This is a genomic window from Butyrivibrio sp. XPD2002, from assembly GCF_000423945.1.
GTDB lineage: Bacteria > Bacillota > Clostridia > Lachnospirales > Lachnospiraceae > Butyrivibrio.
The window spans coordinates 57,672-115,342 of the sequence record NZ_AUIY01000017.1 but is presented as its reverse complement, the minus strand read 5'-3'; the positions used below and the strand labels follow the sequence as shown (position 1 = coordinate 115,342).

Annotated in this window: 42 protein-coding genes (2 of these 42 cut by a window edge); 39 read left to right on the top strand and 3 right to left on the bottom strand. The window is 43.0% G+C overall.

What is annotated here, in order from left to right:
* A protein-coding gene (locus G587_RS22275) for a hypothetical protein (RefSeq protein ID WP_035786300.1) crosses the window boundary here: on the bottom strand, positions 1 to 604 show its 5' portion. The gene continues 287 nt to the left of window position 1, outside the view; the window shows 604 of its 891 coding nt (coding positions 1-604); it begins with the start codon at positions 602 to 604; the stop codon falls past the left edge of the window.
* A gap of 347 nt (positions 605 to 951) precedes the next feature.
* Between G587_RS22275 and G587_RS0109860 the strand changes: the two genes are divergently transcribed.
* Together G587_RS0109860 and G587_RS0109855 are read left to right on the top strand one after the other, a co-directional pair.
* The gene (locus tag G587_RS0109860) at positions 952 to 2,304 is read left to right on the top strand and encodes a hypothetical protein (protein WP_026492099.1); all 1,353 of its coding nucleotides are present in this window, start codon (positions 952 to 954) and stop codon (positions 2,302 to 2,304) included.
* A gap of 41 nt (positions 2,305 to 2,345) precedes the next feature.
* Complete coding sequence (locus G587_RS0109855) at positions 2,346 to 3,206, top strand: patatin-like phospholipase family protein (protein WP_035786335.1); 861 nt, start codon at positions 2,346 to 2,348, stop codon at positions 3,204 to 3,206.
* Positions 3,207 to 3,275: 69 nt separating this feature from the next.
* On the opposite strand, the gene G587_RS0109850 is transcribed toward G587_RS0109855, so the two are convergent.
* The gene (locus G587_RS0109850; RefSeq protein WP_196812551.1) at positions 3,276 to 3,905 is read right to left on the bottom strand and encodes a hypothetical protein; all 630 of its coding nucleotides are present in this window, start codon (positions 3,903 to 3,905) and stop codon (positions 3,276 to 3,278) included.
* Positions 3,906 to 4,173: 268 nt separating this feature from the next.
* Here G587_RS0109850 and G587_RS22270 point away from each other — a divergent pair, with 268 nt between their 5' ends.
* The 18 genes from G587_RS22270 to G587_RS0109755 all read left to right on the top strand — a co-directional run bounded on the left by G587_RS22270 (position 4,174) and on the right by G587_RS0109755 (position 34,211).
* Positions 4,174 to 4,491 carry a hypothetical protein gene (locus G587_RS22270; protein WP_051200946.1) on the top strand — a complete coding sequence of 106 codons (318 nt, stop codon included), beginning with the start codon at positions 4,174 to 4,176 and terminating at the stop codon, positions 4,489 to 4,491.
* Between the two features lie 102 nt (positions 4,492 to 4,593).
* Entirely contained in the window at positions 4,594 to 5,676 is a 1,083-nt protein-coding gene (locus tag G587_RS0109840) for a metal ABC transporter substrate-binding protein (RefSeq protein ID WP_026492096.1), read from the top strand.
* 27 nt (positions 5,677 to 5,703) lie between these two features.
* On the top strand, positions 5,704 to 6,423 hold the full coding sequence (locus G587_RS0109835) for a metal ABC transporter ATP-binding protein (RefSeq protein ID WP_026492095.1): 720 nt from the start codon (positions 5,704 to 5,706) through the stop codon (positions 6,421 to 6,423).
* Between the two features lies 1 nt (position 6,424).
* Positions 6,425 to 7,264 carry a metal ABC transporter permease gene (locus tag G587_RS0109830; RefSeq protein ID WP_026666402.1) on the top strand — a complete coding sequence of 280 codons (840 nt, stop codon included), beginning with the start codon at positions 6,425 to 6,427 and terminating at the stop codon, positions 7,262 to 7,264.
* Between the two features lie 18 nt (positions 7,265 to 7,282).
* A complete protein-coding gene (locus G587_RS22265; RefSeq protein WP_051200945.1) occupies positions 7,283 to 7,807 on the top strand; it encodes a hypothetical protein in 525 nt (174 codons plus the stop codon).
* A 103-nt stretch (positions 7,808 to 7,910) separates the two neighbouring features.
* The gene (locus G587_RS0109820; protein WP_026492093.1) at positions 7,911 to 9,041 is read left to right on the top strand and encodes an aldo/keto reductase; all 1,131 of its coding nucleotides are present in this window, start codon (positions 7,911 to 7,913) and stop codon (positions 9,039 to 9,041) included.
* A 275-nt stretch (positions 9,042 to 9,316) separates the two neighbouring features.
* Entirely contained in the window at positions 9,317 to 11,347 is a 2,031-nt protein-coding gene (locus G587_RS22260) for an HD-GYP domain-containing protein (RefSeq protein WP_242830066.1), read from the top strand.
* A 50-nt stretch (positions 11,348 to 11,397) separates the two neighbouring features.
* On the top strand, positions 11,398 to 15,621 hold the full coding sequence (locus tag G587_RS22255; protein WP_155829482.1) for a hybrid sensor histidine kinase/response regulator: 4,224 nt from the start codon (positions 11,398 to 11,400) through the stop codon (positions 15,619 to 15,621).
* Between the two features lie 49 nt (positions 15,622 to 15,670).
* The gene (locus G587_RS24415; RefSeq protein WP_051200944.1) at positions 15,671 to 16,429 is read left to right on the top strand and encodes a response regulator; all 759 of its coding nucleotides are present in this window, start codon (positions 15,671 to 15,673) and stop codon (positions 16,427 to 16,429) included.
* Between the two features lie 42 nt (positions 16,430 to 16,471).
* A complete protein-coding gene (locus tag G587_RS0109800; RefSeq protein WP_026492092.1) occupies positions 16,472 to 18,841 on the top strand; it encodes an HD domain-containing phosphohydrolase in 2,370 nt (789 codons plus the stop codon).
* A 201-nt stretch (positions 18,842 to 19,042) separates the two neighbouring features.
* Complete coding sequence (locus tag G587_RS0109795) at positions 19,043 to 19,861, top strand: hypothetical protein (protein WP_155829480.1); 819 nt, start codon at positions 19,043 to 19,045, stop codon at positions 19,859 to 19,861.
* A 157-nt stretch (positions 19,862 to 20,018) separates the two neighbouring features.
* Positions 20,019 to 20,672, top strand: a complete 654-nt coding sequence (locus G587_RS0109790; RefSeq protein WP_026492090.1) for an HAD family hydrolase — start codon at positions 20,019 to 20,021, stop codon at positions 20,670 to 20,672.
* Between the two features lie 169 nt (positions 20,673 to 20,841).
* Entirely contained in the window at positions 20,842 to 22,188 is a 1,347-nt protein-coding gene (locus G587_RS0109780; RefSeq protein WP_026492089.1) for an esterase/lipase family protein, read from the top strand.
* 296 nt (positions 22,189 to 22,484) lie between these two features.
* On the top strand, positions 22,485 to 24,254 hold the full coding sequence (locus G587_RS0109775) for an ammonium transporter (RefSeq protein ID WP_026492088.1): 1,770 nt from the start codon (positions 22,485 to 22,487) through the stop codon (positions 24,252 to 24,254).
* Between the two features lie 32 nt (positions 24,255 to 24,286).
* Positions 24,287 to 25,870 (top strand): asparagine synthase B, encoded by a 1,584-nt coding sequence (gene asnB / locus G587_RS0109770; RefSeq protein WP_026492087.1) that lies wholly within the window; start codon positions 24,287 to 24,289, stop codon positions 25,868 to 25,870.
* Between the two features lie 58 nt (positions 25,871 to 25,928).
* On the top strand, positions 25,929 to 28,037 hold the full coding sequence (locus G587_RS0109765) for a glutamine synthetase III family protein (RefSeq protein WP_035786296.1): 2,109 nt from the start codon (positions 25,929 to 25,931) through the stop codon (positions 28,035 to 28,037).
* A gap of 137 nt (positions 28,038 to 28,174) precedes the next feature.
* On the top strand, positions 28,175 to 32,722 hold the full coding sequence (gene gltB, locus G587_RS0109760) for a glutamate synthase large subunit (protein ID WP_035786295.1): 4,548 nt from the start codon (positions 28,175 to 28,177) through the stop codon (positions 32,720 to 32,722).
* A gap of 1 nt (position 32,723) precedes the next feature.
* The gene (locus G587_RS0109755) at positions 32,724 to 34,211 is read left to right on the top strand and encodes a glutamate synthase subunit beta (protein ID WP_026492084.1); all 1,488 of its coding nucleotides are present in this window, start codon (positions 32,724 to 32,726) and stop codon (positions 34,209 to 34,211) included.
* A 159-nt stretch (positions 34,212 to 34,370) separates the two neighbouring features.
* Here G587_RS0109755 and G587_RS0109750 read toward each other — a convergent pair whose 3' ends face one another.
* Entirely contained in the window at positions 34,371 to 35,573 is a 1,203-nt protein-coding gene (locus tag G587_RS0109750) for a GGDEF domain-containing protein (protein WP_026492083.1), read from the bottom strand.
* A gap of 411 nt (positions 35,574 to 35,984) precedes the next feature.
* Between G587_RS0109750 and G587_RS24410 the strand changes: the two genes are divergently transcribed.
* From G587_RS24410 to G587_RS0109655, 19 genes are all read left to right on the top strand, one after another.
* Complete coding sequence (locus tag G587_RS24410) at positions 35,985 to 39,968, top strand: starch-binding protein (RefSeq protein ID WP_051200943.1); 3,984 nt, start codon at positions 35,985 to 35,987, stop codon at positions 39,966 to 39,968.
* Positions 39,969 to 40,062: 94 nt separating this feature from the next.
* On the top strand, positions 40,063 to 40,269 hold the full coding sequence (locus tag G587_RS0109740) for a hypothetical protein (RefSeq protein ID WP_051200942.1): 207 nt from the start codon (positions 40,063 to 40,065) through the stop codon (positions 40,267 to 40,269).
* A 55-nt stretch (positions 40,270 to 40,324) separates the two neighbouring features.
* A complete protein-coding gene (locus tag G587_RS0109735; protein WP_051200941.1) occupies positions 40,325 to 41,074 on the top strand; it encodes a LytR/AlgR family response regulator transcription factor in 750 nt (249 codons plus the stop codon).
* A gap of 165 nt (positions 41,075 to 41,239) precedes the next feature.
* Positions 41,240 to 41,923, top strand: a complete 684-nt coding sequence (locus tag G587_RS0109730) for a response regulator transcription factor (protein ID WP_026492080.1) — start codon at positions 41,240 to 41,242, stop codon at positions 41,921 to 41,923.
* 114 nt (positions 41,924 to 42,037) lie between these two features.
* Entirely contained in the window at positions 42,038 to 42,967 is a 930-nt protein-coding gene (locus G587_RS0109725; protein ID WP_026492079.1) for an ATP-binding cassette domain-containing protein, read from the top strand.
* Positions 42,945 to 43,712, top strand: coding sequence for a hypothetical protein (locus tag G587_RS0109720; RefSeq protein ID WP_026492078.1), 768 nt, complete (start codon positions 42,945 to 42,947; stop codon positions 43,710 to 43,712). Before G587_RS0109725 ends, G587_RS0109720 begins: the two co-directional genes overlap by 23 nt.
* Positions 43,713 to 43,758: 46 nt before the next feature.
* Positions 43,759 to 44,478, top strand: coding sequence for a hypothetical protein (locus tag G587_RS0109715; RefSeq protein WP_196812550.1), 720 nt, complete (start codon positions 43,759 to 43,761; stop codon positions 44,476 to 44,478).
* 22 nt (positions 44,479 to 44,500) lie between these two features.
* Positions 44,501 to 45,787: an erythromycin esterase family protein gene (locus tag G587_RS0109710; protein ID WP_026492076.1), complete on the top strand. Its 1,287-nt coding sequence runs from the start codon at positions 44,501 to 44,503 to the stop codon at positions 45,785 to 45,787.
* A 17-nt stretch (positions 45,788 to 45,804) separates the two neighbouring features.
* Entirely contained in the window at positions 45,805 to 46,680 is an 876-nt protein-coding gene (locus G587_RS0109705) for a sensor histidine kinase (RefSeq protein WP_026492075.1), read from the top strand.
* A gap of 105 nt (positions 46,681 to 46,785) precedes the next feature.
* On the top strand, positions 46,786 to 47,712 hold the full coding sequence (locus G587_RS0109700) for a GGDEF domain-containing protein (protein ID WP_026492074.1): 927 nt from the start codon (positions 46,786 to 46,788) through the stop codon (positions 47,710 to 47,712).
* Between the two features lie 4 nt (positions 47,713 to 47,716).
* Positions 47,717 to 48,460 (top strand): ABC transporter permease, encoded by a 744-nt coding sequence (locus G587_RS0109695; protein ID WP_242830065.1) that lies wholly within the window; start codon positions 47,717 to 47,719, stop codon positions 48,458 to 48,460.
* A gap of 13 nt (positions 48,461 to 48,473) precedes the next feature.
* Positions 48,474 to 49,361 (top strand): carbohydrate ABC transporter permease, encoded by an 888-nt coding sequence (locus G587_RS0109690; protein WP_026492072.1) that lies wholly within the window; start codon positions 48,474 to 48,476, stop codon positions 49,359 to 49,361.
* A 66-nt stretch (positions 49,362 to 49,427) separates the two neighbouring features.
* On the top strand, positions 49,428 to 50,957 hold the full coding sequence (locus G587_RS0109685) for an extracellular solute-binding protein (RefSeq protein WP_207637466.1): 1,530 nt from the start codon (positions 49,428 to 49,430) through the stop codon (positions 50,955 to 50,957).
* Between the two features lie 117 nt (positions 50,958 to 51,074).
* Positions 51,075 to 51,383 carry a metal-sensing transcriptional repressor gene (locus tag G587_RS0109680; RefSeq protein ID WP_035786320.1) on the top strand — a complete coding sequence of 103 codons (309 nt, stop codon included), beginning with the start codon at positions 51,075 to 51,077 and terminating at the stop codon, positions 51,381 to 51,383.
* A 62-nt stretch (positions 51,384 to 51,445) separates the two neighbouring features.
* Complete coding sequence (locus tag G587_RS0109675) at positions 51,446 to 54,025, top strand: heavy metal translocating P-type ATPase (RefSeq protein ID WP_026492069.1); 2,580 nt, start codon at positions 51,446 to 51,448, stop codon at positions 54,023 to 54,025.
* 238 nt (positions 54,026 to 54,263) lie between these two features.
* Positions 54,264 to 54,674, top strand: coding sequence for a hypothetical protein (locus tag G587_RS0109670; RefSeq protein WP_026492068.1), 411 nt, complete (start codon positions 54,264 to 54,266; stop codon positions 54,672 to 54,674).
* Positions 54,671 to 55,477, top strand: coding sequence for a hypothetical protein (locus G587_RS0109665; RefSeq protein ID WP_026492067.1), 807 nt, complete (start codon positions 54,671 to 54,673; stop codon positions 55,475 to 55,477). Before G587_RS0109670 ends, G587_RS0109665 begins: the two co-directional genes overlap by 4 nt.
* Positions 55,474 to 57,150 (top strand): vWA domain-containing protein, encoded by a 1,677-nt coding sequence (locus G587_RS0109660; protein ID WP_026492066.1) that lies wholly within the window; start codon positions 55,474 to 55,476, stop codon positions 57,148 to 57,150. The genes G587_RS0109665 and G587_RS0109660 overlap by 4 nt, the downstream gene beginning before the upstream one ends.
* Before the next feature lie 202 nt (positions 57,151 to 57,352).
* On the top strand, positions 57,353 to 57,671 hold the beginning of the coding sequence (locus G587_RS0109655; RefSeq protein ID WP_026492065.1) for a hypothetical protein. The gene runs 365 nt beyond the window's last position; the window shows 319 of its 684 coding nt (coding positions 1-319); the start codon lies at positions 57,353 to 57,355; its stop codon lies beyond the right edge, outside the window.

Sequence of the window (57,671 nt, the reverse complement as noted above, 5' to 3'; positions counted from 1 at the left end):
TAATGCATTCATCGATTGCTATTTTTACAGCTTCTTCGATGGACATTATTTTTGCGTATTTTCTGATTTTGGCAACGAAAATAGAATAATCTTTAAGTGTTTTGCAGGCGTCCATGATATCAGGATTCCTGTTTTCGTTGATATTGATAACAGTAACGGTAAGCTCGAGCTCCGGTGGAATAATCTCTTTTTCAAAATGATCAGATAACCTGTAATATGATTTGTCTTCCATTTCGCCTTCGCCATTATAAAAGACGACAAAACGCGGAGTAGGGATTTTGATCAGCTTACTTCCATAGAGATCTTCTTTTTCAGTAATACCGGCAAAAAGATTTGATACATAAATTAAAAATCTCAAAGCCATATTCCCACACTTAGTTGATTGGTGCTCATAGAGATTTAGCTCAAAACCGAAGACGAAAGAAATATCGTTTTTCATCTTCATAAGCACACCATCTTCTAAGGTGTTGATCTCCAGATCATCTACATTGTCATAGTGAGTTCCGTTTACTGCATTGTATAGGGATAACAGTTCTTCTTTGCTGTCAAATAGCATTCTGAAAACTGAATCCTTATACTTTCTGTTAATAGTTACTTCTTTCAATTTAATCCTCCTTGTATGTCTGTGTCATAAGACCATACAAGGTAACGAAATAGAAGAAAACCAACGAATCCAACTACTATAATTATATCCTACAACGTTCATCCAAACAATCTGTGGAAAAGGTGGGAGATGCTCCCGGATACCCAATATGGTCGTCTGACCAGAGGTAATATTACGACGGAAAAAGGAATATGTCAATTATAAAATAAACACAATATACAAAAATAGTGCTTTACATGACTGGACGAAAGGATGCAAAAGTCTAACCAGAGTGCTACAATCAAACTTGTTCGTTTTTACGGTTACGTCAAACCGTTAAAAAATAATTTTGTTGGAGGGAATTTAATATGAGGAAACTGGCAAGGATTGGGGCTACTGCGCTTGCATTGGCACTCTCAATCACAATCATGACACCGGGCACGGCTATGGCAGCTACGGAGACCAAGGAAAAGCTCGCAAGGAATTACGAGAACAGAGATTATAATAGCCTGATCGAGGAAAACAGGAAAAATGTTTTAGGTCCTTTTGATGATGTGTTTGATGCCTATGATGCAGCAAAGGCAAAGGGATATCGTAAGAATGGAGATTGGATAGAAGGATATTCATTGTATGAGGATCGCACTACTAAAAAAATCTACGTTGTATATACGACATATACTAATACTGTAACCGGACAGACAAGCACGAAAAGTAGTGAGGTAAATACACGCTTTTCATCTGAATCTGATGAATCCAACAGATTTCAGTCTGCTATCAGAATAAAAAAGGGTGAGATTACTTATCTGGCAATCCCGCTTCATAGTGGTGATTTCACAATTAAGAAGGTAAAGTCTTCCAAGAAGTCAATTGTTTCAGCTAAGCTATATAAGAAGATGAGTAGTGAATATACTACTCAGGATCGTCCCAATTATTTTTCCAGAACAAACCCGGATGGCACATGTTCATATTTTTACGTCAACAGCGTTGGTGATAAGATTGTTATTGGTACATTTACTAACGATGATGCCGGAAAGGCTAAGCTTAAGGCGGCTCTGGATGCAACAAACGGATCAGAGGCTGTGAGATATATCAGGCTTGAAGGAAAGAAGGAAGGTAAAGCAAACCTTACATTTAAGGTATATAATATTGCAGGACAGGAGACAGGTAAGGTTAAGCTTACGGTTCATGTTCAGGATGACGTTTCTCCTTTTAAGGCAGTTACATTTGCAGGCAAATCACTTCTTACAGATTACTCAAATCCAAATAATATAAACTACAAGAAGAAGGATACAGACACTCTTTGGGATGTTTCTTCTGCGAAAAAGGGTAAGCTCGTTGTAAAGGCAAATAAAAATTATAAGATCACTAAGATTGAAGTTGGAACCCTTTATAAGGAAACAAAGAATTATGAAAAGCCTTATAGTGGTTCATATACTACAACTGACCATAAAGTAGATGGCAAGACTGTATTTTTTAAATATAAGACAGTAAAATCCGGCAAGAAGATTTCACTTGGAACAACACCCTATTATGGTGATAGCGGAAATTATAGCGGCGATTTTTCAGGTGATAAGAGCACCAAGACATCTAAAAACGGAACAAGAAAGACAAATGTAAATGGCCTGTATGCACCTACAGATATCAGAATTACATATTATGATAAGCTGACACAGACCTATGCGGTTGAATCTTTCCGTATATATTGCAAGGCTAAGAAGTAACATATATCTGGACATTTATGGACAAAACAGCAGAGGAAATTATGGACACAGGGAATTTTAAAACAGGACTTATAATGGAAGGCGGCGCCATGCGCGGAATGTTTACAGCAGGGATCATGGATGTTTTCATGGAAAATGACATTCATTTTGACGGAGCTGCAGGCATTTCAGCGGGTGCTATTTTCGGATGCAATTATAAGTCCCATCAGATAGGAAGGGCTATCAGATATAACAAGAAATATGGCAGAGACCCTAGATATTGCAGTATATGGTCTCTTATAAAAACCGGGGACCTGTACGGCGTTGACTTTTGCTATCACAAAATACCCGAAAAGCTTGATGTTTTTGACCGCGTCACCTTTGAGAGAAATCCCATGGAATTCTATGTTGGTGCGACGGATGTTGCTACAGGCAGAATAGCATTCCACAACTGCATGGATGGCAGGGAAAAGGATATAGAGTGGATGAGAGCTTCTGCTTCGATGCCCTTTGTATCAAGACCAGTCAAAATAGATGGCAGGCTCTATCTCGATGGCGGAATCACGGATCCGGTGCCCTATAAGCATATGGAAAAGCTGGGATATAACCGAAATGTCATTATCCTTACCCAGCCCAAGGGCTATCAGAAAAAGGAGCACAATCCCCGTCTGATAAAATCTCTTCTTCGCAAATACCCTGCTGTGGCAGAGGCTATGATCAATCGTCCGAAGGTTTATAATCGTCAGATGCAGGAGATTCTTGAAAGAGAAGAGAGCGGAACGAGCCTTGTAATAAGGCCGCCGGAATCTCTGGGAATAAGCCGCACAGAAAACAACCCCTCAGAGCTGGAATGGGTTTACCAGACCGGAAGGGTTGAGGCTAAGAAAAGATTATCTGAGGTTAAGAAATTCCTGCAAATGTAACATAGGAGCCGTTTTGGCGCTTACTCTCGTAGGCGCCAGGACGGCTCTTGAAATAAATGGGCAGGAAAATTATAAGCCGATATATTTTTTCCTGAGATAGAAGCCAAGGCCTACCAGACCTATGGTCTCAGTGAAATGAAAAATGATGGAAGACCACACTATACCTACGCTGTAGCCTGCGATTCTAACGGTATGCATTCCCAGAAGCACAAATGCCAGAAGGAAAATGGAGATAAGAAACAGAGCCACCATTTTCAGCAGCTTATCATGAAGAAAAATGCCCGTGATAAAAATACCAAGCAAAAGGGCAGTAAGTATGCTTATATATTTAAAGCCATGGGTGTTGTTATAGATTGCAACGAAGGCCTGGCCGCCGGTTCCTGCCGAAGAGCTAAGACCTGTAAGGTCAAAAATGAAGCGTCTGTATACGATGGAGCAAATGTCATAAACAAGGCGTACGCCTACAAGGATGACTCCCCACAGCTCTATGAGCTCGATGATGGATTCGCCTGAGAGGGCAGGGATATCCTTACCCATTACCTCCTGCTGGAGAACAGCCATCTGAAGCTTGTCAGATTCATCCACAACAGACAGGGATCTTTTCAGCTTTAACCAGGATGATAAAAAGACGAACGCCATTAACAGAATCATGATAGTGGATACCACAACCTGACTCGTAAATGCTAAGGTGCTCATCATGGCAGGGGCAGTAAAATTCCCTGAAACAATAATTTTTCTCACTATGAAAAGCACGAAGTTCGCCAAAATATGAATGCCTGAAGCGAGGAATAATGAAGTTGAGAGGTAGTGTGTTTTCTTATTTATAAACATAACTTTATTTTATCATGTTGCAGCAGTTACGTGGTATTTTGTTTGTGAAATTACGATTGTAAGTTTGACATAAAAAGGAAACGGAAATATAATCAGTTTGATTTGTTAGCCATGAGCAATAGATAGGGACAGATATATGCAGAGTTTAAGCAATAATAAGAACAGCATAAAGAAACTTCTTGTAGCATACACCGCTTTTGCGATGCTTTTTGTTGTGCTGTTTTCAGCTGTGTTTGTTTCCGTAGAGTCATTCCATGACTGCGATGGCGAGAGCTGCCCTGTCTGCGCCCTGATCCAGCAGTGTGAAAATAACCTAAGTCAGCTCGGTGATGGACTTGTTGCGCTTTACATGGCCTTTTTAGCAGTACTTTTTCTTGGTACTGTTTTAAGCTTAAAGGATATTGTTCTGGTGTATTCCACACCTGTCAGTTCCATGGTTCGAATGAACGATTAAATAGTCGTCCTTAAATACTGCGCAGGGGATACTATGCCCTTTGAAGCAGTAATCATTCATTTTTCCAAAATACAAATTGAATAAAGAGAGGATATATCTATTATGAAGAGATTTATATCATTAGCAGCGGTTGCATTGGCAGCGATGCTTTGTTTTTGTGCGTGTGGAAAGGCTTCCGGCAAGACTCCGGCTCCTGAGACCTCAGCCAATGAGGCTTCAACCACTGAGGATTCAAGTAATGAGGCTTCAACCACTGAGGATTCAAGTAATGATACTCCAACCACTGAGGCTTCAGCGCCTAAGATTGTCTGCACTATTTTCCCTGAGTATGACTGGGTAAGAGAGATTCTCGGCGAAAAGGCAGAGGGGGCAGATCTTACCATGCTTCTTGATAACGGAGTTGACCTTCACAGCTACCAGCCAACTGCAGAGGATATCGTGAAAATATCAGAGTGCGATCTTTTCATATATGTTGGCGGAGAGTCAGATGGCTGGGTAGATGATGCACTTAAGGAAAAGACCAATAAGGATATGGTTGTGATAAACCTCCTTGATACTCTTGGAGACAATGTAAAGGAAGAAGAGGTTGTAGAGGGTATGGAGGCTGAAGAAGAGGAGGAAGAAGAGGGCGAAGAGGAAGAAGGACCTGAGTATGACGAGCATGTATGGCTCTCACTTAAGAACACCAAGATTCTTGTGGCTGCCATAGCAGACGCCCTTGAGAAAATAGATTCCGAAAATGCAGACATTTATAAGAAAAACGCAGAGGAGTACACTGCAAAGCTGGATGCTCTCGATGTGGAGTACGCAGATACTGTGAAAAACGCAGCTTTGGATACTGTGCTTTTTGGTGACAGATTCCCCTTCAGATACATGGTTGATGATTACGGCCTTAAGTACTATGCAGCATTTGTGGGATGCTCCGCAGAGACAGAGGCCAGCTTTGAAACTATAGCTTTTCTTGCGGGAAAAGTGGACGAGCTTGGCTTAAAGAATGTGCTTACTATTGAGGGACAAAACCACAAGATAGCAGAAACGATCATACAGAATACCAGTACTAAGGATCAGGGTGTTTTGACCATGGATTCCATGCAGAGTACAACCACAGAGGATGTTCAGGGTGGTGCAACCTATCTTGGCATCATGGAGAGCAATCTTGAAGTACTAAAAGAGGCGCTTAACTAATTAAAGCAATACGAAAGAGAGAAATATATGAAATTACTAACTGTCAGCAATCTGACCCTTGGCTATGACAACAGAGCTGTCATGGAAAATGTGAATTTTGAAGTAAATGAGGGAGACTATTTGTGCATAGTCGGAGAGAACGGCTCCGGAAAATCTACTCTTATGAAGACACTTCTTGGACTGTGTGAGCCCCTGTCAGGCGAGATACAATATGAAAATGGTATATGCAAAAGCGAGATCGGTTATCTGCCGCAGCAGACCATAGTTCAGAAGGATTTTCCTGCTTCTGTAAAGGAGATAGTACTATCAGGATGTCAGTCAAAGCATGGACTAAAGCCCTTTTACGGAAAAAAAGAAAAGGCGACAGCCTTAGCCAACATGGAAAAGCTGGGGATATCAGACCTTGCTGACAGGTGCTACAGGGAATTATCCGGCGGGCAGCAGCAGAGAGTCCTTCTTGCAAGGGCACTCTGTGCCGCAGGGAAAATTCTCCTTCTGGATGAGCCGGTAGCGGGGCTTGATCCTCAGATAACCATGCAGATGTATGAGCTGATATCGAGTCTTAACAAGGAAGGCATGACTATCATCATGATATCTCATGACATCTATGGGGCACTGGGGAATGCCAGCCATATACTTCACATGGGAGAGAAGGCGACATTTGCTACAAGAGAAGACTTTGTGAAAAGTGATATAGGTAAGCTCTACATCAGCTATGAGCAGCTCTGTGAGAGAAGGGTGGTGTGATATGGAAAAACTGATACTTTATATGAATTATCCCTTCGTAAGGTATGCGCTTATAGTGGGCGTACTGATAGCGCTGTGTTCATCTCTCCTTGGAGTATCGCTGGTATTAAAGAGATATTCCTATATAGGGGACGGCCTTTCTCATGTGGCCTTTGGAGGAATTGCCATAGCAAGTGTTGCCAATCTGTCAAACAGGATGACAGTGGTCTTGCCTGTTACGGTCATAAGTGCAATCCTGCTTCTTAGAACAGGGCATAACGCCAAGGTAAAGGGCGACGCTGCAATTGCCATGATATCCGTGGGGGCTCTGGCATTTGGATACCTTATCATGAATGTGTTTGGCAGCAGCTCCAATCTTACAGGGGATGTGTGTACCACACTTTTTGGTTCCACATCAATCCTTACACTCACTATGACGGATGTGTGGCTATGCATAATAATGTCCGTGCTTGTGGTGGCAGCCTATATATTCCTTTATAACAGAATCTTTGCGGTGACCTTTGATGAGAATTTCGCCAGAGCAAGTGGCACAAAGGTGGATTTTTATAATCTTCTCATCGCCATAGTAACAGCCGTAATTATCGTTCTTGCCATGAATCTTGTAGGTTCACTTTTGATATCGGCGCTTATTATTTTTCCTGCGCTGTCTGCCATGAGGTTATTTACAAGCTTTAGAGGTGTAACTGTTTTTTCAGCCATTTTTTCAGTGATATGTGCACTTCTTGGAATAATAGTCTCGATACTTGCAGGGACACCTGTGGGCTCAACGATCGTGGCAACTGATGCTTTGGGATTCGCGCTCTGCTGCGCTACGTCCTTTGGAAAGCGCAGACTGGCATAAGGGGAGGTTAAATACATTATGAAAAAAGCAAGAAGAATAATCTCTGTAGGCCTGATAATGCTTGCTATGGCTACAGCCTGCGGGAAGGAGAAAACGCCTCCTGCAACCGGCAAAACAATAGATGATGCTGCTACAGAAAAGATCACTATAGAAGATACAGCACAGCAGGAGAACACTACTCAGGAAGAATCAATTGCTTCTTCCGGGGACTCCTCCACGGTAGACCTCACGATCCTTTCACCGACTATTGTTTACGGAGAAGTCTTCCAGATGATGTACTACCCTGAAAACTACATCGGAAAAACGGTGAAAATGCAGGGACTTTACGATATCTACACTGACGAGAGCACAGGTAAAACCTATCATGCATGTATTATCCAGGATGCCACAGCCTGCTGCGCTCAGGGAATAGAGTTTGAGCTTGCAGATAGCGATTATCCGGGCACAGATACTATGGAAGTTACGGTGGAGGGGACTTTTGCAACCTATGAGGAAAACGGGACAAAATACTGCACCCTTAAAGACGCTGAGCTTGTAAACTGAGGAAAGGAATCCGTCCGAAAAACCTTACATGAATATAATGCAATATAAAGAGTAGTATAGTAAAATTAATATTGTATGCAGTTTTATGTATTGGAGGTAGGATATGGATAATTCGTTTCCACAGATTAAAACATTTTTTGGCTTTGGGTGTATGAGACTCCCGATGATTGGCACAGAGGTGGATATCGAGCAGTTTAAAGACATGGCAGATTATTTTATCGAAAACGGCTTTAACTATTTTGATACCGCACACGGTTACATTGACGGCAAATCGGAGAAGGCTATTAAGGTGGCAGTTTCCGAAAGATATTCCAGAGATAAGTTCCTTCTTACAGATAAGCTTACAGAGCCTTATTTTAATAAAGAAGAGGATATCAGACCGTTTTTTCAGAGTCAGCTTGATGCCTGCGGCGTTGAGTACTTTGACTTTTACCTGATGCACGCGCAGAATGCCAAGAATTTTGAGCATTTTAAGAAGTGCAGAGCTTATGAGACAGCATTTGATTTAAAGAAAGAGGGCAAGATTAAGCATGTGGGTATTTCCTTCCATGACAGTGCTGAGGTTCTCGATAAGATTCTCACAACTTATCCTGAGGTTGAGATCGTTCAGATCCAGTTCAATTATATGGATTATGAGGATCCAGGAGTTCAGAGCCGTAAGTGCCTTGAGGTATGCAGAAAGCATGGTAAGCCTGTGATCGTTATGGAGCCTGTAAAGGGCGGCAATCTTGTAAATCTTCCCGAGGAAGCTCAGAAGGTCTTTGATGAGCTGGGAGCAGGTCTTTCAAATGCCAGCTACGCCATCAGATTTGCAGCCAGCCAGGAAGGAATAAGAATTGTCCTCTCCGGAATGAGCGACATGGCTCAGATGAAGGATAACGTTTCCTTCATGAAGGACTTTAAGCCTCTTGATGAGACAGAAATGGGCGCTATTGCCAAGGTAACAGGTATTTACAAGGGACTTGATACAATTCCCTGCACATCCTGTCACTACTGCGTTGAGCAGAACCACTGTCCTATGAATATCATGATTCCCGAGATTTTCTCCTGCATGAATACCAGGAAGATCTTCAATGACTGGAATCAGAAGATGTACTATGAAAATGTTCTTACTGCAGACGGTAAGGGCAAGGCAAGTGCATGTATTGAGTGCGGAGGCTGCGAAACAGCATGCCCTCAGCATCTTGAGATAAGATCACTTCTTAAGGATGTGGCAAAAGAATTTGAGTCATAAATAACAGTAAAAATACAGACAGTCATTGCATCAAAACGGCAGTGGCTGTCTTTTTTCAGGGCTATAAATTTCAAAAACATTTTATTGGTTTTTTATTAAATTTGTATTCCAAATATTGTATGATTTAATAGTAACATTATGGATAAAAATAGCGGTATTTTGCCTTTAGGGTTTTTTATATGCAATCACAGGTATATAGTCAGGGCAGGAACAGAATATTTCTTGCTTCATTCGTATGCATCGGAGTCATAATAAATGTACTTTTGTACTTTATTATGAATAAATTTGATGTGCCTCTTTATATGGACACACTGGGAACTATTTTTGTCACAATAGCGGTGGGACCCTTCTTTGGAATAATGACTGCCGTTATTTCCAATACTCTTTGCATGGTCTTTAATGGACATGCCATCTATTATTCTGCTGTAAATGCGCTCATTGCCGTTCACACCTCCAGTTTTATGAAAAGACATTCATTAAAAAAACAGAAGGATATAGCAAAACTAATCCTTTTACTGGCTATGGTAACAGGACTTTTAAGCACGGTTATACAGTATCTTCTTGGCGAGATACATTCTACTGTGACCAGCAGAAATGCTGAATATTTCTCAGACAATTTTGGTGTTCCCTTCATCCTTGCAGTGACGATGCTTAATATTCTCCTGAATATTATTGATAAGGGATTCTCTGTTGCCATAGTTTTGGGTGTTCTTCGAATAATGCCTGTAAAGGTTTCAACGCTGCTAAGGGAAAGCACTCTTAAACAGAGCTTGAGTTCCATAATGCATCTGAAGAATGCTGACAAAAATAAAAGTGGTATTAAGTATTCCATTCGAACCAGAGAGACCCTCTCACTTGTTGTGACCTCTATTGCAATAGTGGTTGCCATGACCTGGATCGGACTCAATCTGTACTTTGAGGATGGTAAACAGAGCAGATCTGAAAATGCATATAATGTTGCCAGATTTGCGGCTGAAGTAATTGATGCGGACAGAGTGGAGGAATTTGTAAAGGAAGGAGAGGCAGCCTCAGGATATAAAGAAACTAAGGATATGCTTACAAAGATAAAGGAAAATGCGGCAGGAATTAACTTCCTGTATGCTGTTGTGATGAGAGAAAATGGCTGCCAGGTTGTATTCGATGTTGATACAGAAGAGCAGAGCGGCCATGAGCCCGGAGATGTTGTAAGCTACGAAAAGGATATACTTCCCTATGTTCCTGCGCTTCTCAACGGTGAAGCGATTGAACCACTGGTTTCAGACGGTATAAGAGAGTGGAGCGAGACCATTTTTTATCCTGTGAAGAACAGCTCCGGAAAGACTGCCTGCTATGTTGGCTGTCAGGTTTCTCTTGGCTATGATGCTGATTATATGAGAAATTTTATTATAAGGGTGCTGCTTATATTGGCGGGACTTTTCATACTGCTTGTGGCACATGAGCTGTGGATGACAAATATTTATGTATCATATCCCATAAGATCCATGTCGTCCGTTATGGATTCCTTCGCTGATAGCGGTGATGAGCAGAGGGCTCTTGATGAAAACGTCCGCAAGATCAGGGAGCTTGGAATTCACACCGGTGATGAGGTTGAAAAGCTTTATCAGACTCTTTGCGATATGACCCTTAACCAGGCAGAGCAGATGAGGAATATCAGACGTCTGACCGATTCTACCATGAAGATGCAGGACGGACTTATTCTTACCATGGCGGACATGGTCGAGAGCAGGGACTCTGACACGGGAGCTCACGTTCAGAAGACCTCAGCATACGTAAAGATAATTGTGGAGGGACTTAGGGATAAGGGCTATTACCCTGAAAAGATCAATCCCAAATTTATCTCTGATATTGTGAGATCTGCACCTCTTCACGATGTAGGAAAAATCAACATATCCGATAAAATCCTCAATAAGCCCGGTAAGCTTACGGAAGAGGAATTCGAGATTATGAAAACTCATACCACAGCAGGTAAAGAGATAATAGAGAAGGCTATTAATACGGTTAAGGGTGGTAGCTACTTAAAGGAAGCCAGAAATATGGCTGCTTACCACCATGAGAGATGGGATGGAAAGGGCTATCCCGAAGGGCTTCACGGTGAGGTTATTCCGCTTTCCGCAAGAATCATGGCGGTTGCGGATGTGTTTGATGCGCTTACCTCCAGAAGAGTGTATAAGCCACCGTTTACGCTTGAAAAGGCACTTGAGATCCTGCAGGAGGGTGCAGGATCTCAGTTTGATGCGAAATGTGTAGAAGTTTTCATGGATTCACTTCCTGAGATAAAGGTAATTCTTAATAAGTATAATCAGTAAATTACACGCACTCCTTTTTATGTGGGTGATATGACCTATGGAGGTTGTCAGTGACTGGCAGGTTTAACAGGACTAATCTATTAAGAATATATTTGGCGACTCTTTCTGTCACTGCGCTCGTTTTTGGCGGAACTAAGGTTATGGCTGAGGATGAGAGCGCGTTGAAGACAGGAGGGGGCTATGCGGTCTCTAAGCAGACTGATAAGGTGGGGTATTCTGCGCAGATTTATGATGCAGAGAATGGCCTTATTACGTCTGATGCCAATTGTATCTTAGGTGCCAGTGACGGCTCCATCTGGGTTGGTGGCTACAGCGGAATACTACGCTATGACGGTTCAACCTTTGAAAAGCTGGATACCGCAGACGGACTTACCAGCGGACGAGGAATCTTTGAGGATTCCAGACGAAGAATATTTGTAGGAACAAATGATAACGGTGTTGTAGTGATTGACGGCGAAGAACGTATTCATTACACCTACAAGGAAGGTCTTCCCTCATCCTCGATAAGGACGTTTGCTGAGGATAATAATGGAAACGTATTTATCGGTACTACATCAGGTATTGCGTATATATCACCTGATGGTGCGCTCCGAGTCCTTGATGATGCGAGGATAAACGAGGAGAGAATATTAAAGCTTGAAGCTGATACTAACGGAAGGATTTACGGACAGACCAAGAATGGCGTAATCTTTGCCATTGATAACTGTGAGGTTACAGAGTTCTATGACTATGAAGAGCTTGGCATGGAAAAAATCACATGTATTCTGGCTGATCCCAATAATCCCGGAATGGTATATATCACGACTTCAGGCTCCGATATGTACTACGGTCAGTTTGGAGCAAGATACATAAACATGAAAAGAATATCCATTTTGCCGCTGGAAAACATCCACTGGATCAGCTATGACTGTGACCGCGTGTGGATATCTACCACGGAGGCAATAGGATATCTGGATAATCAGAAGCATTTTCATGAGGCTAAAAATCTCCCTATGAACAGCTCCATAGAGATGACAACCTCTGACTATCAGGGTAATCTTTGGGCTGCCTCATCCACGCAGGGAATAATGAAGGTTGTTACCAATAATTTTGAGGATCTGTTCGAGCTTGCAGACATTAGGAAGCTGGTTACAAATGCGACCTGCCTTCATAAGGATAAGCTTTATGTCGGAACCGATTGGGGACTCTTTATTATCGATAAAAATAACGAGGCTATTACCAACAAGGTTACGAATTACTTTAAGGATACCAGGATAAGATGCCTCATGGAGGACAGTAATAATAATCTCTGGGTATCCACATATACCGGCGGAAAAGGACTTGTCTGTGTAAACAGTGCAGGAGAAATTACTGCTTATACATCATATAACGGACTTCCGCATAATGAGGTCAGAGCTACCTATGAGGCAGCAGATGGCAGCATTTTAGTTGCCACCAACGGTGGTCTTGCGGTCATTCAGAATGGAAAAATAGTAAAATGTGTCTGCTCCGAGGACGGAATAAAAAATACGATTTTCCTTTCAGTGATCAAGGATGCAGACGGAAAAATATATGTTGGTACGGACGGCGACGGTATATACGTTATAGACGGCGATAAAATTGACAGAATTGGCAGAGATGACGGACTTACCAGCGATGTCATCATGAAGATCAAGGAGGATAAAAAGAGAGGCTTATACTGGCTTGTAACCTCTAACTCCATTCAATATATGAAGGATGGTGTTATACATGAGATTTCTACCTTCCCGTATAACAACAACTACGACATCTACTTTGATGATAACGGATATGCCTGGGTGCTTTCTGCCTGCGGTATCTATAAGATCAAGGCAGATGATATGCTTCGTGATTCGGTTTCTGATTACAGACTCTACACGATAGAGAATGGACTTCCCTATTCCATTACCTCCAATTCACGAAGTGCTCAGGATGAAAATGGCAATCTGTATATGTCCGGAAGGTATGGTGTTATTAAGGTAAATACCAATGACTTCCTGGAAGAGAGTATAGATATAAAGGTAGCAGTCAACTCAGTATACTGTGGTGACACAAAGATATTACCCGATGCTGAGGGCAAATATGTAATCCCTCCTTCAGGGGAGAGAATAAGAATTCAGGCATCAATTATGGACTACACCATGGTCAATCCCATGGTCAGGCTATACCTGGAGGGAAGACAGGATGATGGAATAACCAAGCCCAGAAGTGAGATGTTCCCTCTTGAATATACGGACCTTCCTTATGGTAACTACAAGCTTCATATTCAGGTTATGGGCCACAATGAAGAGGAGATAATTCTGGATGAAGCCTTTGATATTATAAAAAAGCCGAAATTTACCGAGCTTTTCATATTCAGAATGCTTTTTGCAATACTGCTGTCTGCGCTGGTTGGCTTCATAGTTTATAAGGTAATGAAGGCCACCGTAGTTAACAGGCAGTACGTTGAAATAAAGAAGGCAAGAGATGAAGCGGAGAGAGCAAACTCTGCAAAGACCAGATTCCTTGCCAATATTTCACATGAGATCAGAACTCCTATCAATACCATTATGGGTATGAATGAGATGGTCATGAGAGAGGATGCCACCGGAGTTCCCAAGGGATATTTCATGTCAATGATGAACTATTCCTTCGATATTAAAAATGCTGCGGAGTCACTACTTGGTCTCATAAGTGACCTCCTTGATATGTCCAAGATTGAATCAGGTAAGATGCACCTGGTTCAGGAGGAATATGATGTTCAGGATATGCTCCGTGCAATAGTGAGCATGATCCGCATTAGAAGTACACAGAAGGAACTGACCTTTGACGTTGTAGTGGATGAAATGCTGCCAAAGCGCCTCTACGGAGATGATGGTAAGATAAAGCAGATAGTACTTAACCTCCTCACCAACGCTGTTAAGTATACCAACTATGGCGGATTTATTCTTAATGTGACGATGGTGACCAGAGAGGATAATGACTGCGAGATCAATTTCGTTGTAAAGGACACCGGAATTGGCATTAAAGAAGAGGACATGGAGAGGCTCTTTACAGCTTATGAGAGACTTGATGAGGAGAAAAACAGCGGAATTCAGGGAACCGGTCTTGGACTTGATATCTCAAGAAGATTTGCAGAGCTTATGGGTGGATCATTAACCTGTAAGAGTGTCTATGGAGAGGGCTCTGAGTTTACCTTCGTAGTTCATCAGAAGATTATAGATCCAACTCCGCTTGGAATATTTGTAGAGCATGAGGAGGTTGTGGCTGCGGGACCTTATGTTCCTAAGTTCGTTGCTCCTGATGCAGATGTTCTGGTGGTGGATGATAGTCCTATGAATCTGAATGTCATTAAGGGACTTTTGAAGGCGACCAAGGTATTTGTAACCACAGCATCAAGTGGAGCTGAGTGTCTGGAGAAAATTGCAGAGAACAACTATAATGTTGTTTTCCTTGATCACATGATGCCTGAAATGGATGGAATAGAGACCCTTGCGAGGATTCGTTTGATGAGGCCGGATCTCCCTGTTTATGCTCTTACAGCCAACGCTTCAAACAGTGCAGACTTCTATATTGAAAAGGGCTTTAACGGATATCTGACCAAGCCTGTTGACTGCGAAGCGCTTGAGAAAACCATCATGAAGCATATTCCTGAAGAGATGATGGAAAAGGCTGATGAATCTGAAGCCATTGAGGATCTCAAGGAAATTCCCGAGGAGCTTTCATGGATTAAGGATATTCCTGAGATATCCGTTGATGAGGGTATCAAAAACTCCGGAGGAATCAGCAGCTACATATTCTCATTGCAGCTTTTCCTGGATACTATAGATGGCAATGCCAGGGTTATTCAGGATGCTTATGATAGTAATAACATAAGGCTTTATACTATAAAGGTTCACGCACTTAAGAGCTCTGCCAGGATCATCGGTGCAACAGACCTTGGAAAGCTTGCTGCAGACCTTGAGGATGCCGGCAATCATGAGGATACTGGCTTTATTCAGGCTAATCATGACAGGTTCATGGCGGATTATTTATCATTCAAGGATAAGCTTGGAAGACTTGTTTCAGAATCGCAGGAGAGCGAAGACAAAGAGGCTATATCAGCTGCAGAGCTGCAGGATGCCTACGATGCACTTAAGGACGTTGTTCCACAGATGGACTATGACGCTGTGGAAATGATCATAGGACAGCTCAAGACCTTTGCACTTCCGGAGGAGGATGCGACTAAGGTGGCAGAGCTTGAAAAAATGCTCAGAAATTTTGACTGGGATGGAATGGAAGAGCTGATAGCAAAATAAACATTGGTTCATGAAGCAGTAAATACTACATTTTAGAGGTGAGAAGATTATGGCTGGAAATAGCATGGTAGTAATTGGAGAAAAGGAATCCTTTATTGTCAGGGTACTTATTCAAAAGGCTCAGGCAGCAGGCTGTGCTACATCATTTGTCCACTGGACTGTCAATGACATTAGCAAGGGGATAGAGGGAGTTTCGCTGATAACCTTCTATATTGATGAAAATGATATGCCTCGCGAGGATGCGGTCCATTTTCTTATTGATGAAATGCGGGATAAGAGTCTTCAGATGATCCTTATCGGTGAGCAAAGGGATATAGAACGTGTCAGCAAGATGGTGCCGGCAGAGCTTATCTATCAGACCTTCTCGAGACCTGTTGATAATGCTGAGTATGTAAAAGCGGTCACTGATTATTTCAAGAAAATGGCTACGGGAGAGTTCAGGAAGAGCATTCTTGTGGTGGACGACGATCCTCAGTATCTGACGCTGGTCCGCGAATGGTTAAAGGAAAAGTATAAGGTATCCATGGCTAATTCCGGATTACAGGCCATTAAGTGGCTAGGAAAAAACAAGGTTGATCTGATCCTTTTAGATCACGAAATGCCTATTACAAGTGGACCACAGGTCCTTGAAATGCTAAGGAGTGACGAGGAAACAAAAACAATTCCGGTTATGTTCCTTACGGGAAAGAGCGATAAGGAAAGCGTAATGGCTGTGGTGGCACTCAGACCCGAAGGGTATTTCCTTAAGAATATAGGAAGAGATGAGCTGCTTGAAAAGCTTCAGGAATTTTTCATCCTGCATCAGTAGGACAGGGATTTGGGAGGACGTGACTAAAGGAGTAGTTAGCTGATGTATGAGTTTATAAAAACAAACCAAATGGATATCATGCTGGCTTTGTGTGCATCCTGCATGACAATGGCGCTTTTGCTGTTGATCACAAAGTTCCTTCCGAGGAGGAGAAAGTGGATCCTTATCGGGATGGAGCTTGTTGCGGTTTTTTTGCTCTTTTTTGACAGACTGGCATACATTTATGTCGGAGACATGAGTCACACCGGATATGTTATGGTCAGAGTTTCTAACTTTATGGTATTTTTTCTGACCTCCGGTATTGTTTTTAATTTTAATATCTACATTATCGACCTTATTAATGAATATGGAAAACTTAGGATAATCCCGAAGAGGCTTATGTTTACAGGTATTGCATCAATAGGCGGAATGCTATTGGCAGTCATCTCAGCTTTTACGGGAATTATTTATACGTTTGATGCTTCTAATCACTATCAGAGGGGACCATGGTTTCTTATGGCCTATGTGGTACCGGTTATCGGTCCGCTAATTCAATATACAGTTTGTTTTGAGTATAGAAAGAAATTCAGTATATTTATCAATACTGCGCTGTTCTTATATATTTTTCTGCCCATCATAATGGGTATTATCCAGATTTTTACCTACGGAATATCAATTGTAAACATGGCTATGGTCATGGTGTCTGTATCGCTATATGTATTTTCATATCTTGATATCAATGAGACCGTGGTCAAATCACATATCCTTGAGATGGAAACCCTGCAAAAGGAACAAAAGAGCATGAAGCGTCTGTTTGAGCAGACCGCAGGTGCTTTTGTTAAGGCTGTTGAGAAGAAGGATGAATTTTTAAACGGTCACTCGGCTAAGGTTGCGGAGGTTGCGAGAAGAATTGCAAATGCAGCAGGAAAGAGCGCAGAGGAACAGGAGGAAGTATATTATACAGCTATCCTTCACGACATAGGAATGATCGGTTTACCTGACAGCATAACGGAAAAGGATGAACTGAATGCTTACGAAAAAGAATTGATCAGGCAAAAGCCACTTCTCAGTGCAGAAATACTTTCTGCCATAACGGAATATCCATACCTTAGTCTTTATGCCCGTTACTGCTATGAGAGATATGATGGAAGCGGATATCCTGAAGGGTTAAAAGGGAATGCCATTCCGGAGGTTGCAAGAATAATCTATTTGGCAGATGCGTATGTTGCCATGTCTTCACCCAAAAAATACAGGGACGCACTGCCTATGCCAATAATCCGTGAAGAGCTTATAAAGGGAAATGGTGAGCAGTTTGATCCATATTACACTGATATTCTGATCAAGCTGCTTGATGCAGATGTTAATAACAAGATACTGACAGAGGAAGTTCAGATTGAGACAGAGCTTCAGTGTGGAACGTACAGGGATAAGATTTCAGCAGGTATAGCGATAGAGAATACAGTTACGAATATAAGCTTTTTGTGTATGGAGAGTGAGACGGCAGCAGGAGCCTTCAGCCAGCCTTCAATTATATTGTTTGATTCCTTTGACAGGCATGTATACAACAGGGAGAGGGAGATCGAAGCCTTTAAGTACACTGAGTATGGTGAGCTTTGGTTTGATGGTCACAGTGTAACTACCAATGCCAGAAATATTCTCATTAAGGTGACAGAGCATGAGAGTGAAGCAGTTACCACTGAAAGCGCTGAGCAAAACTACTTTATTTCAGCCCGTCGTTTTGAAGATCACCTTATGCTCGTAATGGACAGCAGGGGAAGAACCGTAAAGGTCATTGTGGCACTTCCCGATAAGACCAAGTCAGCATATATCGGAATCACCGGTGAAAATTGTTACATAACGGGTATCAATATTGAAAATACTGAAGACATTACAAGGGCAGAGGATATCCCGAGGATAGAGGATGAGCTGGACTACACAGACAGAATGGTTTCCGATGTACCTAATATTCAGATTGACAGGCCAAGGTCAGCTTCAACAGAGGGCATAGCAATAAAAGATCACTTAAAGCTCAAGTTCCACTCTGTGAGCCTTCCTTCCGCGACACTTGTATGGCACTGTCCGTATATTGTTCTGTTTTATTCTGATGATAAAAAGGTGTACGGCGAGGGCTACCGTGAATACGCCATGATAAAGCTAAATGGTGAGAGTGACGAGATCAAGGAATTCGCCAATAATAAGGTGTCCATCAAAAAGAAAGAGCAGTTCAAGAACTGGAATGTCTGGAAGGATACCTGCAGAAAGGGTATGGAGTGTGAAGTCCTCTTTAAGAGAAAGGGCAACACCATAACCACAGTCACGGAGAACCTTGGAATCTCAATTGAAAATATCACCACCATTAACGGTGGTAACGGCAAGGTCTATGTAGCTTTGTCGGGAGATCAGGTGGCACTGACGGATATAAGAATATTGTAATTTTACTATAAAGACTTCCCACATCAAGCTGTGGGAAGTCTTTTTGATGCAGAGAAATTGCTGGAAAAATATTTTATATATGGTACAATGGAGAACGTGTTGTCGTTATAACGTAATATTTCAGGGGGAACAGATATTATGGTGGCAACCGAAAAATTTAACAGGGTATCATTTTGGGCTGGTACCGGAAAGAGGTATTGTATGAAAAAAGGTTTTGTAACCAAGGTCAAAGCGCTTATTCTTGCGCTCACAATTTTCAGCTGCAGCTTCGTATGTAATCCAAAAGAGGTAAAGGCAGCTACCAACCTGAATCTTAATCAGGTGTATAACTTTTCCGTTACTTATGGATCACCGCAGACCTTCACTTTTCAGACTCCTGCCACAGGATACATAAGAGTTGAAGTTACAGTGACTGATGTTAAGGACGGACAGGGAAAGACAGCGTATGGTAATCTGATTGACTGCCAGGCTTCAGTGGATAACAAGTCAATTTTGTATACACTTATTGGCAGAAACAGCGGAACCAAAGCTTCAACAAACTATGCATTTGCTCCCGGAAAAACAGGTACAATTAACGTTTCTGCTGATGTGTCAGTACCGTGGACCTACTATTATCAGATCAAAATAGTTAATGAGACTCCCGAGAACTTCGAAGCTGAGGACAACAACACAGCAGATACAGCTAACAAGATTAAGACCAAAAAGGTTTACAACGGTATCTTAAATGAGAAGAATGAGGACGCTGACTGGTATGTCTTCAAGGCTCCCAAGACAGGTAATTACAGATTCTTTTTCCAGAATATGGATGATGCAAGAACCGGGGATTTTTTCTATGTTCAGGGATATAAAAAGAAGAATAAGGTAGATAGCAGGATCCCTTATACATCTGTCGATGCAGGTAAGGGCTGGTGCAAATCAAAGAAGATCAGATTAAAGAAGGGCAAGAAGTACTACATCAGAATCAGTGATTCTCTCTATGATAGCAATGCCTACCAGATCAAGGTTAAGAAAGTAAAATAATATAATATAAAAAGGGAAGTCCTTTGCGATTGATACGTAAGGACTTCCTTTTTTACGGCAAAAAATATATGTAAATCGTTGAAAATATGGGGTTGATATTGGATAATATACTTCGTGTACATAGCACATGAGGGAATCATGAGTTAAGGAGGAGACTATGAAGGAATTTGACGCAGTAGTTTTTGATATGGACGGAGTGATCTTTGACTCTGAGAGAGCAACTATGGATTGCTGGATTGAAATTGCAGACAAATATGGTTATGAGAATATGGAAGAACTTTTCCTTGCCTGCACAGGAACAAACGCTGAAAAAACAAAAGAGCTTACTCTTGAATTCTACGGCGAGGATTTTCCTTATGATAAGTTTGCTAAAGAGGCATCTGTAATGTTCCATGAGAAGTACGATGGCGGAAGGCTCCCCATGAAGAGCGGTGTAGCCACGATCATGGAGTTCTTTAAAAAGAATAACAAAAAAATAGCACTGGCTTCTTCAACCCGTAAGGAAGTGGTTGTTAACGAACTCAGAGATGCTAAGATACTTGACTATTTTGATGAGATAGTTACAGGGGATATGGTTTCAAAGAGTAAGCCTGAGCCTGATATTTTCCTCCTTGCCTGTGAGAAGATAGGTGTTGCACCCGGGAAGGCATACGCTATCGAAGACTCCTTTAATGGAATAAGAGCAGCTCACAGAGGAGGGCTTAAGCCTATTATGGTTCCTGATCTTAGACCTGCAGATGATGAGATGAAGGAGCTTTCAGAGGTGGTCGTTGATAACCTTGAGGCTGTGGTGAGCTATCTGGAAAAATAAACATTTGGGAGAAAACAGGTATGACAAAGTTTGATGAAATATGGATTACAATGAGGCAATCAGTTATTTGGGATTAAAGACTGCCTTTTCAGAGGAAGTCATCAAAGAGGTGGCAGGATATTTTGAGAAAGAATTGGGACTTTGATTAGGAGTTCATTTAGGAGGGAATATGAAAAAAGTATATAGAGTTTTTGCTGCGGCGGTATCCGTGATATTTCCGTGTCTGGGTATACTTATTCCAAGGTCACTGCAGTCTGTTGTTCTTTATTTGATCTTCGGAGCATTATTTATTCTTATCAATATTGTTCCAAGTCTTGAGGCGGACAGCCTTCGCACAAGAAAGCTCAGACAGTGCCTTAAGGGCGCTGAGCTTTTAAGGTTCTATATGGTGGCATCGGTTATCAATGCAGTTATATGGGTGGCAGATCTTGTTGTTCATATCATGAGTGTTACCTACGGCTTCTGGGTACCATGGCTTTTGTCTGCGCTCATGATTTTTCTTACAATGTCCATTCTTTATTGGAATGGATGCATAAGGATCATTACCAACTCGTCCCAGGCGGGAATAGTTAATAAAGCGGCATCATATTTCTTTGCATGGTTTTTGCCCTTCATTTTTGCGATTGTTCCCGGAATGATAAAGAGAGCAGAGAACGAAGCATACTTTGAAAACTATAAGATAGGTGTTAACGAGCAGCGCCATGCTCAGCAGATCTGCAGAACAAGATATCCTCTGCTTATGGTTCACGGCGTGTTCTTCAGGGATTTCAAGCCTGCCTTCCTTAACTACTGGGGAAGAATATCAGGTGAGCTTCAGCTCAACGGCGCTACAGTTTTCTATGGTAACCAGCAGTCAGCAGCATCAGTTGATAAGTGTGGTGCGGAGCTGGCAGAGAGAATAAAACAGATCGTAGCTGAGACAGGCTGTGAAAAGGTGAACATCATCGCCCACTCTAAGGGAGGTCTGGATTCACGTGCCGCAATCGCAAGATACGGCGTGGAGGATATGGTTGCAAGTCTTACAACCGTTAACACACCTCACAGAGGCTGCGAGTTTGCGGATTATCTTCTCAGTAAAATCGGACAGCCCATTAAGGATAAGGTTGCAGCTACCTACAACGCAGCTCTTTCAAAGCTTGGTGATCCCAATCCCAACTTTATTGAGGCAGTTACAGATTTAACTCACGAGGCCTGCGAGAAATTCAACAGCATCACACCTGATTCAGACAAGGTATATTATCAGAGTATCGGTTCCTATATGGCATCAGCCACAGGTGGAAGATTCCCGCTTAACTTTTCATATAACCTTGTAAGATACTTCGATGGAAGAAATGATGGACTTGTTGGTGAGAAGTCATTTCCCTGGGGACAGAATTATACTTTCTTGGAGCCCAGAGGCGGAAGAGGAATATCCCACGCTGATATGATCGATCTTAACAGAGAGAACTTCGAATGCTTTGATGTAAGAGAGTTTTACGTTCAGCTTGTAAATGACTTAAGACAGAGAGGATTTTAGCAAGTTAAAATCGCAACGTGATAAAAGTTGAAAAAAGATTAAAATCACTCCTTGACAGATTGTATACACAAGCGTACAATCACAAACTATAAAAGACAAAGGCGTCTTAGAGATAACACTCTAAGGCGCCTTTTCTGTACCTTTCGAATACTACTCCGGAGATGTATACAATTGTATACAGGTATTCATGCAATAAAATAAATTATTTAGCGGTGCAATGGGGCATCGGGTGATATACCCTCCCTGTCTGCGCCGCTTTTTTTATCCCATTAAGTTGGGACGTGGAGGAGCATGTTATGAGTGAAGAGATTTTAAGTACAATCGATTCGAGTGTTTTTGGAGTTTGGTTTTTGATAGGCGCAGCTCTTGTTTTCTGGATGCAGGCCGGATTCGCAATGTGTGAGGCAGGATTTACAAGAGCAAAAAATACAGGAAACATCATCATGAAGAACCTGATGGATTTCTGTATCGGTACTGTGGTTTTCATCCTTATCGGCTTTGGTTTATTACTTGGTGAAGATGTGATGGGAATCATCGGAAAGCCGGGATTTGATATTTTCACAAGCTATGCAAATTTCGACTGGTCCAATTTCGTATTCAACCTTGTGTTCTGTGCAACAACAGCAACAATCGTTTCAGGATCCATGGCTGAGAGAACAAAGTTCATTTCCTACTGTGTATATTCAGCAGTTATCTCAGCAATCATCTATCCGATTGAAGCTCACTGGACATGGGGCGGCGGTTTCTTGGCACAGATGGGATTCCACGATTTTGCAGGATCCACATGTATCCACATGGTTGGTGGTATCTCAGCTCTCATCGGTGCATCATTCTTGGGAGCAAGAATTGGTAAGTTCGAGAAGGATGCAAACGGCGACGTAGTTAAGGTAAACGCTTTTCCCGGACACAACCTTACAGCAGCAGCTCTTGGTGTTTTCATTCTCTGGCTTGGCTGGTATGGATTCAACGGAGCAGCATGTACATCAGTTGATCAGCTTGGTTCAGTTTTCGTAACAACAACAATCGCACCTGCACTTGCAACAGTAACCTGCATGATCTTCACATGGCTGAGGTATGGTAAGCCCGATGTTTCAATGTGTCTCAATGCTTCACTTGCAGGTCTTGTAGCAATCACAGCTCCCTGCGACGTGACAGATGCATTTGGTTCAATAGTAATTGGTATCGTAGCAGGTCTTCTTGTTTGCTTCGGTGTTTGGTTCCTTGATTATAAGCTTCACGTTGATGATCCGGTTGGAGCAGTTGCAGTTCACTGCTTAAACGGTATCTGGGGAACACTTGCAGTTGGTCTTTTCGCTACAAATTCAGCACCCGGATACAGCATCGCAGATGCTTCAGGAAACGAGATGGTTGGTCTTTTCTATGGCGGCGGATTTAAGCTCCTTGGAATTCAGTTTATAGGATTCCTTGCAGTAGCAGCATGGACAGCAGTAACAATCACAATCACCTTCGCAGTAATCAAGGCTACACTTGGACTTCGTGTTACTGAAGAAGAGGAGATCACAGGACTTGATGCTACAGAGCACGGCCTTGCATCAGCTTACTCAGGATTCGCACTTATGGATGTATCAGGCACACTTAACATGAGCGTCAATGAAAATACAGACCTTGGCGTAAGCGATTACGATGAGGCTTCAGAATTCCAGAAGAATGCTTCTGTCCCGGTTGTTACACAGCCTATGAAGACAGATGCAGCTATACATAAAGTAGTTATCGTTACAAAGCTTTCAAGATATGACAAGCTTCGTAAGGCCATGAACGATCTTGGCGTAACAGGTATGACAGTAACTCAGGTTATGGGATGTGGCGTACAGAAGGGCTCAGGCCAGAAGTACCGCGGTGTTGAAATGGATGTAACACTTCTTCCCAAGATCAAGCTTGAGGTTGTAGTCAGCAAGATTCCTGTAGAGGATGTTATCGAAGCAGCTAAGAGAACACTTTACACCGGTAAGATCGGTGATGGTAAGATCTTCGTTTACAGCATCGACAACGTAGTTAAGATTCGAACAGGCGAAGAAGGTGTACTCGCTCTGGCTGATGCCGAGTAAGAATAAATGTAACTGTAGGAGGAACAACAGATATGTGCGCAATTCTCACATATGCAAGAGAAGAGATTAGTAAGGAGTATTTTGAAGAAATGCTCCAGAGAACAGCATCGAGAGGACCTGATAAATCCAGGACTCTTAAGGTGAAGGGTGGATGGCTTGGATTTAACAGGCTGGCAATCATGGGACTTAATTGCAAAGGAATGCAGCCCTTCGAACTTAATGGTAATGCTGTTATCTGTAATGGTGAATTATATGGCTTCAATGCTCTGAAAAAATATCTCAAATCTTTAGGTTACTCATTCGTGAGTGACAGCGATTGTGAGATCATACTTCCACTCTATGAGAAGCTTGGAACTAAGATGTTTTCACTTCTCGACGCTGAGTTTGCAATGGTCATCTATGATGGGGAAAAGAGAGACTTCATTGCAGCAAGAGATCCGATAGGAATAAGACCTCTTTACTATGGATATGATGAGGATGGCTACATACTGTTTGCCTCAGAACCCAAAAACCTTACAGGTGTATGTAAAAAGATAATGCCGTTCCCTCCGGGACATTACTACGAGGATGGCAAGTTTACATGCTACAGAGATCTGACTCAGGTAAAGGAAGTCAGAACTGATAACTTAGAAACTATTACAAAAAATATTCACGACAAGCTCCTAAACGGAATAAAGAAGAGACTGGATGCAGACGCTCCTGTTGGATTCCTTCTTTCAGGAGGTCTGGATTCATCTCTGGTTTGTGGAGTTGCAGCAAGCTTATCTGATAAGCCGATTGAGACATTTGCAATCGGAATGGATATAGATGCCATCGATCTGAAATATGCAAGAGAGGTTGCAGATTATATCCATAGCAATCACCACGAGGTGATAATCAGCAAGGAAGATGTTCTCGGTGCACTGGAGCCTGTAATTAAGGCACTTGGAACCTACGATATAACAACGATCAGAGCTTCAATCGGAATGTATCTTCTTTGTAAATGGATTCATGAAAACACAGACATAAAGGTGGTTTTAACAGGTGAGATTTCTGATGAGCTTTTCGGATACAAGTACACGGACTTCGCTCCGAGTGCTGAAGCCTTCCAGGAGGAAGCAAAGAAGAGAGTAAGAGAGCTTCACATGTACGATGTACTTCGTGCAGACAGATGTATAAGCGTCAACTCTCTCGAAGCAAGAGTTCCCTTCGGTGATCTTGATTTCGTGGATTACGTTATGAGCATTGATCCTGAAAAGAAGCTCAACACCTACGGAATGGGCAAGTACCTTTTGAGAAAAGCCTTTGAACCTGATGAGTTTATTCCTCACTCAATACTGATGAGAGAAAAGGCTGCATTCTCTGATGCGGTTGGACACTCACTTAGAGACGACCTCATGGAATATGCAGAGGCTCATTACACAGATGAGGAATATGCTGAAAAAGTAAAGAAGTACACACATGCGACACCTTTTACAAAGGAATCGCTTTTATATAGAGAGATCTTTGAAAAGTATTACACAGATCAATCCGACATGGTAATTGATTTCTGGATGCCAAATAAGAGTTGGAAGGGCTGTGACGTAAACGACCCGTCCGCGAGAGTTCTTTCAAACTACGGCGCCAGCGGAAAATAAATTGTTAATTATTAAGTGAGGTTCTGCAACAGAGGAACCGGATTTAAGGAGGAGAAAAATGATAGAAGCAAGCAAACTTACAGAAGAATTTGGATGTTTGGTTTTTAATGACAAGGTAATGAAACAGCGCCTTCCTAAGGATATTTATAAAGCTGTTCATAAGACAATTGAGATGGGAACTCACCTTGAGCTGGACGTAGCTAACTGCGTTGCAGCTGTTATGAAGGAGTGGGCAGTAGAGAACGGTGCAACACATTTCACACATTGGTTCCAGCCTATGACCGGGCTTACTGCTGAGAAGCATGACAGCTTCATTTCTCCTGTTGATGGCGGAACAGTCATCATGGAGTTCTCAGGAAAAGAACTTGTAAAGGGCGAGCCCGATGCATCAAGTTTTCCTTCAGGCGGTCTTCGTGCAACATTTGAAGCACGTGGTTATACTGCATGGGATCCGTCATCTCCTGCCTTTATAAAAGATGGTTCACTTTACATTCCTACCGCTTTCTGTTCATACGGCGGAGAAGCGCTTGATAAGAAGACACCTCTTCTGCGCTCGATGGAAGCTCTGTCAAAGGAAGCGGTTAAAATGCTCCACCTGTTAGGATATTCAGATGTAAAGCGCGTAAACACCACAATCGGCTCTGAGCAGGAGTATTTCCTTATTGATAAGGACTTCTACAAAAAGAGAAAGGACCTTCTTTTTACAGGTCGTACCCTTATCGGTGCACCTGCAACAAAAGGACAGGAGATGGAGGACCATTACTTTGGCGTAATCAAGCCCAAGGTATCAGCTTACATGCATGATCTTGACGAGGAGCTCTGGAAACTGGGCATTCCCGCTAAGACAAAGCACAACGAGGTTGCACCTTCACAGCACGAACTTGCACCCGTATTTGAGACAGCAAACATCGCTGTTGATCACAACCAGCTTACTATGGAGGTTATGAAAAAGGTTGCTGATAAGCACAACTACGCATGCCTCTTACATGAAAAGCCCTTCGAGGGAATCAACGGTTCAGGTAAGCACAACAACTGGTCAGTTTGCACTGACACAGGAATGAACCTCCTTGATCCCGGAAAGCATCCCAGCGACAACATTCCTTTCCTTGTATTCTTAATGGCTGTTATTTCAGCAGTTGATGAGTACGCGCCGATTCTTCGACTTTCCGTTGCATCTGCAGGAAACGATCACAGACTTGGTGGAAACGAAGCACCGCCGGCAATCATTTCAATCTTTGTTGGTGACGAGCTCGCAGGCGTTCTTAAGGGCGTAGAAGAAGGAACAGCATACGAAGGCCAGGGCAAGGTACAGATGGCTATGGGTGCTAATGTACTTCCTCATTTCACAAAGGACAACACAGACAGAAACAGAACATCACCCTTCGCATTCACAGGAAACAAGTTCGAGTTCCGTATGCCCGGTTCAGCAGTTTCTGTAGCAAACGCTAACATCGTACTTAACACTGCAGTAGCAGAAGAGATCGCAAAGCTTTATGAAAAGCTTTCAGCATACAGCGGAGACGAGCTTAAGGAGAAGATCCTTGAAGTATTAAAGGAAGAGCTTTCACAGCATAAGAGAGTTCTCTTCAACGGAAACGGCTACACAGATGAGTGGGTTGAGGAAGCAGCAAAGAGAGGACTTCCGAACCTTAAGTCACTTCCCGATGCAATGCCTTACTGGATCAGTGATGAGTCAATCGACCTCTTCACAAAGCATGGCATCTTCACTAAGGAAGAGCTTCACTCAAGATATGAGATTCTCCTTGAGAACTACTCAAAGTCAATCCACATCGAGTCTCTCACAATGCAGGAGATGGTAAGAAAAGACTTCACAGAAGGTCTTGTTGCTTACCAGAAGGATCTCACTAAGGAGATTATCCAGAAAAAGAGCCTCATCGACGGTGCATGTGCAGAGCATGAGACAGGCATCTTAAAGACACTTGATAAGGCATCTGCAGAGATGAGCAAAGCTCTTGATAAGCTTGCAGAAGACACCAAGACAGCAGAAGGAAAGACTGAGGTCCTCGACACAGCTTCTTACTATCAGGAGACAATCCTTGCTGACATGGATGAACTTCGTAAGTATGTTGATGAAGCTGAGGCTCTTATCCCTGATAAATACTTAAGCTACCCGACCTATGGTCAGATGTTATTCTCACTTAGATGATTCTACTTTGTTTATAGTAATAAGCAGCTCCGATGGAGGAACAGACTAAGTGCACATACTTTGTTCAACACGAACAAATATGTGTACTTAGCATGTTATTATTCGGAGCCTCATACTAATATATAAGGCGGTACATAATGGAAACATGGATGAATGAGCGCGATGCCTGCGGTATCGGCGCAGTTATTAATATCGACGGCAAGGCTGACAATAAAGTGCTCGACGATGCTTTGAGCATTGTTGAGAAGCTTGAGCACAGAGCCGGAAAAGACGCAACAGGTAAAGTGGGTGATGGTGTCGGAATCCTTGTCCAGATCTCTCACAAATTCTTTTCAAAGGAAGCAAAGAAGGCAGGGATAGAGCTTAAATCTGCCGGTGACTACGGAATCGGTATGTTCTTCTTCCCTCAGGATTCCATGAAGAGAATGTTTGCAAAGCGCATGCTTGAAGTTATTGCAGAGAAGGAAAATCTCAATGTTCTCGGATGGAGAGATGTTGAAATCCACCCTGAAATTCTGGGAGAAGTAGCAAGAAACTGCATGCCCTACATCAGTCAGTGTTTCATTGAGAGACCCTCTGATGCGGATAGAGGCATAGAATTCGACAGACGACTTTATCAGCTGAGACGTGAGTATGAAAAATCCTCAGAGGATACCTATATCTGCTCATTTTCATCCAGAACTATCGTCTATAAGGGTATGTTCCTCGTAGGTCAGCTTAGAAACTTCTATGAGGATCTTCTTTCACCTGATTATCATACAGCGGTAGCACTTGTGCACAGCCGCTTTTCAACTAATACCACGCCTTCATGGCAGAGAGCTCACCCGTACAGGATGATCGCCCACAACGGTGAGATCAATACAATCCGTGGTAACAGCGATAGAATGCTCGCCCGTGAGGAGACCATGTCATCTGACGTTTTCGGAGATGACCTTGGAAAAGTATATCCCGTTATCGCATCCTCAGGCTCTGATTCTGCGATGCTTGATAACACACTTGAATTCCTTTACATGAACGGAATGGACCTTCCGCTTGCTATGATGCTCACAATTCCCGAGCCCTGGAAACACAATGATTTCATGGAGCAGGACAGGAAGGATTTCTACCACTACTATGCAACAATGATGGAACCCTGGGATGGTCCTGCAGCTGTACTTTTCACAGATGGCGAAGTGTTCGGTGCAACCCTCGATAGAAACGGTCTTCGTCCCTCCAGATACTATGTCACAAAGGACGGAAGGCTTATTCTGGCATCTGAGGTTGGTGTACTTGATATTCCTGAGGAGAACATCCTTAAGAAGTCCAGACTTTCACCGGGACATATGCTCCTTGTTGATACAAAGGAAGGACGCATCATTTCAGATGAGGAGTGCAAGAAGAAGTATTCAACATCAAAGCCCTACGGTGAGTGGCTTGACAGATATCTTCTTCACCTTGGATCTCTCGAGATTCCTAATAAAAAGATACCCACAAACTCACAGGAGATGCGCGATAAGCTTTACAAGGTTTTCGGGTATTCTTATGAAGACGTAAAAAATCAGATAATGCCGATGGCTATGAACGGCATAGAGCCCACGGTTTCCATGGGTACGGATATTCCGCTGGCTATGCTTTCACAGCATCATCAGCCTCTTTTCTGTTACTTTAAGCAGTTATTTGCACAGGTTACAAATCCGCCCATTGACTCACTAAGAGAAAAGGTCGTAACAGACACCACGGTTTACATTGGATCTGACGGTAACCTTTTGATGGAAAAAAGTGATAACTGCAGGGTGCTTGAGGTGAATAACCCCATCCTTACAGGCGTGGATCTCATGAAGATCGAGGCTCTTGATCAGCCTGGCTTCCATGTGCGCAAGGTATCACTTCTATATTATAAAAATACACCGGTTGAAAGAGCACTGGAGCAGCTCTGCATCTCAGTTGACAGAGCAGTAGCAGACGGCGTGAACATCGTTATCCTCTCAGACAGAGGTGTTGATGAAAACCACATGCCTATACCATCACTCCTTGCAGTATCTGCTGTTGAGCAGCATCTTGTAAGAACCAAAAAGCGCACAGCTGTATCTCTTATCCTTGAGAGTGGTGAGCCCAGAGACGTTCACCAGATCGCTACACTTCTTGGTTTTGGTGCAAGAGCTATCAATCCTTATCTTGCACAGGAGTGTATCGCAGAGCTCATTGATATCGGAATCCTCGATAAGGATTATCACACAGCAATTGCTGATTACAACAAGGCACTTCTTGGCGGCGTTGTAAAAATCGCAGCAAAGATGGGTATCTCAACATTACAGTCATATCAGTCAGCAAGAATTTTTGAGGCTATCGGTCTTTCAAGCGAGTTTGTAGATAAGTACTTTACAGGAACAATCAGTCGAGTAGGCGGAATCGGAATAAAGGAGATCGGAGAGGACGTTGAGCTTCGTCACAACAAGGCCTTCGATCCGCTGGGACTTTCAATAGATACAACTCTTGATTCCATCGGCTTCCATTCACTTAGAAGCGGTGAGGATACCGAGGATCACATGTACAGTCCCAAGACCATCGTTACACTGCAGAGAGCTGTCCGTGAGGATGACTACGAGCGCTTCAAGGAATACACAAAGATGGTGGATGATGAGGACAGACCTCATACACTCCGCGCACTTTTGTCCTTCGTTCCTGCAGGAAAGCCTGTACCCCTTGAAGAGGTCGAGAGCGAGGAAGAGATCGTAAAGCGTTTCCAGACAGGAGCCATGTCCTATGGTTCACTTTCAAAGGAAGCACATGAGACTCTTGCGATTGCCATGAATAAGCTTGGCGGTAAGTCCAACACCGGTGAAGGTGGTGAGGACGTAGCCCGTTTTGGTACTAATAGAAACAGCGCAGTAAAGCAGGTTGCATCAGGAAGATTTGGTGTAACAAGCAGATACCTTCAGAGTGCAAAAGAGATTCAGATCAAGATGGCACAGGGCGCTAAGCCCGGTGAAGGTGGTCATCTTCCGGGTAAGAAGGTTTACCCCTGGGTTGCTTCAACACGTTTCTCAACTCCCGGTGTTGCGCTGATTTCTCCTCCGCCTCATCACGATATTTATTCAATCGAGGATCTGGCACAGCTGATCTACGACCTTAAGAATGCAAACGATAAGGCAAGGATTTCAGTAAAGCTTGTATCTGAGGCAGGAGTTGGAACAATCGCATCAGGTGTTGCAAAGGCAGGCGCACAGGTAATTCTTGTTTCAGGCTATGACGGAGGAACAGGTGCTGCACCTTCATCCTCAGTTCACCACGCAGGACTTCCCTGGGAGCTTGGAGTAAGTGAAGCACATCAGTCACTTCTTGATAACGGTCTTAGAAGCAGAGTAGTCCTTGAGACTGACGGAAAGCTCATGACAGGTAGAGATGTTGCAATCGCTGCACTTCTCGGTGCCGAGGAATTCGGTTTTGCTACCGCTCCCCTTGTATGCATGGGCTGCATGATGATGAGAGTATGCTCCAAGGATACATGTCCTGTTGGTATCGCCACACAGAACGAGGAGCTCAGAAAGAGATTTGCAGGAAAGCCTGAGCATGTTATGAACTTCATGCTCTTTGTAGCAAGACAGCTTCGTGAGATCATGAGCGAGCTTGGATTTAAGAAGCTCACTGATATGGTCGGAAGAACGGACTGTCTCAAGATGAGAAGCGTTCCCGGTGCAAGATGCAAGGACGCAGCTGACCTTAGAAAGATTTTAAATAATGCTTATCCCGGCAGAGAGAAGAACCACTTCGATCCTGCTGATGTATATGACTTCGGACTTGAGAAGACTCTTGATAAAAAGGTACTTGTTCCTGAATATGACAAGGCTAAGAAAGCTCTTAAGGAGAGTCTTGAAACCTCAGTTGTTGATGGTGTTGTAGCTACAAAGAAGCCTGTACTGAATATTAAGGTTGATATTTCAAGTACCGACAGAAGCTTCGGAACTCTTCTTGGAAGCAGAGTAACGGCAGACTTCAAGAATGCGCTTCCAGATGATTCAGTTGTGGTTGAAGCCCATGGCGGCGGTGGTCAGTCCTTCGGTGCATTCCTTCCTAAGGGCGTAACACTTAAGCTTTACGGTGATGCAAACGATGGCTTCGGTAAAGGACTTTCAGGCGGTAAGGTAATTGTAAGACCTTCAAAGAAAGCAACCTACAAGGCTCATGAAAATATCATTATCGGTAATGTTGCTCTGTATGGTGCAACAGCCGGAAAGGCTTATGTATGCGGTGTTGCCGGTGAGAGATTCTGTGTAAGAAACTCCGGTGCCATAGCAGTTTCAGAGGGCTGTGGCGATCACGGCCTTGAGTACATGACAGGCGGAAGAGCAGTCATTCTCGGAATGACCGGTAAAAACTTCGCAGCCGGAATGAGCGGCGGAATCGCTTATGTCCTTGATAAGGAGCACACACTTTACCTCAGAATGAATAAGGATATGGCTTCTCTTTGTGAGCTCACTGAAAAGTACGATATTGCAGAGCTTCGAGAAATTCTTGAGGATTATGTCGCAGAGACAGGCTCTGAGTATGGTGCTGAGATCCTTGCAGATTTTGAGAATTATATACCTGACTTCAAGAAGATAATTCCGAACGATTACCAGAAGATGCTGACAGCAATCGGAAAATACGAGGAACAGGGAATAGATCACGAGCACGCAGTACTCGAAGCATTTAAGGAGCTTACATAAAATGGGAAAAGATACAGGCTTTTTAGAATATAAAAGAAAAAACAATACGGATGTACCACCGGCGGAAAGAATTAAGAACTTTGATGAATTTCATAAGCCCCTGGATACAGAAAAAAGACGTGAACAGGCATCACGCTGCATGAACTGCGGCGTGCCCTTTTGCCAGTCCGCTATGAATCTTGGCGGTATGGTTACAGGCTGTCCTCTTCACAATCTGATACCTGAGTGGAATGACGAACTCTATAGAGGTCATGATGAGCACTCCTTTGCAAGACTACACAAGACCAGCAATTTTCCTGAGTTCACAGGTCGTGTATGCCCCGCACTCTGCGAGAAGGCATGCATGTGCGGACAGTATGGAGATGCTGTAACGGTTCATGATAATGAGCTGTATCTGGTGGAAACAGCTTACGAGAAGGGATATATCAAGCCCTTCATCCCGCAGATCAGAAGCGGAAAAACAGTAGCAGTAGTAGGAAGCGGTCCTGCAGGACTTGCTGTTGCTGACGAGCTCAATCACAGAGGTCACAAGGTCGAAGTGTTTGAGAGAGAGGACGAGATCGGAGGTCTTCTCATGTATGGTATCCCTAACATGAAGCTTGATAAGCGCGTGATCAGGCGCAGAAGAAAGCTCATGGAGGAAGAGGGAGTTGTTTTCCATACAGGCGTAAATGTAGGCAAGGACAAGAAAGCATTTGATGTTCTTGGCAGCTTTGATGCAGTTGTTTTGTGCTGCGGTGCCAAGAAGGAGCGTCCTCTTGCGGTAGCTGATCCTGCAAAGGTTAAGGGCGTTTATAATGCGGTAGATTTCCTTACAAGTACCACCAAGGCACTTATGGATTCCGGTGATACAACTACAGCTGCACTTACAGAGCACGGCGGATACATCGATGCTGCAGGCAAAAATGTAGTGATCGTCGGTGGCGGTGATACAGGTAATGACTGCATAGGTACAGTTATAAGACACGGTGCCAAGACAGTCACAGCACTTGAGATGATGCCTAAGCCTCCCGTTGAGAGAGCAGCTAATAATCCATGGCCTGAGTGGCCCAAGGTCTTAAAGACAGACTACGGCCATGAGGAAGCAATCCATGTATTTGGAAGTGATCCCAGAGTCTTCGAGACAACAGTCAAGAGTATTGAGACTGATAAGAAGGGAGCACTTAAGCAGATAGAAACAGTAAAGGTTACCTTCAAGGACGGTAAGCTTGTGGAGGTTGCAGGTACAGAGAAGAAGATCAAGTGTGACCTTCTCCTTATCGCAGCAGGCTTTATCGGCTGTGAGGATTATACTGCTGATGAGTTTTCTCTTAAGAAGACCCAGCGCGGAACAGTCCTTACTCCTGAGGGCAGCTACCACGTTGAGGGCACCAAGATCTTCTCGGCAGGTGATATGAGAAGAGGTCAGTCTCTCGTTGTGTGGGCTATTGCAGAAGGCAGAGCCTGCGCTAAGGAAGTAGATGAATACCTGATGGGATATACTAACTAAAATTTTACATGCAGGTAGCTGTTGTTAGCTTCGCCTATGTTTTAGACAGGTGTTTATGTTTTAGTTTCTCCTATGTTTTTCATATTGTTCATATGGTGGTGCGGAATGTTGCTGAAAGGCAATGTTCCGCATTGCTGTGTTATATAGGTTTTGAATAATCTACTTCATTTTAATTTCATGCAGTTTTTGTATGAAATCTCCTGCTGTCTTGTGACGTTCTTCCTTGTCCTTGTACAGGGCAGAATCCGCATAGGCAAGAGCCTCAGTGCAGGTTGTGGCATGGGAAGTACAGATATAAGTTCCTGTGCTGAACGAAGGGGTGTAGCCTAGAATCTTATTATCTTCAAAGGTCTTTGAGAGCAGAGTTCTGAATTCTGAAGAGAGTGCAGGATCTTTTCCTGCAATGACAAATTCATCTCCACCCCATCTTGCTGCAACGGCATTTCTGGGCAGGAGTATTTTACGCATGGCTTTGGATATGGCAACAAGAGCCTTATCGCCTTCCTCATGCCCCAGAATGTCATTGATACTCTTAAAATAGTCCAAATCCATCATTATAATAGTCAACGGATGTTCTTCACTGCAGGTGGCGATCTCTTCATTTATGAAATCAGTCATACGTCTGCGGTTGTAAAGCTTGGTAAGAGCATCCGTATATATCTGTGCATCTTGTAATTCTACAAAAAGCTTCAAAACGACAGGAATAACACATAGTTCAATGGCAGGAAGGTTAAGCAAAAATGCAATCAAAATGCCATTGATGGTAAAGAACAGTATGAAAATAATCTGGCTGTTATATTTCTTTTTCTCATGCTTTGTTTTTGCCTGTATTCTGTTTCTAATTGAGATAATGGTAGCAGATATCAGATAAATATAATCCATCAATAATATAAATGAAAGCATGGGTTTGAAAACAGGAGTGTTTCCTGAGAGCTCATAAACGCATACATACAAGGGCGTATAAAGAAGTAGCAGGACCAGAGCCAGAGGAAGGTGTATCAGAATTGTCCTGATATTAAAGGAGCATATCTTTGAAAGACCTGAGGGCTTGCTCAGATTAGCGCTTACATGAAGAAACCAGAAAAAGCAGGCAAACGACATAGATGCAAATCCGGTAGACATTATGAACAAAACTATCGGGCGCGGCAGAGCAGTATAAAAGGCATCTCCGATAAGAAGCCTTGAATCTTCAAGAACATAAATCATAAAAGAAACAAGCATGCCTTTAAAAGCATTTATCTCTCTCTTGTTACCAAGATTTTCATTGGTCTTGGCATATATGATGTTTAAGGACAAAAAACATATGAGTAGTATTAAAAAGATAAAAGGCTTTATCTGAGCTTCTATAGGTATTTCTGTCATGTATGTATCCTCTCGATGAAGCATTGCTTAATCCGCTATAAAAATTTGTCATATTGGAGTGCCAAAAGTATCTCTCATAGTCAATTATCCGATTTTTTGGGTATAAAAGAATAACGAAAGCATAAAAAAAACATTAAAAAACCGTATAGTACCCCTTTTAACACTTCAATCACATATAATTTTAAGATAGCTTTATATATGCAGATAGTAAGGCTTTTCCTTATGATTCGGAGGTGCATTATGAGTAAAAAGGTCTTGATTTCATAATCTTTGTGAAATTTCCACGAAAAACGTTTTCCAAATACATTAAGTTTGAATAATTGACTTGAGGGCTATATCAAAACTATAATTTAGTCACTTGAGTTAATCGATTAACAGTCAGAAAGAAGCAATTATTGCGTGGAGGTAGTTATGAGAAAAGGTAAACATGTGGTTAAACGGTTAATGACCGTTTGGCTTAGTGCTGCCCTGGCAATGGGAGCACCGGGGGCTTCACTTGTTTCTATGGCAAGTGGAGTAGAAGATGTGGCAATTAAGGAAGATAGCAGGACTTCAGAGAACGACGTGACTGATACCGGAGAGAAGGTTCCTGAGGGTCAGGAAGAAAATGCTGCAGAGGATACAATTTCAGATGAAGAAAAGCCTGCAGAGGATACAATTTCAGATGAAGAAAAGCCTGCAGAGGATACTACTTCAGATGAAGAAAAGCCAACAGACGATACTACTTCGGATGAGGAAAAGGTTGCAGAAGATGCAACTTCAAATGAAGAAAAAACAGATGAAGATACATCTGACACCACTGATGTAGAAACAGAAGAAGCAGATAACGCATCAGACGATGAAACTATCCCTGATGATGATCCCGAGACATATACAGACAGAGCAGTCAAAGGGGCAGCTCCTGCAGCAGATGATTCTGAAGATGCAGAAGCAAAGAAACAGAAAGCTAAAGACTCACAGAAGCACGAGATAGAAAACATCTCAAACAGTGCTAGCGTAAATCGCGCATCAATTCATGATGGTGCAATACTCCATGCATTTTGCTGGAACTTCAACACTATAAAAGAGAACATGGCAGCAATCGCTGAGGCCGGCTTTACAGCAGTTCAGACATCACCGATAAATGCATGTCTTGATACTCACAACGCATTATCACTTAACGGCGATCTCAACGGAACTGATGGAATGTGGTACTACCACTATCAGCCCACAGACTGGACTATCGGTAACTACCAGCTTGGTAGCAGAGAAGAGTTCAAGGAGATGTGTAACGAGGCTGATAAGTATGGCATCGGCGTTATCGTAGATATTCTTCCTAACCACACAACTCCTACTGATTCTGAGATTTCACAGAATCTTATAGATGCAGCAGGTGGCTGGGACAATCTTTTCCACAAGGATTATAAGCAGGGAATCAGCAGCTATAATGATCGTGCCAGCGTAACCTACAACGCAATGGGCGGCCTCTATGATGTTGATACAGAGAACACTGATTTCCAGGATTACTTCTATGCTTATCTTGATGATTGCGTAAACTGCGGTGCTGACGGATTCCGTATAGATACAGCGAAGCATATAGCACTTCCTGATGATCCGGTTCCTTCAAACTATGCAGGCGACGAGGGCAGAAATACCTTCTATCCCAACATGGCAGCAGCACTTGACGCTTATGCAGCTGAGACAGGCAACGGCAAAAACTATGATAACCTCTTCGTATATGGAGAAGTTCTTCAGGGCGATGGCGACAGACTTGCTGCATATCAGAAGTATATTGGCGGCACAACAGCAAGTAACTATGGTGGATCAATCAGATCAGCAGTATCCTCTGATAATGTTTCAGCAGGAAAACTGGTAAGCTACAGCATCTATGACGAAGCAAACTATGCAGCTGACGCTAACAGACTTGTAACCTGGGTTGAGTCCCACGACAACTATATAAATGATAAGTCCTACCAGGCAATCAATGATCAGGATACTCTTGAGGCATGGGCTATCATCACTGCAAGAAAAGACGGCACACCGCTGTTTTTCTCAAGACCAAGCGGAAGCTCAGCTGAGAATCCCTTCGGTGATAACGTGATCGGACAGGCAGGTAATGCACTTTACAAATCACCTGAGGTAACAGCTGTTAACAGGTTCAGAACAGCAATGAACGGCAAGGGCGAGAACCTCTCAAATCCCGGCGGCGATATGCACGTGATCATGGTTGAGAGAGGTGACGCTGCAGCAGAGGGAGCAGTACTTGTAAACACAGCATCATACCCTGTTGCAATAAGCGGAGATACAACTCTTCCCGATGGCAACTATGTGAATAAGGTTGAGGGTAGAAATGATCTTTTCACAGTTAAAAACGGTAAGATCGATGGTGTAATACAGAAGGAAGCAGTAGTAGTACTTACAGAAGCAACAACAGAAGATTACACAACAATCCATTTCAACAATTCATTCAACTGGAATAATGTACAGGCAATCATTGACGGAGAGACCACAGTCGATGCTATCAGTGAGAATGACGGATGGTTCAGAGTAAATGTTGCCAGGGATAATTTCAGCGTAGTATTTACAAACGGAACAGACAAAACTGAGTGCTATGAGATTAAGGACGGAGCAGAGGGCTTCATTACTCCCGAGAAGAAGGATATCTATGCATCAAAAGCTGATACCGATGAGGCACTTGGACTTATAACAGCTTCTGTTTATCTCCTTAACACAGATCTTTGGCAGAATGCAAATATCTATTCATGGTTCGATGGCGGCGATCAGCTCGCAGGCGGTTGGCCCGGAAAGAACACCTACGATGAGGGTGGCTACTGGATCCGCGCTGACTTAAAGCTTCCCAAGGATCGCAAGGACGAGGCTTACAGCGTAATCTTCAATGCAGATGGTGTTCAGACTGTAGATTTCAAGATCTCAGGACTTAAGAATTATCTTGCACTTATGGGCAAGAATGCCGATGGAAAATGGGCTCTTAAGCAGTTTGACACAAAGGAAGATGCTGAGAAAGAAACAGGAATTTCAGCTAACAGCACAACGGTTTATTTCTATAATAAGGATAACTGGGACACAGTTTCAGCATACACCTGGGAGGCTTACAGCTTTGGTGACTGGCCCGGAACACCCTGCGAGGAAGAGGGCGAAGGCTGGTGGAAGATAACAGTTCCCGCTGCAGCAGGTGCTAACTTCAGAATCATTTTCAACAACGGCGGTAAGGGTTCTCAGACATCAGACCTCACTATTGTTAACATCAAGAACAGATTCGTATATGATGACAGAACCTTTGAATCAAAAGAGGCTGCTCTTGGCGCTCCCGAAGAGGAGATTGTTCCTGCATATCCTGAAGGAACTCCTGTAACAAGAATTTACTACTACGATGATAATAACTGGGGCAAGGTTCACGCATACGTATGGTCAAACGTTCCTGAATACAACAACCTCATAGGCGGATGGCCGGGAACACGTATGTACAGCGGTGAAGATGGATGGTACTACACAGATGTACCTACAGAAGGCATTGAAAAGGGTGACCTTAAGGTTATCTTCAACAGAGCAGGAAGCTCACAGCTTGATGATAAGATGCTTGTTGATACAGAAAATGTATACTTCAATACACCTAAGGAAATAGGCTATGCTTCAAAGGATGCGGCAATAAAAGGAAAGACAGACGGCGAAGAGGAGCCCACAAATCCCGGAGATGACAAGCCTGAAACACCCGGCGAGGATACACCTGCAAATCCTGATGAGCCCGGAACAGTAGAGCCTGAAACTCCTTCAAACGAGACTCCTTCAGATACAAAGCCTTCAGACTCCAAGCCTGAGGATAAGACACCTACAGTAAACACAGAAGAGAAGACAGTTTCTGTAACAGGAATTAAGCTCAACAAGAAAAAGGTTAAGATCGGAAAGACCGGTAAGTTCCAGCTTGAAGCTACAGTAGAACCTGAGAATGCAACAAACAAAGACATCACATGGACATCAAGCGATGAGAAGATCGCTCAGGTTTCAGCAGAAGGACTTGTTACTGCAAAGAAGAAGGGAAGCTGCGTTGTAACAGCTACCACAAAGGACGGTCAGTTCAAGGCTGAGTGCAAGGTTACAGTAACAAAGAAGGTAAATGTAACCGGAGTTAAGCTGAACAAGTCAAAGAAGACACTTAAGAAAGGTAAGACCGTAACTCTTAAGGCAACTCTTAAGCCTAAGAAGGCTACAAACCAGGATGTAAAGTGGAGCAGTAGTAATAAGAAGGTTGCAACCGTTGATGAAAACGGAAAGGTAGCAGCAGTAGGAAGCGGCGAAGCAACTATTACAGTAACTACTAAGGAAGGCAGCTACAAAGCAACCTGCAAGATTACTGTTAAGAAGGATAAGACCAAAAAGTCTAAGAAAAAGAAGAAATAAAATTGTGATTTGAATCAGTGCAAAACAGACCTAAATGAGTGATTACTAGGTCTGTTTTGTTTTTTGTGGTAGATTATTCTCAGGAGGGTACGAAATGGATAAGAAAGCTGATGTGTATGAAGTACCAAAGAGAGAAGGGAGCGTATGGCCTGAGGATATCTGCCCCGCTTACACTCCCAGAGAGGATGCAATTCCCAGCATTAGGGGGTGTTGGTACTGCAAATATGCGGATTTTCATCTAAAAGAAGAAACTGTATTAGAAGTGGGTATCTGTAACTGGCCCAAGAAGGTTATGGATTAGTGAAAAAAGTTAAGGGGAAAAATAATGGACACAAAAATTAAAATTCGGAGGGGTTATGGAAAATAAGGGAACAGCGGCAGAATCAATACTTCGCATAGCTATCTGTGATGATGATAAGACAGACCGCGAGAGGGTAGATGTTCTTGTTCAGGAATATCTGAAGGAAAAGAATATCAGAGCTGAGGTCAAATGCTTTGATCACCCGGATGCGCTTATCGAAGAGTGTGAGAAATTCAGACCGCATATTTACATACTTGATATAGTCATGCCTATGGTTACGGGGATTCAGGCGGCGCGAGAGCTTCGCTGGAATCAGCCTGACGCGCAGATTATATTTGCAACTTCAGAGAGCTCCTATGCCCTGGAGTCCTTTGACGTTAATCCTATAAATTATATTTTAAAACCGATAGAAAAAGAGAAGCTTTTTACAACTCTTGATCTGGCGCTTTCCCATGTGGACATCTCAAACGGAAGGAGCATTTCCATAAAGGTTAAGGGCGGCTTACAGACCCTTCACCTCGATGAGATTCTTTATATCGAGTATCGCAATCATGTGGTTTCATATCACATGAATGATGGAGCGGTTATTTCTACGCCCACACTTAGAATCGGCTTTGTGGAGTATCTTGAGAACAATCACCCGGGAAAAGATTTCGTGCGCTGTCATGAATCAATAGCTGTCAGCATTGCTGCTATAGATAAGCTCACAAAAACAGAGATCACTCTTCGAAATGATGAGCTGATCCCTGTTACAAAAAGCAGATATGCTGAGGTTCTGGACAGTTATATGAACTTCAGATTTTGATTTACCCAGAACCTAACTCGCCCGCTATGTTTATAGAGTAGTAATCACGTATTTCAGTTTCCTTTTAATAGAATTATATATACTGGTATGTTTCGGTGCAATCGGAATTGTGCTATTCTATTCTCTGGATAAAAGGGGGAAACTATTTAGTTTGTGGAGAACAAAATGAGTCATATACTGGTTGTAGAAGATGACGTGAATATAGGAAACATGCTTCAGGAAGCTCTTGAAATCGAAAACTATGAGGTGACAAGAGCATATTCCGGGACAGAGGCGCTGATGATTCTGGAAAACAGAAAGCCGGACCTGATGCTCCTTGATCTTATGATTCCGGGAATTTCAGGAGAGGAGCTGATTGGCAAAATTGATGGAGTACTTACAATAGTTCTAAGTGCAAAGTCTGACATTGATACCAAGATAAGCCTTCTTAAAAAGGGTGCCAGCGACTATGTGACAAAGCCATTTGTTATATCGGAGCTTCTTGCAAGGATTGAGGCTCACCTTCGCCTGGCGGAATCTACAGATAACAAGAAGGTCACAGATGATGGCAGCGTTGTGAGTGTTGGAAATATCTCTTTGGACAACAGCCTTTTTTCAGTGACAAACGGAGATACCAAGGTCAGCCTCACAAGGACTGAGACCGCGATCTTAAATCTTCTTATGAACAATTCCGGAAGACCTCTTGGACGAAGTACCATCCTTGACAGAATAAGTGAGGATACTCCGGATTGCACCGAGAGATCATTAAAACAGCATGTAAGCAACGTCAGGAAAAAGCTTCAGCAACTGGACAATATAGATCATATAGAAACAATTTACGGGATTGGTTTTCAATATAACGAATCTTGACATTATCTTGACATTCTCTATACCACTTTCTTGACAGGAGGGTGGTATTTTTATATGCGTAGATGAGAGCTACGAAAACGAATGACTTAAACAGCATGAAAGGAAAGTTTTACTATGGAATACGTTTTTAAGACTAATGGAATAAGCAAGAAGTACGGAAAGTTTACAGCCCTTTCTGATGTAAATATGGAAATCCCGAAGGGGGCTATCTATGGATTTGTTGGGAAAAACGGAGCAGGAAAGACTACTCTTATAAGAGTTATGACAGGTCTTCAGCGTCCTACAGAAGGCTCCTACGAACTCATGGGAAAAGCAAATAATGATAAGGATATTGCAAAGGTAAGACGCAGAATGGGAGCGGTTGTCGAGTCTCCTGCGATCTACATGGATATGTCAGCAAGAGACAACCTGATTCAGCAGTGCCTGATGCTCGGACTTCCGGATTTCAAATGTGTCGATGAGATACTTGAGCTGGTAGGCCTTGCAAATACAGGAAAAAAAAAGGCAAGGAACTTTTCACTTGGTATGCGTCAGCGTCTCGGAATTGGAGTTGCCCTCTGCGGAAGTCCTGACTTCGTAGTTCTTGACGAGCCTATAAACGGACTTGATCCTCAGGGAATCATCGAGGTGAGAGAGCTTATCCTTAAGCTCAACAGAGAAAGAGGAATCACCTTCCTTATCTCAAGTCACATTCTTGATGAGCTTGCAAAGGTTGCTACCAACTACGGCTTCATCGATAAGGGCCATATCGTAAGACAGATGACCAGCAAGGAGCTTGCTGATGAGTGCCGCAAATCTGTCCGCATGAAGGTCAGCGATGTGGGAATCTTATCCAAGATACTTGAAGAGAAGAGCCTTGATTACAAGGTGGTTGATTCCAATACAGCCGATGTATATGCAGAGCTCACTTTCTCAGATGTGGCTAAGGACTTTGAACAGGCCGGCTGCAAGATCATAAACATGCAGGAGCGCGACGAGAGTCTTGAGGCATTTTATCTTTCACTGCTAGGAGGATCAGAGGATGTTCAGAAATCTGTATGCTGATACAAGAAACATAATTTTATGCAGAGCATTCCGAATTGCTCTTGGCGTGATTGCTGTTTATCAGATATTCAATTTTATAATTTTTAAAGCGCTGTATGTATTCTTTCTGAAAACCGCTATGGATGCTGACACAGTGGCTTTTACTTTTCCTTCCATAGCAGCATTTCTTGTGACTGCTGCAACACTTTTTATATCAGACAGAGAGTTTTCAAACGGCTGCATCAGAAACAAGATGATATCGGGAGTGAAAAGAACAGACGCATTTTTGTCCGCAGTCTTTGGAGGAATGCTTCAGGGAGCAATATATTCGTTCTTTGCATTTTGTATTTCGACGATAATGAGCCTTGCATTCACAGTAGGGTTCATGGATTACTCGATACCGGAGTTTGCTAATTACTGGCTGGTTACGACCATGGCCTGCATGGCGATCGGAGCCTTTTCAACTTCAATGGTAATGTCCTTTGGTGGAAGTAAGCTCTCTTATGTGATAGGGCTTCTCCTGGCCTTTGTGCTTAAGGTTACGGATACCTTTGTGCTTGATAAGCTCTATCCTGAAAAAGGGTACTGCCAGCTTACAGGTACAAAGCTTATGGTTTACAGATTTATTGACAGATTCATTCCTTATTCATATCTGATGGAGAGACCGCATTATGATTTTGCAAGCTATGTAATAGGATGCGGCGGCCTCGTAATCATCTCAACAGTTGTAGGACTTATCATTTTTAACAACAAGGAATTGCATTAAAAAATTTGGGGAGTAAAAAGAAATGACCAATTTATATAAAGCTGACATGAAAAGAATTTTTAAGAATCCTATCTTTATAGGAGGATGCATAATCGCTCTTATTGCAACCTTTGCATTTACTTCAAACTGCATCGGGCTGACAGGACGTTTTGGAAACATGGAGCCTGACAGAAGAATGTTTTTCATAAGCATCGCCATGATGGGATTTTTCACAATATTTGTTCCACTTTATTCCAATATGGAATACCGCTATGGTGTCATCAGAAATAAGATCACTGCAGGCTTCACACAGAAGCAGGTGTATTTCAGCCATCTGCTTTCACACTTCACAGCCCTGGCTGTTATGATGGGGCTTTATCTTGTGGCAGGTATCCTGGGTGGTGCCAGAGATTTTGGGAAAATGATTCCTTCAAACCTGATTCTTTTCCTTGCACTTTGCGGCTATATTTCAGCCCTTATGCTCATCACCACAAGGGTTCTTAAGATTGTTTTGGTCAGCATCTTTGCATTCTTTCTTCTGAATGTCATCTACATGGGAACAATGATAGGAAATGCACTTTTATCATTTGTTCTTAAGGGAGCTGCAAAGCAGGTGGGCGTGATCGTTTATAACATGTCAGTTTTCGGACAGTGGTTTTCAAGAACAGGCATGGCTGATGATTATGTAAATCCGGGAAGCCTTGCGCAGGTTGTTGTTTCATCCGCAGTTATTCTTGTGATGGTATTTTTAGCCACAGTTGGACTTGATAAGAGAGACCTTAAATAATTTTGAAGAGAAGGTAAGAAAAGTGAGACGATATAAAATAATTTTACTTGCAAGCGTAGCTACAATGGCAGTTTTCATAGGACTTCTTGTTGGCTTTAGAAACACTAAGGCGTTTTCACCTGAAAAGAAGATTGAAGGAATAGAGGACGTTGCCATTAGCTTTAATGAGCTCAAGATTCCCACAGATGTTCAGGTTGTCGGCATTGGAGAAGCCACACATGGTAATCACGAGTTCCAGACAGTAAAAAGAGATGTTCTTGAAAAGGTTGTAACTGAAGGAAATGGACGCTCTCTTAGCTTTGAGATGGCAGCAGGCGATGCGGCATGGATAAATGATGCTATTCATGACAAGGATGCTGATTTAACAGAGGCGGTTGGAAAGCAGAGCTATCCAATTTATGGTACACCTGAAATTGTGGAGCTCCTTCAGTGGATGCGCAATTATAACGAAAATCTTCCCTATGAAGAATCACTTATGTTTTACGGAGTTGATATCCAGGGTGGAATGACTTCAATCGTCTACATGCAGAATCTTTGCAGAGAAGGGTGTGAGCTTTTCACAGAGGATGAGAAGGCAAAGCTCCTTACCATAAAGACTGAAGAAAAGGCTGACTACGCGCCTGAGAGAGAATTTTTCCAGGGGCTGTATGAGAGGCTTTCAGCTTCAGAAGATCTTAAAGCCAAACAGCTTGCAGTACTTGCAAAGTGCGTGGTATTAAACATTGATGCTCCCGATTATGATGAGGAGCCACAGGAAAATGGTCATAACAGAGACCTCAGAATGGCTGAGCTCTTAAAGGATTACTGGAACATAGAAAATGAAAGAGGCTACGATCAGGTTGTTATCACAGCTCACAATGGACATGCCATGAAGGGTGGTAAATCCATTCTTCCAAGTGAGGGTGAGGAGACCATGGGTGATCAGATAAACCGTATCTTCGGGGGCAGCTATTACTGCATAGGAACAGAGTTCTATAAGGGCGATGTAAATATTCATACTGCCGGCACCTATGATGATAATTACGAGAGAGCTAACCACTTTTACTGCAGCGATGACCCTCTTGCATATCAGGCAAAGGATTTTGAAAATGGAACATATTGCCTTGATTTCTCCAAGGTAACGGATGAAAATAGTAAGGTGTACAAGATCCTTAATAACTATAACTTCTTTGGAGAGATGGGTGAGGGCTATGGCCAGCTTCAGGATCTCGGACCGAGCCACAGAATAAAGATCAAAGCAACTGACAGATTTGATGCTATGGTCTATTACTATGAAGTAACGCCCATAGATCCCATATACTATAAATAAAAATCACGGAGCCTTTTATGAAATACCTGCTTATCATACTTGTCGCCATAAACATTTTCCTTTTCCTTAAGATTGTGGCCATGCGCCTGTCACTTAAGGAGCTCAGAGAGGACTATGAGGAGCGTGCAAGAATCCATACCAATACTCTTTTGACGGTATCAAGTCGCGACAGGAGAGTGAGGGAGCTTGCCTCCACTATGAACGAGACCATTGTTAAGCTCAGGGACTCCTACAACAGGTATGAAAACGGTGATCAGGAAATAAAGAGAGCGATAACTAACATATCCCATGATCTTAGGACGCCGCTCACTGCCATAAGCGGATACCTTGAGCTGGCGCAGCGCCAGGAGATGACTCCCGAGCTGGAGAAGTACCTCCAGGTAATTGAGGACAGAACCATGCATATGAAAAAGCTCACGGAGGAGCTTTTCGAGTACTCTATCATAGCAGGTGGCGAGGTGACTGAGGAGAGGAAGGAAGTCAATATCGGCAGGATGCTTGAGGACTGCATCATGGGCTATTATCCCTCACTTAAGGAGAGAGGAATCACTCCGGAGGTTGATATAACAGAGGAGAAGATTGTAAGGAATCTCTATCCGTCCTATGTGGAGAGAATCATGAATAACCTTGTAAGTAACGCTCTTAAGTACAGCGACGGTGATCTTGAGATTTTCCTTTCAGATGAAGGAAAGCTCCGGGTTGCCAATTCCTCAAAGGAGCTTTCAACTGTTGACGTTAATAAGCTCTTTGACAGGTTCTTTAGTGTCGAGAGCGCCCGCAGCAACTCCACGGGACTTGGACTTTCCATAGTGAAGACCTTTGCGGAGCGCATGGACTGCAGTCTTGATGCTAGCTATGAAGATGGCAAAATTGCCATTGAAGTAGGTTTTTAACAGATATTGTTTACATTGATTTTATAAAAATATAACTAATTAGAGAACACGCCTGGGTTATAATTGTAATAAATCTAATTGAATTTGATTACTTTGGAGATGGCGATGTTCTCTGATTTTTTTAACAGACTGGATAGTATAGACTATTTTGTTTCAACTAAAAAGGAACTCCTGGCAGAGAAGAACAGAGCCATGCTGCTTCAGCTCGGCAATGGATTAACCATCGTAGTGGTTCTTTATCTGCTGGTGAGATTTTCGATTGATCCGGGGAGGCTGCCGGAACTGAGATTTTGGGTACTGTTTGCTGTTTTACTTGCGTATCGTATTGAATATAAATGCTGGATTTCCAAGATTTTATTATCTTTTAATTCGACAAGGCTTATCGTACTTCTAAATTATTATCTGTTCTTTATGGCCTCTGCGTATCTTGAAATGAGGGAGTTTGATGCTTCTCACACTCCTATATTTATTGCGCTTATTCTGGCGCTTCCGGCTTTCTACACAGACTATTTTCAGGTCTATTTCCTAATTGAAACTGTAATTGGAATTTCATATTTTGCCATCTGTCATCTGGTAAGTCCGGGGACTCTGAGCTGGCAGGCCTGCTTTGAAATGATGGCAGCCATAATGTTTTCGCTTGTTATGGTGCTCGCTATTTTTGGTAATCAGGCTGAGAGTGTCACTGAAGAAAAGGTATTTAAGGAGAAAAGTGATACAGATCTTCTTACAGGCCTAAAGAACAAGATAGCCTTCCAGGATGAATCAAAGGAGGCGATAAGGAACAAGCCTCTTGGAACTGCAAGTATGCTGCTGATTCTGGATTTTGATAATTTTAAGCTCGTTAATGACAACTACGGACATCAGACAGGAGATGATGTCCTTAAGGCCTTTGCCAACATCCTGATACGTGAATTCCGCGTGGTGGATATCATTGGGCGCGTTGGCGGAGATGAGTTCATGGTCATGGTCCCATCTATTCCATTTGAGAGCACGGGACTTATATTCTCCCGCGCTTGGAATTCTGGAAAGTAAATTTGTGGGTTTCAAGAATTTTATTCAGTATTTTAATTCCTATCAGTTTGGCGTCACAATAAAAAACACCCTGATCCTCAGTATCTACAGCATAGTTGTTGGCTTTCCTTTGCCAATACTCCTTGCACTTATGTGTAATCAGATGAGGAATAAGCTTTTAAAAAATGTTTTTCAGGTGATAACCTATCTTCCGCATTTTATCTCAACCATGGTAATGTGCGGTCTTATCATCATTTTCCTATCGCCAAGCAGCGGCCTTTTTGCCAATCTGGCAAGACTTCTCGGGATGAGCTTTCCAAATATCATGGCGGATTCTGCGGCCTTTAAGCATGTGTATGTATGGAGCGATATATGGCAGCATCTTGGCTGGGACAGCATTATCTATCTGGCGGCTCTTTCAAGTGTGGATGTGGAGTATTACGAGGCTTCGACCATTGACGGCGCCAGCACACTTCAGAAAATCAGATATATAGATATCCCGATGATTCTTCCTACTGCGATGATACTTCTCATCTTGAGAGCCGGAGGAATCCTGGAGATTGGCTTTGAAAAGGTATACCTTCTTCAGAATATCCAGAATATTATGAGCAGCGAGATAATTTCAACGTATGTATATAAGATCGGACTTCAGAACATGCAATACAGCCTGTCTACGGCTATCGGACTTTTTAATACGGTGGTAAATGTGATAGTTCTTCTGATGGTCAATTTTGTGGCGAAAAAGACTACGGATATCAGTCTGTTTTAGTGGGTAAAAAGCTATGCATAAGATAAGGAAATATTCGCAGGATACCTTTATAAATATACTGTTTTACATAATAGCAGTGATAATGATGATAGCCATTTTATATCCGCTGTGGTTTGTGATCATTGCCTCCATAAGTAATCCCTATGATGTGGCAAATGGAAGGCTGTGGCTTTTCCCTCAGCAGGTGGACATAAGGGGCTATAAGGAGCTGCTTGCGCAGGAAAAGATATGGCTTAGCTATATAAACACGATCATCTACACAGTGGTTGGCACAATTATTGCGCTGGTCGTCAACATCTCAGCGGGCTATGCCATGTCCAGAAAGGATCTGCCCTACAGAAAACTCGTAAACATTTTTTATGTGATTCCGATGTTTGTGGGCGGCGGTCTTGTTCCTACGTATCTTGTGGTGAAGAATTTTGGATTCCTTGATTCCTTCTGGGTAATGGTGATTCCCTTCGCTGCATCCTCCTATAACATCATTGTGGCCAGGACCTTTTTTGAGACATCCGTTCCGGAATCCCTGTGGGAAGCAGCGCAGATAGATGGCTGCGGAACCATCAGGTTTTTCCTGGAATTTATACTTCCGCTTTCCAAGGCTATCCTGGCAGTTGTAGGTCTCTGGACAGCAGTAGCCCAGTGGAACTCCTGGTTCAATGCACTTATTTATCTTCAGAATGAAAAGCTGATGCCCTTGCAGCTCCTCCTTAGAAGGATACTTATAACCAATGAATCTCTTCTTGGAGCAGCCACCGGAACAATGGCGCAGGAGCTAAGGCTCCTCTCAGATATGATGAAATATGCTTCGATTGTTATATCAACCCTGCCGATCATGATCCTTTATCCTTTCTTACAAAAATACTTTGATAAGGGTGTAATGATAGGCGCTGTAAAGGGTTGACGATTTTTAGAGGTATTGAAAATGAAAGTGAAAAGGTTATTTATAACATTGGTATTGGGCCTGTGCATGGCAGTGTCAGGGTGCGGTAAAGGAAATGCCGTAACTGAAAATGTGAAGCCGGAGGAAACGGAGAGTGGACTTAAGTCCTATGAGATTACTACGGTGAGATGGGTTGACTGGGGTGAGAATTACCACACCGGTTTTATTGATGAGCTTGCAAAGGAGAAGGGGATGGAGCTTACCTGGAATACCATTCTTAATCCTGACTGGGGTGATAAAAAGGCTGTGCTTATGGCAGGCGGGAATCTGCCCGATGCATTCATGGGATCTATCTGCTTTTCAGAGGCGGAGATCATGAATAATTCAGCAGCCTTCCTTAAGCTTGATGATTATATTGATGATTATATGCCGAACTTTAAGAAGATAATGGAAGAGGATCCAACCATGAGGGCTCTTACTTATTCTGCGGATGGGCATATTTATGGGCTTCCCTCCAAAAAGCCCTGTCGCCCCATAGTGTCAAACCAGATGTTTATAAACAAGGTGTGGCTCGATAATCTTGGACTGTCAGTGCCTCAGAATTACGAGGAGTTTGAAGAGGTGCTTAAAGCCTTTAAGGACAATGATGCAAACGGAAACGGCGATCCTGATGATGAGATACCCTTTGCACAGGGGTATGCCGATACAGTCATGTCCTTCTGCCTTCCCTTTGGAACTACGATAGGGGCAGATGGAACCTACTTGATGACAATTAAAGACGGTCAGCCGGTATTTTTGCCCACCTTCGAGGGCTACAAAGATGGTATAGACTGGATGTATAAGTGCTATTCGGAGGGTCTTATCGATCCGGAGATATTTACGGAGGATTCCTCCATGCGCGATGCCAAGCTTATGAGTGAAACTCCTGTAGTTGGCTGCGCTCCGGGGTGGACTATAGATGCCACCTTTGGTTCGAATGCAGATCAGTACATAGCACTCCCTGCCCTGGAGGGTCCGGATGGTAATCGTTATGTTTCCTCTGATCCGGAGCACTGGAATTACAGCAGATATGAGTTCGTGATCACAGCATCCTGCGAGGATCCGGGACCTTTACTTGCCTGGGCGGACAGCTTCTACACGGATGATGCCACCATACAAAACTTCTACGGACCTTTTGGAATTGGTACCTCCAAGGATGAGAAAAACGGCACCTATAGAGTTTTGGAGCCAAATGACGGAAATACTGCAGATACTTTTGCATGGATAAACTCCCTCAGGGATTTTGGACCTAAGTATGTGGCAGACGGTTTTGATGAAAAAGTGACCTATGATGCGGAAAACGGAGATGCATTAAAGCTGGAGCTTGATAAAGATATGAAGCAGTATGCAAGGGAGGCCTATCCCAATGTGAGTTATACCCCGGAGCAGCTTGGCACTCTTGCAACGCTATACACTGATATAGGAACCTATGTATCCTCCAATCAGGCTAAATGGGTAACTGAGGGCGGCGTTAATGAAGAGTGGGATGACTATATGAGCACCCTGAAAAACATGGGCTATGAAGAGTTCATGAAAATCCAGACAGAGGCCTACGAGAACTACAATTCAAATAAATAAAAATATCTAATTGACAATATACCCCACTGGGGTATATTATTTTGCCAGAAAGGATACCCTATGGGGGTATGCAATAGGAGATGAATTATGGCAGATGTTTCAAATAAAAATGAGGTGATGCAGGAAGCGTGTGAATGCTGCTGCACCGGTAAAACCAAGAAAAGAGATGATAAGGAATTCAGGGACCTCATGAACAGGCTAAAGAGGATTGAGGGACAGGTCAGAGGCGTTGAAGGAATGCTTGAAAATAACGCTTACTGTACTGATATCCTGACCCAGGTTTCAGCTATCACCTCTGCACTTAACAGTTTTAATAAGGTCTTACTTGCTAATCACATGAAGACCTGCGTAGTTGATAACATAAAGGAAGGAAACGAGGAAGTAATAGATGAGCTTGTCTGTACGCTGCAGAAGCTTATGAAGTGATCGTTTCTTAAAGCTACTCTTATAAACAGAGTGAGAATTGGCTTCCTTGGACAGGAGTGAAAATGGAACAATATAACGTAACAGGAATGAGCTGTGCCGCCTGCCAGACAAGGGTTGAGAAGGCAGTAAGTGCCGTTGATGGCGTTGACAGCTGTGCAGTGAGCCTTCTTACAAACTCAATGGGAGTGGAGGGCTCAGCTCGTCCGGAGGATATAATTGCTGCAGTTGAGGCTGCAGGTTATGGCGCAAGCAGGAAGGCCGGAAGCGCTGATAAGGGCGCTGCGTCTGCTTCTGATGAGTCTCTTAAGGACACAGAGACACCCAAGATGAAGAAGAGGCTTATCGCTTCAGTCATTATTCTGATTCCGCTGATGTATGTCTCAATGGGACATATGCTGTGGAAATGGCCATTGCCGGCATTTCTTGACGGCAACCATGTAGCCATGGGATTGTATGAGCTTTTGCTCTCAGCTATGGTAATGGTTATCAATCAGAAGTTTTTCATAAGCGGATTTAAAGGGCTGCTTCACAGGTCTCCCAACATGGATACCCTGGTAGCTCTTGGTGCGACAGCATCCTTTGGCTATAGTGTGTTTGCACTTTTTGCCATGACAGGAGCGGTGCTTGCCGGTGATAAGGAGCTGATAATGTACTACATGAATCAGTTCTACTTCGAGGCAGCAGCCATGATCCTCACACTGATCACAGTTGGTAAGATGCTTGAAGCAAGGTCAAAGGGAAAAACCACCAATGCACTTAAAGGGCTGATGGACCTCTCACCGAAAACGGCAGTTGTTTTAAGAGATGGCACTGAAGAGATAGTGCCCATTGAAAAGGTAAAGGTCGGTGACAGATTCGTAGTAAGACCCGGCGACAGTATACCCGTGGATGGTATCGTGGCCGAGGGAGAAAGCGCGGTAAATGAGTCAGCGCTTACAGGAGAAAGTGTCCCTGTAGAAAAGGCAGTGGGAGACAGTGTATCCGCAGCAACCATCAATACTTCAGGCTACATGGTCTGCGAGGCCACAAGAGTAGGAGAGGATACAACGCTCTTTGCTATTATCAAAATGGTAAGTGACGCGGCAGCCACTAAGGCTCCGATTGCCAAGATCGCCGATAAGGTTTCGGGAGTTTTTGTTCCTGTTGTAATCGGCATCGCTCTTGTGACATTTTCCGCATGGCTCCTTGCAGGTCAGAGTGTTGGTTATGCTATAGCAAGAGCTGTTTCGGTACTTGTAATAAGCTGCCCCTGTGCCCTTGGCCTGGCAACTCCCGTGGCAATCATGGTTGGTAACGGCGTTGCAGCCAAAACAGGAATACTGTTTAAAACAGCTGCTTCCCTGGAGCAGGCAGGAAAGACTCAGATCATAGCCCTTGATAAAACAGGTACAATAACCACAGGTGAAATGAAGGTGACGGATATCATTCCTGCACCCGGAACCTCTGAGGATGAGCTTATTGAGACTGCATATGCTCTTGAACTTAAGAGTGAGCATCCGATTTCAAAGGCCATAACTGAATATGCTGAAGAGAATCAGGTTCTCTTAGCAGAGACCACAGAGTTTGAGGTACTATCCGGAAACGGACTTAAGGGCAAGCTTGAAAATGCTGCAATTTATGGTGGTAACCTTAAATATATTGAGAGCGTTACGGGCAAGGTAAGCAGTGATGTAAAGCAGAGAATCACAGAGCTTTCCCAGAACGGAAAAACGCCTGTCCTTTTTGCAAAGGAGGGTAATCTTCTTGGAGTCATCGGAGTATCTGATGTTATAAAGGAGGATTCAGCAGGCGCCATAGCAGAGCTTAAGAGGATGGGAATTCACACGGTAATGCTTACAGGTGACAATGAGGTCACTGCAGCTGCGATTGCAAAGCAGGCAGGAGTTGATGAGGTTGTGGCTTCCGTTAAGCCTGACGGCAAGGAAGCGGTCATCAGAGAGCTCATGGAGCATGGCACTGTGACCATGGTAGGTGATGGAATTAATGATGCACCGGCTCTTACCTCAGCTAATCTTGGAATAGCTATCGGCGCCGGAACCGATGTTGCAATAGATGCCGCTGATGTGGTTCTTATGAAGAGCAGCATCAGGGATGTGGCAGCAGCAATCAGGATTTCAAGGAGTACCCTTAGGAATATTCACGAGAATCTTTTCTGGGCATTTTTCTATAATGTTCTGGGAATTCCCCTTGCTGCAGGCTGCTATGTGGCAGCATTCGGATGGGAGCTCAATCCCATATTCGGGGCAGCAGCTATGGGATTATCAAGCTTTTGCGTGGTATCTAATGCCCTTCGGCTTAACTGGATAAAGCCCTATGATGGCTCAAGGGATAAGGTTATTAAAAATGCGATTACAGGAAAATTGATATCACAAGCGACAGACACTGATAGTGCTGGCGCAGATATAAATATTGAAGATGAAAAGGAGACAAACGAAATGAAGATCACAGTAAAAGGAATGATGTGCGAGCATTGCGAGGCTCATGTAAAGAAGGCGCTTGAGGCAATTGATGGTATCGACAGCGCAGTTGCATCCCACAACGACAATCTTGTTACTATCACAAACTCTAAGGATGTGGATGAGGCAGCTATCAAGGCAGCAGTCGAGGATGCTGGCTATGAGTATGTTGGAGTGATCGCATAATAGTTTTAAAGAATAAATAAATAGCGTTTTATTTCAGAATAGGCATATGTTGGTGAAATAGCTTTTTGTATTTTGCCAATGTATGCCTAATATTTTTGCAGAATATATCCTATGATTGTATTAAAGAAAGTCTCAGATTTACGTTGTTTTAGCTTTAAATACCGCTTTTGATGACGTATACTTATAACTTGGGGAAGCCTTCATTGTTTAGAAGGTAAAATGATCCGGGAGATAAGGTATGGAAAAACAGCTTGCAGCAAGAATCAGACAATTTCCTTGTGATATAATGGAAATTCAGGGATCGCTTTCAGATATACTTCAGAAGATATCTGGATGGACGAAGGATGGCGACGATATGCAGCTAAGGCTCCTGATGCCAAGACTGCAGTATCTGGGAGCAATGATAGATACATTAAAGGGCGCCATGAATGATGCATCTGCTCAGATCGAAGAGACGGATGTCATGACAAAGCAGGTAATTGAGCAACAGCTTTTGTCACTTGAAAGCCTTCGTGGACAACTGTCCGGTATAACTGATGCAATAAGTGTCTCGGTCAGGACTTTAGCTGAGTCCGACAGGCAGGTGCTTATGGCAGATATCATGAAGAGATGTAGTGATCTTGAAAATGCAGCTAAGGAGTTGAAATGAGTAAGGATATTTTACAGGGGAAATTCAAACAGAATATGTCTAGGTTTAAGGTTGGAGCGGCGGTGCTTATTTTAACGCTCATCCTTAAAATCATTGTGGTGGCTACAAGGGATACCGTGATCGTATATGCCGGAATCAGGCTATTCAGGACCATTTCGGGAATTGTCACGGTTCTTCTGGGAGCAGGGACACTTGTTTTTCTGGTATTTCTCATAATGGCCGCAACATCATATATGGCACTTCAAAAGCAGACAGCCATTGAGGAAGCCGATTCACATACAGGACCTGTCCTTAAGGTAAAGGGGAACCTTGATCCTGTTCAGATAAAGAACAGCCTTATGACTGAAAGTGATAACTGGATGAAGGCTATTTCACAGATAAATCCCAGCGAAGCCGGGGAGATGAACGTGGCACTTACAAGTGTAAGAGAGACCATGGTTCAGATGGATGATTATCAGCTTCGTCTTAAGAATCTTCTCGATAGCAACGGGGCTGACGCACTTAGAGATACAGAAGAGATTCTTGATAAGGTTGAGCAGCATATCTGCAGAAATGTCAGAAAGCTCCTTAACATAATGACAGTTTCAAGTCCTAACACAAAGAACGATCTGGACGTTGTTGAACTCACAGCAAAGAACTGCGCTGAGGACAATAACAGACTGTTAAAGACCACAAAAGAATTTATTGTTGCAGTCACTGAGTTTCTTAACTCACAGGGCGACAGTGGCAGCGGCATAAATGAGGTAGAGGTGTATAAAAACGCCCTTACTTCACAGATAGAAGAGGGAGGAATTTACTCATGAAGAAAAGATTATTATCAACAGTGCTTACAGTAGCCCTGGTAGCTGCGTCAATTACAGGCTGCAGCAGCGTGCGCAAGGATGCTTCAGTAGGCACACTTTCGGAGGACGAGGCCAAGAAGGAACTGACATCCCTTATGACAAAGGTTGATATCACAAAAAATGAAAATCCTATTCTGGATATTTATTCAGACGAGGTTTCAGAAGCGGATACCCTTGCTGATATCGATACTTTCCCTATCACGGTTCAGGGTAGCGGTCAGATCAATCTTGAGATCGCAGCACCTTCCGAGTTTTCAGGAAGTGCACCTGATAACTGGCTTAATGAAGTGGCTGAGAAGTTCAATAAGTCCGGTGCAACAGCAGACGGAAAGAGCGTTTCCGTGACAGTCAGAAAAATCTCTTCAGGAGAGGTTGTAACATACATGGCAAACGGCGGTTATAAGCCTGACATCTATGTTCCTTCAAATGAAGCGCTTGGTAAGATGGTAGAGGCTAACGGCTTTAAGCCCGAGCTTCTCACAGACAGACTTGCAGGTAATACTGCCGGAATCCTTATGCAGAAGGATATCTACGACAAGTACACAGAAGCCCACGGTGATGTAACCGTAAAGGGAATTCTTGAAGCAGCTAATGCAAACGAGCTTAAGTTCGCTTACACAAACCCTTACACATCAGCAACAGGACTTAATATCCTTTCATCCATGCTCTATGCGTTTGATGAATCAAATCCGTTATCAGCAACAGCAACCAATGCACTCCTTGATTATCAGAAGACCTCACCACCGGTAGCATATACCACAGGTGTTCTCAGAACTCAGGCTGCAAAGGGAATCATCAATGCGATGGTAATGGAGAAGCAGGCTTATGTAAACACTCCCGAGCTTAAGAAGTACGTTTACACACCTGTTGGACTCAGACATGATCACCCCGCATATTTCTTTGACTGGAACTCAGATGCAGCCGCAAGAGACGCAGCTCAGCAGTTCGTCGATTTCTGCTTATCAGGTGATATGCAGAAGCTTGCAACAGACAAGGGCTTTAACCAGGATGACGACTATGTTTCCCAGGACACAGGAATGACAGGTGCTGATTATATCGCAGCCCAGAAGGTTTGGAAGCAGAATAAGAACGGTGGTAAGCCTATCGTTGCTGTTTTCGTAGCAGATGTATCAGGATCAATGGATGGTGAGCCTCTTAACTCACTTAAGCAGTCACTTATCAACTCATCAACATATATCAGCTCAGACCACTATATCGGACTTGTAAGCTATGCAAGTGAGGTTAATATCAATCTTCCTATAGCTCAGTTTGATCCCACACAGAGAGCTTATTTCTCAGGTGAAGTTAAGAACCTCTCTGCAGGCGGTGGAACAGCTACATACGACGCAGTGCTTACAGGTATGCAGATGCTTGAGGATTATGCTGAGACAGTTCCGGATGCAAAGCTGATGCTGTTTGTTCTTACAGACGGTGAGCAGAACACAGGATATTCACTGGATCGTATCGCACCTGTTGTAGGCGGACTTAAGATTCCGGTTTACACAATTGCTTATAACTTCAACAATGTAGGAGATCTTGAGAAGCTCTCCAACATCAATGAGGCAGCTCAGATCAAGGCTAACAGTGATGATGTTGTTAACCAGCTGAGAAACCTGTTCAATGTAAATCTGTAATGTGTTTTGGGAGTTTTTAACAAAACATCCTATGTGAAAAACTAAAGGAGAACCGCGGTTGTAAAAGCCGCAGTTTTCCTTTTATATTTTTTAAAAATTTCTTTTACTTTCATGAGATATTTTGGGGAATTTGACAATAGAATAAGAAAAGTTAAAGTGTATAATAATTCCTTGACTTTATTTTTAGCGAGGAAAAAGAAACATGAACAATCTATTGTACACTTATGAAGAGGTATGTGAAAAAATCGAGGAGAAGGGTCTTCTCATGTATGAGAGAGCAGATGCCAGAGATAAGTTTTTGTGGCAGTTTGCAAAGAGCGGTTCTACACTTCACGTTGACACTGTAATGAACAGCCGTTATGTTCTCTATGCTACTGAAAAAGACTATTCTGCTATCAAGAGAAAAGCAGAGGCAGCAGGCCTTGATCTTGCACTGACAGAGCGTGATAAGGGCATTATCGAGCAGCTTATTGCACAGTATGAGTCAGTTGAGAGCAGAGCTATACTTTTCATAAGAAATG

What these genes read in the sequence shown, in the direction of transcription:
- G587_RS22270 (WP_051200946.1), top strand. Translation starts at nt 4,174, where the DNA reads ATGCAGAGTTTAAGCAATAATAAGAACAGCATAAAGAAACTTCTTGTA.
- G587_RS0109795 (WP_155829480.1), top strand. Translation starts at nt 19,043, where the DNA reads ATGAAAAAAGGTTTTGTAACCAAGGTCAAAGCGCTTATTCTTGCGCTC.
- G587_RS0109715 (WP_196812550.1), top strand. Translation starts at nt 43,759, where the DNA reads ATGAAAAGAATTTTTAAGAATCCTATCTTTATAGGAGGATGCATAATC.
- G587_RS0109740 (WP_051200942.1), top strand. Translation starts at nt 40,063, where the DNA reads ATGGATAAGAAAGCTGATGTGTATGAAGTACCAAAGAGAGAAGGGAGC.
- G587_RS0109750 (WP_026492083.1), bottom strand. Translation starts at nt 35,573, where the DNA reads ATGACAGAAATACCTATAGAAGCTCAGATAAAGCCTTTTATCTTTTTA.
- G587_RS0109705 (WP_026492075.1), top strand. Translation starts at nt 45,805, where the DNA reads ATGAAATACCTGCTTATCATACTTGTCGCCATAAACATTTTCCTTTTC.
- G587_RS0109685 (WP_207637466.1), top strand. Translation starts at nt 49,428, where the DNA reads ATGGCAGTGTCAGGGTGCGGTAAAGGAAATGCCGTAACTGAAAATGTG.
- G587_RS0109835 (WP_026492095.1), top strand. Translation starts at nt 5,704, where the DNA reads ATGAAATTACTAACTGTCAGCAATCTGACCCTTGGCTATGACAACAGA.
- G587_RS0109675 (WP_026492069.1), top strand. Translation starts at nt 51,446, where the DNA reads ATGGAACAATATAACGTAACAGGAATGAGCTGTGCCGCCTGCCAGACA.
- G587_RS0109660 (WP_026492066.1), top strand. Translation starts at nt 55,474, where the DNA reads ATGAAGAAAAGATTATTATCAACAGTGCTTACAGTAGCCCTGGTAGCT.
- G587_RS0109790 (WP_026492090.1), top strand. Translation starts at nt 20,019, where the DNA reads ATGAAGGAATTTGACGCAGTAGTTTTTGATATGGACGGAGTGATCTTT.
- G587_RS0109720 (WP_026492078.1), top strand. Translation starts at nt 42,945, where the DNA reads ATGTTCAGAAATCTGTATGCTGATACAAGAAACATAATTTTATGCAGA.
- asnB (WP_026492087.1), top strand. Translation starts at nt 24,287, where the DNA reads ATGTGCGCAATTCTCACATATGCAAGAGAAGAGATTAGTAAGGAGTAT.
- G587_RS0109735 (WP_051200941.1), top strand. Translation starts at nt 40,325, where the DNA reads ATGGAAAATAAGGGAACAGCGGCAGAATCAATACTTCGCATAGCTATC.
- G587_RS0109830 (WP_026666402.1), top strand. Translation starts at nt 6,425, where the DNA reads ATGGAAAAACTGATACTTTATATGAATTATCCCTTCGTAAGGTATGCG.
- G587_RS0109860 (WP_026492099.1), top strand. Translation starts at nt 952, where the DNA reads ATGAGGAAACTGGCAAGGATTGGGGCTACTGCGCTTGCATTGGCACTC.
- G587_RS0109780 (WP_026492089.1), top strand. Translation starts at nt 20,842, where the DNA reads ATGAAAAAAGTATATAGAGTTTTTGCTGCGGCGGTATCCGTGATATTT.
- G587_RS22265 (WP_051200945.1), top strand. Translation starts at nt 7,283, where the DNA reads ATGAAAAAAGCAAGAAGAATAATCTCTGTAGGCCTGATAATGCTTGCT.
- G587_RS0109820 (WP_026492093.1), top strand. Translation starts at nt 7,911, where the DNA reads ATGGATAATTCGTTTCCACAGATTAAAACATTTTTTGGCTTTGGGTGT.
- G587_RS0109670 (WP_026492068.1), top strand. Translation starts at nt 54,264, where the DNA reads ATGGAAAAACAGCTTGCAGCAAGAATCAGACAATTTCCTTGTGATATA.
- G587_RS0109850 (WP_196812551.1), bottom strand. Translation starts at nt 3,905, where the DNA reads ATGATGAGCACCTTAGCATTTACGAGTCAGGTTGTGGTATCCACTATC.
- G587_RS0109730 (WP_026492080.1), top strand. Translation starts at nt 41,240, where the DNA reads ATGAGTCATATACTGGTTGTAGAAGATGACGTGAATATAGGAAACATG.
- G587_RS0109765 (WP_035786296.1), top strand. Translation starts at nt 25,929, where the DNA reads ATGATAGAAGCAAGCAAACTTACAGAAGAATTTGGATGTTTGGTTTTT.
- gltB (WP_035786295.1), top strand. Translation starts at nt 28,175, where the DNA reads ATGGAAACATGGATGAATGAGCGCGATGCCTGCGGTATCGGCGCAGTT.
- G587_RS0109755 (WP_026492084.1), top strand. Translation starts at nt 32,724, where the DNA reads ATGGGAAAAGATACAGGCTTTTTAGAATATAAAAGAAAAAACAATACG.
- G587_RS0109665 (WP_026492067.1), top strand. Translation starts at nt 54,671, where the DNA reads ATGAGTAAGGATATTTTACAGGGGAAATTCAAACAGAATATGTCTAGG.
- G587_RS0109855 (WP_035786335.1), top strand. Translation starts at nt 2,346, where the DNA reads ATGGACACAGGGAATTTTAAAACAGGACTTATAATGGAAGGCGGCGCC.
- G587_RS0109700 (WP_026492074.1), top strand. Translation starts at nt 46,786, where the DNA reads ATGTTCTCTGATTTTTTTAACAGACTGGATAGTATAGACTATTTTGTT.
- G587_RS0109680 (WP_035786320.1), top strand. Translation starts at nt 51,075, where the DNA reads ATGCAGGAAGCGTGTGAATGCTGCTGCACCGGTAAAACCAAGAAAAGA.
- G587_RS0109690 (WP_026492072.1), top strand. Translation starts at nt 48,474, where the DNA reads ATGCATAAGATAAGGAAATATTCGCAGGATACCTTTATAAATATACTG.
- G587_RS24415 (WP_051200944.1), top strand. Translation starts at nt 15,671, where the DNA reads ATGGCTGGAAATAGCATGGTAGTAATTGGAGAAAAGGAATCCTTTATT.
- G587_RS0109775 (WP_026492088.1), top strand. Translation starts at nt 22,485, where the DNA reads ATGAGTGAAGAGATTTTAAGTACAATCGATTCGAGTGTTTTTGGAGTT.
- G587_RS22260 (WP_242830066.1), top strand. Translation starts at nt 9,317, where the DNA reads ATGAATAAATTTGATGTGCCTCTTTATATGGACACACTGGGAACTATT.
- G587_RS0109840 (WP_026492096.1), top strand. Translation starts at nt 4,594, where the DNA reads ATGAAGAGATTTATATCATTAGCAGCGGTTGCATTGGCAGCGATGCTT.
- G587_RS0109800 (WP_026492092.1), top strand. Translation starts at nt 16,472, where the DNA reads ATGTATGAGTTTATAAAAACAAACCAAATGGATATCATGCTGGCTTTG.
- G587_RS24410 (WP_051200943.1), top strand. Translation starts at nt 35,985, where the DNA reads ATGAGAAAAGGTAAACATGTGGTTAAACGGTTAATGACCGTTTGGCTT.
- G587_RS0109725 (WP_026492079.1), top strand. Translation starts at nt 42,038, where the DNA reads ATGGAATACGTTTTTAAGACTAATGGAATAAGCAAGAAGTACGGAAAG.